Source organism: Ovoidimarina sediminis (assembly GCF_032586175.1).
Taxonomy (GTDB): domain Bacteria; phylum Pseudomonadota; class Alphaproteobacteria; order Rhodobacterales; family Rhodobacteraceae; genus Ovoidimarina; species Ovoidimarina sediminis.
Map to the genome: position 1 here is coordinate 1 of NZ_JAWHTE010000029.1, position 51,942 is coordinate 51,942.

At 63.5% G+C, this 51,942-nt stretch carries 58 protein-coding genes, 3 tRNA genes and 1 pseudogene; 23 read left to right on the top strand and 39 right to left on the bottom strand.

What is annotated here, in order from left to right:
- Positions 1-215 precede the first annotated feature (215 nt).
- Positions 216-824, bottom strand: a complete 609-nt coding sequence (locus RXV90_RS22100) for a TetR/AcrR family transcriptional regulator (protein WP_316651910.1) — start codon at positions 822-824, stop codon at positions 216-218.
- Between the two features lie 179 nt (positions 825-1,003).
- Between RXV90_RS22100 and serS the strand changes: the two genes are divergently transcribed.
- The 3 genes from serS (at position 1,004) to RXV90_RS22115 (ending at position 5,107) form a co-directional block, all read left to right on the top strand.
- The gene (gene serS, locus RXV90_RS22105; protein WP_316651912.1) at positions 1,004-2,296 is read left to right on the top strand and encodes a serine--tRNA ligase; all 1,293 of its coding nucleotides are present in this window, start codon (positions 1,004-1,006) and stop codon (positions 2,294-2,296) included.
- Between the two features lie 73 nt (positions 2,297-2,369).
- Positions 2,370-4,217 (top strand): extracellular solute-binding protein, encoded by a 1,848-nt coding sequence (locus RXV90_RS22110; RefSeq protein WP_316651913.1) that lies wholly within the window; start codon positions 2,370-2,372, stop codon positions 4,215-4,217.
- 131 nt (positions 4,218-4,348) lie between these two features.
- Complete coding sequence (locus tag RXV90_RS22115) at positions 4,349-5,107, top strand: hypothetical protein (RefSeq protein WP_316651915.1); 759 nt, start codon at positions 4,349-4,351, stop codon at positions 5,105-5,107.
- A gap of 72 nt (positions 5,108-5,179) precedes the next feature.
- Here the strand turns inward: RXV90_RS22115 and RXV90_RS22120 are convergent, their stop codons facing one another.
- Together RXV90_RS22120 and RXV90_RS22125 are read right to left on the bottom strand one after the other, a co-directional pair.
- On the bottom strand, positions 5,180-7,000 hold the full coding sequence (locus tag RXV90_RS22120) for an ABC-F family ATP-binding cassette domain-containing protein (RefSeq protein ID WP_316651917.1): 1,821 nt from the start codon (positions 6,998-7,000) through the stop codon (positions 5,180-5,182).
- A gap of 40 nt (positions 7,001-7,040) precedes the next feature.
- Positions 7,041-7,772: a GNAT family N-acetyltransferase gene (locus tag RXV90_RS22125; RefSeq protein WP_316651920.1), complete on the bottom strand. Its 732-nt coding sequence runs from the start codon at positions 7,770-7,772 to the stop codon at positions 7,041-7,043.
- A 114-nt stretch (positions 7,773-7,886) separates the two neighbouring features.
- On the opposite strand from RXV90_RS22125, the gene msrB reads away from it, so the two are divergent.
- Entirely contained in the window at positions 7,887-8,294 is a 408-nt protein-coding gene (msrB, locus tag RXV90_RS22130; protein WP_316651923.1) for a peptide-methionine (R)-S-oxide reductase MsrB, read from the top strand.
- Positions 8,295-8,332: 38 nt separating this feature from the next.
- Here the strand turns inward: msrB and RXV90_RS22135 are convergent, their stop codons facing one another.
- Positions 8,333-9,544: an aminopeptidase P family protein gene (locus tag RXV90_RS22135; protein WP_316651925.1), complete on the bottom strand. Its 1,212-nt coding sequence runs from the start codon at positions 9,542-9,544 to the stop codon at positions 8,333-8,335.
- Positions 9,545-9,688: 144 nt separating this feature from the next.
- Complete coding sequence (locus RXV90_RS22140; RefSeq protein ID WP_316651927.1) at positions 9,689-10,117, bottom strand: outer membrane protein assembly factor BamE; 429 nt, start codon at positions 10,115-10,117, stop codon at positions 9,689-9,691.
- 105 nt (positions 10,118-10,222) lie between these two features.
- Between RXV90_RS22140 and RXV90_RS22145 the strand changes: the two genes are divergently transcribed.
- From RXV90_RS22145 to RXV90_RS22180, 8 genes are all read left to right on the top strand, one after another.
- Entirely contained in the window at positions 10,223-10,786 is a 564-nt protein-coding gene (locus tag RXV90_RS22145; protein ID WP_316651929.1) for a YceD family protein, read from the top strand.
- 170 nt (positions 10,787-10,956) lie between these two features.
- Positions 10,957-11,166, top strand: a complete 210-nt coding sequence (rpmF, locus tag RXV90_RS22150; RefSeq protein ID WP_316651931.1) for a 50S ribosomal protein L32 — start codon at positions 10,957-10,959, stop codon at positions 11,164-11,166.
- A gap of 33 nt (positions 11,167-11,199) precedes the next feature.
- Entirely contained in the window at positions 11,200-12,303 is a 1,104-nt protein-coding gene (gene plsX, locus RXV90_RS22155; protein ID WP_316651933.1) for a phosphate acyltransferase PlsX, read from the top strand.
- Entirely contained in the window at positions 12,300-13,271 is a 972-nt protein-coding gene (locus RXV90_RS22160; protein ID WP_316651936.1) for a beta-ketoacyl-ACP synthase III, read from the top strand. Before plsX ends, RXV90_RS22160 begins: the two co-directional genes overlap by 4 nt.
- Before the next feature lie 52 nt (positions 13,272-13,323).
- Positions 13,324-13,677 carry an integration host factor subunit alpha gene (gene ihfA / locus RXV90_RS22165; RefSeq protein ID WP_316651938.1) on the top strand — a complete coding sequence of 118 codons (354 nt, stop codon included), beginning with the start codon at positions 13,324-13,326 and terminating at the stop codon, positions 13,675-13,677.
- 4 nt (positions 13,678-13,681) lie between these two features.
- On the top strand, positions 13,682-14,422 hold the full coding sequence (locus tag RXV90_RS22170) for a MerR family transcriptional regulator (RefSeq protein ID WP_316651940.1): 741 nt from the start codon (positions 13,682-13,684) through the stop codon (positions 14,420-14,422).
- Positions 14,423-14,474: 52 nt separating this feature from the next.
- Positions 14,475-14,551 (top strand) — tRNA-Pro (locus tag RXV90_RS22175).
- A 57-nt stretch (positions 14,552-14,608) separates the two neighbouring features.
- Positions 14,609-15,685: a 2'-deoxycytidine 5'-triphosphate deaminase gene (locus RXV90_RS22180; RefSeq protein WP_316651943.1), complete on the top strand. Its 1,077-nt coding sequence runs from the start codon at positions 14,609-14,611 to the stop codon at positions 15,683-15,685.
- A 9-nt stretch (positions 15,686-15,694) separates the two neighbouring features.
- On the opposite strand, the gene RXV90_RS22185 is transcribed toward RXV90_RS22180, so the two are convergent.
- The 6 genes from RXV90_RS22185 to argS all read right to left on the bottom strand — a co-directional run bounded on the left by RXV90_RS22185 (position 15,695) and on the right by argS (position 21,024).
- The gene (locus tag RXV90_RS22185; RefSeq protein WP_316651945.1) at positions 15,695-15,874 is read right to left on the bottom strand and encodes a hypothetical protein; all 180 of its coding nucleotides are present in this window, start codon (positions 15,872-15,874) and stop codon (positions 15,695-15,697) included.
- Positions 15,871-16,515, bottom strand: coding sequence for an SMC-Scp complex subunit ScpB (gene scpB, locus RXV90_RS22190; RefSeq protein ID WP_316651947.1), 645 nt, complete (start codon positions 16,513-16,515; stop codon positions 15,871-15,873). Before scpB ends, RXV90_RS22185 begins: the two co-directional genes overlap by 4 nt.
- Positions 16,512-17,306, bottom strand: a complete 795-nt coding sequence (locus tag RXV90_RS22195; RefSeq protein ID WP_316651949.1) for a segregation and condensation protein A — start codon at positions 17,304-17,306, stop codon at positions 16,512-16,514. The genes scpB and RXV90_RS22195 overlap by 4 nt, the downstream gene beginning before the upstream one ends.
- Positions 17,303-18,307, bottom strand: coding sequence for a glycoside hydrolase family 3 N-terminal domain-containing protein (locus RXV90_RS22200; RefSeq protein WP_316651951.1), 1,005 nt, complete (start codon positions 18,305-18,307; stop codon positions 17,303-17,305). Before RXV90_RS22200 ends, RXV90_RS22195 begins: the two co-directional genes overlap by 4 nt.
- Positions 18,308-18,311: 4 nt before the next feature.
- Positions 18,312-19,223: an SPOR domain-containing protein gene (locus RXV90_RS22205; protein ID WP_316651952.1), complete on the bottom strand. Its 912-nt coding sequence runs from the start codon at positions 19,221-19,223 to the stop codon at positions 18,312-18,314.
- Between the two features lie 76 nt (positions 19,224-19,299).
- Positions 19,300-21,024, bottom strand: a complete 1,725-nt coding sequence (gene argS, locus RXV90_RS22210) for an arginine--tRNA ligase (protein WP_316651954.1) — start codon at positions 21,022-21,024, stop codon at positions 19,300-19,302.
- A gap of 236 nt (positions 21,025-21,260) precedes the next feature.
- Here argS and RXV90_RS22215 point away from each other — a divergent pair, with 236 nt between their 5' ends.
- The gene (locus tag RXV90_RS22215; protein WP_316651956.1) at positions 21,261-22,358 is read left to right on the top strand and encodes a hypothetical protein; all 1,098 of its coding nucleotides are present in this window, start codon (positions 21,261-21,263) and stop codon (positions 22,356-22,358) included.
- A gap of 34 nt (positions 22,359-22,392) precedes the next feature.
- Here the strand turns inward: RXV90_RS22215 and RXV90_RS22220 are convergent, their stop codons facing one another.
- Positions 22,393-23,544, bottom strand: a complete 1,152-nt coding sequence (locus tag RXV90_RS22220; RefSeq protein ID WP_316651958.1) for a deoxyguanosinetriphosphate triphosphohydrolase — start codon at positions 23,542-23,544, stop codon at positions 22,393-22,395.
- A 71-nt stretch (positions 23,545-23,615) separates the two neighbouring features.
- On the bottom strand, positions 23,616-24,029 hold the full coding sequence (locus RXV90_RS22225; protein ID WP_316651961.1) for a SufE family protein: 414 nt from the start codon (positions 24,027-24,029) through the stop codon (positions 23,616-23,618).
- A 126-nt stretch (positions 24,030-24,155) separates the two neighbouring features.
- Here RXV90_RS22225 and RXV90_RS22230 point away from each other — a divergent pair, with 126 nt between their 5' ends.
- Positions 24,156-24,605 carry a hypothetical protein gene (locus tag RXV90_RS22230; RefSeq protein ID WP_316651963.1) on the top strand — a complete coding sequence of 150 codons (450 nt, stop codon included), beginning with the start codon at positions 24,156-24,158 and terminating at the stop codon, positions 24,603-24,605.
- Between the two features lie 23 nt (positions 24,606-24,628).
- Here the strand turns inward: RXV90_RS22230 and RXV90_RS22235 are convergent, their stop codons facing one another.
- The 5 genes from RXV90_RS22235 to RXV90_RS22255 form a co-directional block, all read right to left on the bottom strand.
- Positions 24,629-25,789, bottom strand: a complete 1,161-nt coding sequence (locus tag RXV90_RS22235; RefSeq protein WP_316651966.1) for a phenylacetate--CoA ligase family protein — start codon at positions 25,787-25,789, stop codon at positions 24,629-24,631.
- 350 nt (positions 25,790-26,139) lie between these two features.
- Positions 26,140-27,297 (bottom strand): ribonuclease D, encoded by a 1,158-nt coding sequence (gene rnd / locus RXV90_RS22240; RefSeq protein WP_316651968.1) that lies wholly within the window; start codon positions 27,295-27,297, stop codon positions 26,140-26,142.
- 52 nt (positions 27,298-27,349) lie between these two features.
- Positions 27,350-27,940, bottom strand: coding sequence for a phosphoribosylglycinamide formyltransferase (purN, locus tag RXV90_RS22245; protein WP_316651970.1), 591 nt, complete (start codon positions 27,938-27,940; stop codon positions 27,350-27,352).
- On the bottom strand, positions 27,937-28,986 hold the full coding sequence (purM, locus tag RXV90_RS22250) for a phosphoribosylformylglycinamidine cyclo-ligase (RefSeq protein ID WP_316651972.1): 1,050 nt from the start codon (positions 28,984-28,986) through the stop codon (positions 27,937-27,939). The genes purN and purM overlap by 4 nt, the downstream gene beginning before the upstream one ends.
- Before the next feature lie 42 nt (positions 28,987-29,028).
- Positions 29,029-29,457 carry a hypothetical protein gene (locus RXV90_RS22255; protein WP_316651973.1) on the bottom strand — a complete coding sequence of 143 codons (429 nt, stop codon included), beginning with the start codon at positions 29,455-29,457 and terminating at the stop codon, positions 29,029-29,031.
- 91 nt (positions 29,458-29,548) lie between these two features.
- Between RXV90_RS22255 and RXV90_RS22260 the strand changes: the two genes are divergently transcribed.
- Positions 29,549-29,625 (top strand) — tRNA-Ile (locus RXV90_RS22260).
- A gap of 14 nt (positions 29,626-29,639) precedes the next feature.
- On the opposite strand, the gene RXV90_RS22265 is transcribed toward RXV90_RS22260, so the two are convergent.
- From RXV90_RS22265 to RXV90_RS22340, 16 genes are all read right to left on the bottom strand, one after another.
- Positions 29,640-30,728 (bottom strand): tyrosine-type recombinase/integrase, encoded by a 1,089-nt coding sequence (locus RXV90_RS22265; RefSeq protein WP_316651976.1) that lies wholly within the window; start codon positions 30,726-30,728, stop codon positions 29,640-29,642.
- The gene (locus RXV90_RS22270) at positions 30,725-30,859 is read right to left on the bottom strand and encodes a hypothetical protein (RefSeq protein ID WP_316651979.1); all 135 of its coding nucleotides are present in this window, start codon (positions 30,857-30,859) and stop codon (positions 30,725-30,727) included. Before RXV90_RS22270 ends, RXV90_RS22265 begins: the two co-directional genes overlap by 4 nt.
- A gap of 40 nt (positions 30,860-30,899) precedes the next feature.
- Entirely contained in the window at positions 30,900-31,502 is a 603-nt protein-coding gene (locus tag RXV90_RS22275; RefSeq protein WP_316651981.1) for a hypothetical protein, read from the bottom strand.
- Positions 31,503-31,818: 316 nt separating this feature from the next.
- Positions 31,819-32,310, bottom strand: a complete 492-nt coding sequence (locus RXV90_RS22280; RefSeq protein ID WP_316651984.1) for a hypothetical protein — start codon at positions 32,308-32,310, stop codon at positions 31,819-31,821.
- 384 nt (positions 32,311-32,694) lie between these two features.
- Complete coding sequence (locus RXV90_RS22285) at positions 32,695-33,741, bottom strand: phage portal protein (RefSeq protein WP_316651986.1); 1,047 nt, start codon at positions 33,739-33,741, stop codon at positions 32,695-32,697.
- Entirely contained in the window at positions 33,738-34,280 is a 543-nt protein-coding gene (locus RXV90_RS22290) for an HK97 family phage prohead protease (protein WP_316651989.1), read from the bottom strand. The genes RXV90_RS22285 and RXV90_RS22290 overlap by 4 nt, the downstream gene beginning before the upstream one ends.
- Positions 34,280-35,533 carry a phage major capsid protein gene (locus RXV90_RS22295; RefSeq protein ID WP_316651990.1) on the bottom strand — a complete coding sequence of 418 codons (1,254 nt, stop codon included), beginning with the start codon at positions 35,531-35,533 and terminating at the stop codon, positions 34,280-34,282. Before RXV90_RS22295 ends, RXV90_RS22290 begins: the two co-directional genes overlap by 1 nt.
- Before the next feature lie 3 nt (positions 35,534-35,536).
- Entirely contained in the window at positions 35,537-35,863 is a 327-nt protein-coding gene (locus RXV90_RS22300) for an HNH endonuclease (protein ID WP_316651992.1), read from the bottom strand.
- Complete coding sequence (locus tag RXV90_RS22305; protein ID WP_316651993.1) at positions 35,854-37,365, bottom strand: terminase large subunit domain-containing protein; 1,512 nt, start codon at positions 37,363-37,365, stop codon at positions 35,854-35,856. Before RXV90_RS22305 ends, RXV90_RS22300 begins: the two co-directional genes overlap by 10 nt.
- A complete protein-coding gene (locus tag RXV90_RS22310; protein ID WP_316651995.1) occupies positions 37,362-37,670 on the bottom strand; it encodes a hypothetical protein in 309 nt (102 codons plus the stop codon). The genes RXV90_RS22305 and RXV90_RS22310 overlap by 4 nt, the downstream gene beginning before the upstream one ends.
- A gap of 18 nt (positions 37,671-37,688) precedes the next feature.
- Positions 37,689-38,258, bottom strand: coding sequence for a DUF3102 domain-containing protein (locus tag RXV90_RS22315; RefSeq protein WP_316651997.1), 570 nt, complete (start codon positions 38,256-38,258; stop codon positions 37,689-37,691).
- A gap of 85 nt (positions 38,259-38,343) precedes the next feature.
- Entirely contained in the window at positions 38,344-39,408 is a 1,065-nt protein-coding gene (locus RXV90_RS22320; protein ID WP_316651999.1) for a bifunctional DNA primase/polymerase, read from the bottom strand.
- Complete coding sequence (locus tag RXV90_RS22325) at positions 39,405-39,605, bottom strand: hypothetical protein (protein ID WP_316652001.1); 201 nt, start codon at positions 39,603-39,605, stop codon at positions 39,405-39,407. Before RXV90_RS22325 ends, RXV90_RS22320 begins: the two co-directional genes overlap by 4 nt.
- On the bottom strand, positions 39,602-39,871 hold the full coding sequence (locus RXV90_RS22330; protein WP_316652002.1) for a hypothetical protein: 270 nt from the start codon (positions 39,869-39,871) through the stop codon (positions 39,602-39,604). The genes RXV90_RS22325 and RXV90_RS22330 overlap by 4 nt, the downstream gene beginning before the upstream one ends.
- Before the next feature lie 172 nt (positions 39,872-40,043).
- Positions 40,044-41,654 (bottom strand): SulP family inorganic anion transporter, encoded by a 1,611-nt coding sequence (locus RXV90_RS22335; RefSeq protein ID WP_410482395.1) that lies wholly within the window; start codon positions 41,652-41,654, stop codon positions 40,044-40,046.
- A 175-nt stretch (positions 41,655-41,829) separates the two neighbouring features.
- On the bottom strand, positions 41,830-43,140 hold the full coding sequence (locus RXV90_RS22340; RefSeq protein ID WP_316652006.1) for an ATP-binding protein: 1,311 nt from the start codon (positions 43,138-43,140) through the stop codon (positions 41,830-41,832).
- Between the two features lie 44 nt (positions 43,141-43,184).
- Between RXV90_RS22340 and RXV90_RS22345 the strand changes: the two genes are divergently transcribed.
- From RXV90_RS22345 to RXV90_RS22355, 3 genes are all read left to right on the top strand, one after another.
- Positions 43,185-44,081: an MBL fold metallo-hydrolase gene (locus RXV90_RS22345; protein ID WP_316652008.1), complete on the top strand. Its 897-nt coding sequence runs from the start codon at positions 43,185-43,187 to the stop codon at positions 44,079-44,081.
- Between the two features lie 72 nt (positions 44,082-44,153).
- Positions 44,154-44,228 (top strand) — tRNA-Asn (locus RXV90_RS22350).
- Positions 44,229-44,783: 555 nt separating this feature from the next.
- Entirely contained in the window at positions 44,784-45,467 is a 684-nt protein-coding gene (locus RXV90_RS22355) for a tyrosine-type recombinase/integrase (RefSeq protein ID WP_316652010.1), read from the top strand.
- Here the strand turns inward: RXV90_RS22355 and RXV90_RS22360 are convergent.
- The gene (locus RXV90_RS22360) at positions 45,464-45,655 is read right to left on the bottom strand and encodes a hypothetical protein (RefSeq protein ID WP_316652012.1); all 192 of its coding nucleotides are present in this window, start codon (positions 45,653-45,655) and stop codon (positions 45,464-45,466) included. The genes RXV90_RS22355 and RXV90_RS22360 overlap by 4 nt on opposite strands.
- A gap of 489 nt (positions 45,656-46,144) precedes the next feature.
- Between RXV90_RS22360 and RXV90_RS22365 the strand changes: the two are divergent.
- The 3 genes and pseudogenes from RXV90_RS22365 to RXV90_RS22375 form a co-directional block, all read left to right on the top strand.
- Positions 46,145-46,351: pseudogene (locus tag RXV90_RS22365) on the top strand (IS5/IS1182 family transposase); the annotation flags it as partial.
- A gap of 211 nt (positions 46,352-46,562) precedes the next feature.
- Positions 46,563-46,946: a response regulator gene (locus RXV90_RS22370; protein WP_316652014.1), complete on the top strand. Its 384-nt coding sequence runs from the start codon at positions 46,563-46,565 to the stop codon at positions 46,944-46,946.
- Between the two features lie 78 nt (positions 46,947-47,024).
- Positions 47,025-47,564, top strand: coding sequence for a DNA-binding transcriptional response regulator (locus tag RXV90_RS22375; protein WP_316652016.1), 540 nt, complete (start codon positions 47,025-47,027; stop codon positions 47,562-47,564).
- Between the two features lie 17 nt (positions 47,565-47,581).
- Here the strand turns inward: RXV90_RS22375 and corA are convergent, their stop codons facing one another.
- Positions 47,582-48,556: a magnesium/cobalt transporter CorA gene (gene corA / locus RXV90_RS22380; RefSeq protein WP_316652018.1), complete on the bottom strand. Its 975-nt coding sequence runs from the start codon at positions 48,554-48,556 to the stop codon at positions 47,582-47,584.
- Positions 48,557-49,268: 712 nt separating this feature from the next.
- Here corA and RXV90_RS22385 point away from each other — a divergent pair.
- A complete protein-coding gene (locus RXV90_RS22385; RefSeq protein ID WP_316652020.1) occupies positions 49,269-49,727 on the top strand; it encodes a nucleoside deaminase in 459 nt (152 codons plus the stop codon).
- Positions 49,728-49,898: 171 nt separating this feature from the next.
- On the opposite strand, the gene RXV90_RS22390 is transcribed toward RXV90_RS22385, so the two are convergent.
- On the bottom strand, positions 49,899-50,432 hold the full coding sequence (locus tag RXV90_RS22390) for a DUF3833 domain-containing protein (protein WP_316652022.1): 534 nt from the start codon (positions 50,430-50,432) through the stop codon (positions 49,899-49,901).
- A gap of 37 nt (positions 50,433-50,469) precedes the next feature.
- A complete protein-coding gene (locus tag RXV90_RS22395; RefSeq protein ID WP_316652024.1) occupies positions 50,470-50,943 on the bottom strand; it encodes a DUF427 domain-containing protein in 474 nt (157 codons plus the stop codon).
- A gap of 106 nt (positions 50,944-51,049) precedes the next feature.
- Between RXV90_RS22395 and RXV90_RS22400 the strand changes: the two genes are divergently transcribed.
- Positions 51,050-51,583 (top strand): glutathione peroxidase, encoded by a 534-nt coding sequence (locus RXV90_RS22400; protein WP_316652025.1) that lies wholly within the window; start codon positions 51,050-51,052, stop codon positions 51,581-51,583.
- Between the two features lie 85 nt (positions 51,584-51,668).
- On the opposite strand, the gene RXV90_RS22405 is transcribed toward RXV90_RS22400, so the two are convergent.
- The coding region (locus tag RXV90_RS22405) for a hypothetical protein (RefSeq protein WP_316652027.1) at positions 51,669-51,942 on the bottom strand (274 nt) is incomplete at its 5' end.

Below are 51,942 nucleotides of genomic sequence, written 5' to 3' on the forward strand. Positions count from 1 at the left end.
CTATACTCACCCGAAGAGTGTTGGAACTACTTCAGGGCTGCCGGATATGTCTCAGGTTAAAGGCCGGATGCTTTAGCTGTTCGCAAGGCCAGCTAAGTCCCGCGAAGCGGACATCGAAGTGTCGGCGCGCAGGGCCGGCCTAGAGCCCATCTTGCATGGATCCGGGGGCCGCAGCCCGTCGTCAGGCCCTGCCCGGCCCGACGCTCAGGTCCGCATCACACCGGCTTGCGGGTGCCGAGGGCCTCGATGTCGCGGGCAATCTCCTCGGCGAGGTCGTTGGCGTAATCCGTCGCGTCGCTGCGTTCGGAATAGGCGCCGAGGCCCAGGATCTCGGCATGGAGACGGCGGGCGAGACGGCTTGGATCGGCATCCTCGGACAGTTCGCCGGAGCGGCGCGCGGCCTCGAACCCGTCGCGGTAGAATTCCTCGGTATCCTTCAGGAGGTTTTCGGCGCGCCTGCGCAGGCCGGGATCGTTCGGCGGCGTTTCGAGCACCGTTTTCGTGATCATGCAGGCCCGGGCCGGAACGCCCGCGGCGGTGATCAGCGCGCCGACCCAGCGGACGTGGTTTGCAAGGCCCTGAAGCGCCGAAACGGTTTCGGCCATAGTTGCCTCATAAACACGCCTGATATCGTTGGCATAGAGGTCCAGCGCCTCTGCAAAAAGCTGTTCCTTCGACCCGAAGGCGGCGTAAATGCTGCCTGGCCGCAGATCCAGTTCCTGTTCGAGATCCTTGAGAGAGGTGCCGTGATACCCCTTCTCCCAGAATAAATCTCTTGCTTTACCAAGGACTTTGTCCCGGTCGTATCGCGCTCGACCCGGCATTACGCGTCCAATCCCGAATGTTATAACAAGGTACCAGAGTGTAGGATAAATTGCGCGGGGGCCCCGGTAAAGCGTTCTGTTAACCATCTGGTAACGAACTCGGGTGTGACAGACTGTTTCCAGTCGCCCGGAAATGCGCCATAGGGGACGCGACGATCACCTGAGACGAGCCTTTCGACATGCATGATATCCGCGCCATTCGCGACACTCCGGACGCTTTCGACAGAGCCCTGGCCCGGCGGGGTCTTGCGCCCCAGTCGGCCTCGATTCTGGCCGTCGACGCCAATCGCCGCGAGTGGATCAAAGGCTCAGAAGACCTAAAGGCAATCATTAATAGGCTCTCGAAGGACATCGGCATAAGGATGGCTGAAGGCAACACAGCCCAAGCCGAGAAAATAAAACAGTCTGTGACCGACTATAAGTCGAACATGCAGGCTCTTCAGAAGAAGGCGGACGAGGCCGATACCGAGCTCAAGACAATGCTGATGGAGCTTCCGAACCTGCCCCATGACGATGTGCCCGACGGCGCGGACGAGGCCGACAATGTCGAGATCCGCCGCTGGGGCACGGTGCCGGAGTTCGATTTCGCGCCGAAGGAGCATTTCGAGCTTGAAGGCGTGAAGCCGGGGATGGATTTCGCGACCGCCGCGAAGCTTTCGGGCTCGCGTTTCGTTCTGTTGCAGGGCGCGGTGGCGCGGCTTCACCGGGCGCTGGCGCAGTTCATGCTCGACCTGCACACGACCGAGCACGGGCTGACCGAGACGATGACGCCGGTTCTGGTGCGGGACGAGGCGATGCTGGGCACCGGGCAACTGCCGAAATTCGCCGAAGACAGCTATCAGACGACGAATGGCTGGTGGCTGATCCCCACCTCCGAAGTGACGCTGACGAACATCGTGGCCGGCGAAATCGTGGCGGAGGCGGATCTGCCGATGCGGCGGACGGCGCATACCCAGTGCTTCCGGTCGGAGGCCGGGAGCGCGGGGAAGGACACCGCGGGGATGCTGCGGCAGCACCAGTTCGAGAAGGTCGAGATGGTATCGATCACCCATCCCGGCCGGTCGCGCGAGGAGCTGGACCGGATGACGCGCTGCGCCGAGACGGTGCTGGAGCGGCTCGGGCTGGCTTACCGGACGGTGGTGCTGTGCACCGGTGACATGGGGTTCGGCGCGCGGCGCACCCATGACATCGAGGTGTGGCTGCCCGGCCAGAACACCTATCGCGAGATTTCGAGCTGTTCGGTCTGCGGCGATTTCCAAGCGCGGCGGATGAATGCGCGGTTCCGGCCCGAGGGTGGCGGAAAGCCCGAATTCGTGCACACGCTGAACGGATCGGGGCTTGCCGTGGGGCGCTGCCTGATCGCGGTTCTGGAGAACGGGCAGCAGGCGGACGGGTCGGTGCACCTGCCCCAGGCGCTGCACCCCTATCTGGGGGGCAAGACCCGGATCGGGGCGGACGGAACGCTCGCCTGAGCGATTGGGTATTTACGCGGGGGAGCGGCGGCTTAGTCTTTCGGGAAGCCAACTTGCCCGAAGGAGATCGCCCATGACCGCCCCCCCCAGGATCGCCCTCGCTCTTGCCGCCGCGACATTTGCCACCGCGGCGCTTGCCGAGGAGATCACGGTCAGCCACGGCATCTCGGCCTTCGGGGAACTGAAATACCCCGCGGATTTCCCGCATTTCGACTATGTGAACCCCGACGCGCCGCAAGGCGGGACGATGAGCTTTCGCGGTCAGCTTGCGTCACGCACGTTCGACAGCCTGAACCTTTTCATCCTCAGGGGCGAGCCGGCGCAGGGGCTTGAGCTTCTCTACGACACGCTCTTGGTGCGGGCCTATGACGAACCCGACGCGGTGTACGGCCAGATCGCCGAGACGATCGAATATCCCGAGGACCGGTCCTGGGTGATCTTCAACCTGAGGCCCGAGGCGCGGTTTCACGACGGCACGCAAATCACTGCGGATGATGTGAAATTCACGTTCGATACCCTGAAGGTTGACGGCTTGCCCTTCTACCAGATTCAGTTGGCGGATCTCGAAAGCGTGACGGTTCTGTCGCCCACTAAGGTTCGGGTCGATTTCGTGGAGGGCGCGCGCACGCGGGACCTGATTTCGGATATCGGGCAGATCGAGATCCTGCCGGAGCATTTCTACGAGGAGATCGATTTCACCCGGTCGAGCCTGATCGAACCGCTGGGGTCAGGCCAGTACAAGGTGTTCAAGACCGATCCGGGCCGGTCGATCACCTATTGCAAGATCGACGATTACTGGGGCGAGGACCTGCCCGTGAACCGGGGCGAAGATAACTTCGACTGCGTGCGCTATGAATATTTCGCCGACAGCACCGCCGCCTTCGAGGCGCTGAAATCGGGGGAATACCTGTTTCATGAGGAAGTCTTTTCGGCGCTCTGGGCCACGGGATACGATTTTCCGGCGCTGGACCGGGGCTGGGTGATCCGGGATGTGGTTTCCGATGGCCGCCCGTCCGGGGCGCAGGGCTTCTGGTTCAACCTGCGGCGCGAGATCAACCAGGATCCCAGGGTGCGGCAGGCGATCGGGATGATGTTCAACTTCGAATGGTCGAACGAGACGCTGTTCTACGGGCTTTACGGGCGGACCGACAGTTTCTTCGAGAACTCCGACCTCGAAGCGTCGGGGATGCTTGAAGGGGCGGAGCTTGCGCTTCTTGAGCCGTTCCGCGATCAGCTTCCGCCCGAGGTTTTCACCGAGCCGGCCTTCGTACCCAATGTGAGTTCCACACGGCAGATCGACCGCCGGGCGGTGGCGGAGGCGAGCGCGCTTCTGGATGCCGCGGGCTGGACTGTGGGGGGCGACGGGCGGCGTGTGAACGCCGCCGGCGAACCGCTTGAAATGGCGTTCGTATATGACGGGCCGGCCTTCGAGCGGATCATCCTTCCCTTCATCTCGAACCTCGAGCGGCTTGGGGTGACGATGTCGAACGACCTGATCGATCCCGCGCAGATGCAGGAGCGTCAGGAGGTGTTCGACTTCGACATCACCGTCGCGCGGCTTGTGCCGCCGGTGACGCCCTCGGCGTCGGGCCTGCGGTCGATCTACGGTTCGGCGAGCGCCAATGCGCAGGGCTCTCTCAACCTGACCGGGCAGGCCGATCCTGTCGTCGATGCGCTGATCGATGCCGCGGGCGACGCCAAGTCGCGCGCCGAACTCGTCACCGCGTTGAGGGCGCTTGACCGGGTGATGCGGGCCAAGCACCTGTGGGTCCCGAACTGGACCAAGGGCCAGCACTGGCTGGCCTATTGGGACGTGTTCGGCCGGCCGGACGCGAAGCCGGCCTATGTGCGCGGCGACCGCTACTGGTGGTGGGACGAAGAGAAATACCAGGCGCTGAAGGCCGAAGGGGCGCTGCGCTGACGGGCGCCTGAGCCAACGCGCCCGCAAGGGATTGTTTCGCTTATAAAAACACGTTGTTCTTTGACCGCGGCTGTTCCTGCGCGCACGCGCCTGTCATGTTCGGCGAAGTTTGTTTGTGGGGGACAACATATATGACACGCAATCTTACCAAGAGTGTGTCCGCGATCGCGATCGCGGCACTGACAGTCGTGCCGCTTGGCGGCGCGATGCTGATCGCAGGCGGCGAGGCGGTGAGCGCCGCGCCAAGCGAAATGGGCGCCGCACGCGGCAAGAGCGGCACGCGCGGGCGCGGTGGCGAGGAGCATGCGGGCCGCGACGGCGGCGCAGGCAATGCGAACGCGGCCAGCGGGCGCGGCGCGGTTGCCAGCGAGTTGCGCGGCCTCAACGCCGCACATGCCATCGCCAACGGCAAGCCGCGGGCGAATGCCGAAAGCCAGGTCGGCCGGATCGTCACCTATCAGCGCGAGGCGCAGGAGACGATCGTGGCCTTCGACGCGTGGCAGGTTGCCTATGACGCCTACAAGGACTTCGAGGGCAGCTATGATGGCCCGAGTTCCGACGACCTCGCCCAGCAGATCAGCGACGCGGAGGAGTTCAACGAGGGGATCGACGAGCAGATCGACGCGCTTGATCCCGAGTCGGACACCTATGACGACGATGTCGCGGCGCTGGAGGATCAGAAGATCGACGTCGGCGCGCTGGAGGACCAGCTGGATATTGCCGAGGCCTATGAGGAAGAACTGAAGCGCCTGGCCGAGGAGAGCAACCGGCTTGGCGAAATCTACGAGGGCGAGCTGGCCGAGGAAAAGGACGCGCTTGATGCCGCGAGCGGCGGGCGGGACCTATCCGATGCCGCGCTGGCGGCCCTTCGCCAGAAGCTGGGCCTCTGAGCCGGACGAACCTTCGCCGCAGACGGCGGAGACAGGGCCCGCGATGCGTGATCCGCGTCGCGGGCCGATTCGTCAGCCCGCTTCGCTTTTCTCGGCGAGGGTGAGCCATTCCTCTTCCGCCGCACTGAGCCGGGCCTGGCGTTCGGTGAGCGCTTCTGTCGCCTTGGCGAACTTGGCGGGTTCGCGCGTGTAGAGATCGGGATCGGAGAGGAGGCCCGAGAGCTTCGCGATCTCGGCTTCGAGCCGGTCGATGAGGCCGGGCAGTTCTTCGAGCCGGTGGCGTTCGGTGAAGGTGAGCCCGCGCGGTTTCGCCGCCGGTTTTTCAGGGCGGTCGGGGGCGGTGTTCCGTGCTTTCGGCTTCGCGTCGCGGGGGGCCTCGCGGGCCGGGCCTCGCTGGGATTGATAGTCGCTCCACCCGCCCGGGTAGAGCGCCGCGCGCCCGTCGCCTTCGAGGGCAAGGGTGACGGAGGCCATGCGATCGATGAAATCGCGGTCGTGGCTGACGACGATGACGGTGCCGTCGTACTCGCCGATCAGTTCCTGCAGCAAGTCGAGCGTTTCAAGATCGAGATCGTTCGTCGGTTCGTCGAGGACGAGGAGGTTCGAGGGCTTCGCCATGAGGCGGGCGAGCAGAAGGCGCGCCTTTTCGCCGCCCGAGAGAGAGCGCACGGGGGCGCGGGCCTGTGCTTCGGTGAAGAGGAAATCCTTGAGGTAGCCCACAACGTGCCGGGGCGTGCCGCGGACCATCACCTGATCGGCCCGGCCGGAGACCCGCATCTCTGGCGAGCCCGTCAGGCTGTCCCACAGGCTTTGATCGGGGTCGAGGGCGGAGCGGGTTTGATCGAAGACCGCCATTTCGAGACCGGTGCCCAGGCGGACGCGGCCTGCGTCGGGGGCGAGTTCGCCGGTGATGATCTTGAGAAGCGTCGTCTTGCCGACGCCGTTCGGGCCGACGAGGGCGAGCCGGTCGCCGCGCATCAGCCGGAGGGAGACGTCGCGGAACAGCGTGCGGTCGCCGAAGCCGTGGGCGACGCCCTCAAGCTCGGCCACGAGGCGGCCCGAGCGGGGCCCTGCCTCGAGCGCCATGGCGGCGGTGCCCTGACGCTGGATCTGGCTTTTGCGTTCGGCGCGGAGGTTTTGCAGGGCGCGCACCCTGCCCTGGTTGCGCTTGCGCCGCGCGCTGATGCCTTCGACGGCCCAGCGGGACTCGGCCTTGATCTTGCGGTCGAGCTTGTGGCGGGCGGTGTCTTCCTCTTCCCAAACGGTATCGCGCCAGTCTTCGAAGGCGTCGAAGCCCTTGTCCATCCGGCGGATGACGCCGCGGTCGAGCCAGAGGGTCGCAGTGGCCAGGCGCCGCAGGACGGCGCGGTCGTGGCTGATGATGACGAAGGCGGAGGCGCCGTTGGCGAGCGTTTCCTCGAGCCAGCGGATCGCGTCGATATCTAGGTGGTTCGTCGGTTCGTCGAGAAGGAGGAGATCGGGGGCCTCGGCCATGATCTTTGCAAGCGCCGCGCGGCGGCGTTCGCCGCCCGAGGCGGAGGCGACAGGGGTGGCGGGATCGAATTTGAGCCCCTCTGCGGCGGCTTCGACGCGGTAGGCCTCTTCGGGGGCGAGGCCGCTTGCGGCGAAGGCCCCGAGGGTGTCGAAGCCCGCCATGTCGGGCTCCTGCTCCATATACCCCACGCTGAAGCCCTGGGGCACGGTGCGTTCGCCGGTGTCGGGCTGAACGAGCCCCGCCATGATCTTCAGAAGCGTGGACTTGCCTGATCCGTTGCGGCCGACAAGGGCGATCCGGTCGCCCGGCTGGACGACGAGATCGACGCCTTCGAATTGCGGGGTGCCGCCGAAGGTGAGGCCGATGCCGGAAAGCTGAAGAAGCGGTGCGCGCGCCATGGGACAGGCGGGTATGCCGGGCGCCGCGCGCCGTCAAGCGTCAGGCGAGCGCACCCCTGAGAAGCCGAGCGCGGGCGGCGGGGATGGATTTGACCTCGAGCCCGGTGAAGACGTGAAGCGTGCCGAGATCGCGATCGATCACCGCATGATCGGATACCCAGCCGCCCATGGCGAGATACCCCTTCAGAAGCGGCGGCATGGTACGCATGGCCGCGCGCGGATCGGGCACGCGGCGGAGGCGGCGGGCGAAGCGGAAGACATCGGGCGCTTTCACCTTGGGCAGCCAGCGCTTCGGCGCAAGGTGCCGGTCGCGCAGGACGGCGAAGGCATCGTAATAGGCCTTCGCTTCGCAGCCCGTGAAGGAGGAGCAGCCGAAGAGAAGATCGGTGCCGGTTTCGTCGACGTAACGCGTCATGGCGGCCCAGGCGACGCGGAGAATGTCGGGATCCTTCCAGGCGGTATCGACGCAGAAGCGGCCCATCTCGACCAGCCGGCCCTCGTAGCTTTCGAGCGCGGACAATTCGTAGAATTGGGCGGAGTAGCTGGCCCCGATCTCGCGCCCGTGGCCGAGGGCCAGAAGGCGGAAGCAGGCGACGAGCGTGCCGGTTTTCACCTCTTCGATCAGGACGTTGCGGCAGATCTCGTCGAAACGGTCGGCATCCTCGCCCAATCCGCCCCGGAACGCCCGATGGCGGAGCCGCTGGGCCGCCGTTATGTCGGCCGCGCTGTCGGCGAAGCGGGCCGCGTAACGGGCTTTTGACAATCTGCCCATGATCTCAGGCCCTTTCGTGGCTTGGAGACATGTGATCTCTCTCTAAATATGTTCAGGCCCCTTGCACCACACAACTGTGACGTTGGGGCGAAACCTGTTGCAAAGGGATGACCCGTGGACAAAGTCGTGAAATCGGATGCGGAATGGCGCGAGCAGCTTTCGGAGCTTGCCTACAAGGTGACGCGGAAGCATGGGACGGAACGGGCCTTCACCCATGAGGCTTTTCCCGAGGGCCCCGGCACGTTCATGTGCGTCTGTTGCGGGGCGCCTTTGTTCGACAAGGCGCACAAGTTCGACAGCGGCACGGGGTGGCCGTCGTTCTACCAGCCGCTGGATTCGGAGATGGTGGGCGAGCAGGAAGACCGGAGCTTCTTCATGCGGCGGACGGAGGTGCATTGTAACCGGTGCGAGGCGCATCTGGGGCATGTCTTTCCGGACGGGCCGCAGCCTACGGGTTTGCGGTACTGCATCAACGGGGTGGCGCTGGAATTCGAGCCGGAGGAGGATGGCCCCGCCGGGTAAGGCGGAAACCCCGGAGTTTCCGCCTTACCCCATGCGCGTCAGCCGACGACGTTGAAGTCGGGGCCGTAGGGGTAGCCGGTGATGTTTTCCGCCCCGTCCTCGGTGATCACCAGGATATCGTGTTCGCGGTAACCGCCCGCGCCGGGCTGATCGGCCGGGATCGTGAGCATGGGTTCCATCGAGATCACCATGCCTGGCTCGAGCACCGTGTCGATATCCTCGCGCAGTTCGAGCCCCGCTTCGCGACCGTAATAATGGCTGAGCACGCCGAAGGAGTGGCCATAGCCGAAGGTGCGGTATTGCAGGAGATCGCGCTCTTCGAAGAAATCGTTGATCTTGTGGGTGATGTCGGCGCAGCTGACACCCGGCCTCATCAGGCTCATGCCGTATTCGTGGGCGGCCACGTTCGCCTCCCAGATCGTGCGGGAGGCCGCGTCGACCTCGCCCACGAAGAGCGTGCGTTCGAGCGCGGTGTAGTAGCCCGAGATCATGGGGAAGGTGTTGAGGCTGAGGATGTCGCCGCGTTCGAGGGCGCGGGCGGTGACCGGGTTGTGGGCGCCGTCGGTGTTCGGCCCCGACTGGAACCAGACCCAGGTGTCGCGGTATTCGGCATCGGGGTAGCGGCGGGCGATTTCCACTTCCATCGCATCGCGGCCCGCCATGGCCACATCGATTTCGCGGATCCCTTCGCGGATCGCCTCGCGGATCGCGTAGCCGCCCACATCCGCGGTCGCGGCGCCGGCGCGGATCAGTTCGATCTCGGCGGGGGATTTGCGCATGCGCTGCTGCATCGTGCCGCCGGAGATGTCGCAGATCCGGGCGGGCGAGAGCATCGCGTCGAGGAGATCGCTTTGCGCCAGCGTCAGGTGATCGGCCTCGATCCCGATGGCACGGCCCTCGCCGGCCACATGGGCGATGGCGCGCCAGAAGTTGTTTCGCTGCCAATCGGAATAGGTGATGTTGTCGCCGTGGCAGCGCCGCCAGGGCTGGCCCGCGTCGATGCCTGCCGAGATCGTCACGCTTCCGTCCGCCGTCACGACGAGGCCGTAGGGGCGCCCGAAGGAGCAGTAGAGGAAGCCCGAGTAATAGGCGATGTTCTGCATCGAAGTGAGGACGGCGACCTCGACCTCGGCCTCTGCCATGATACGTCGGAGCCCCGCGAGGCGTGCCTCGTATTCGTCGGCAGAGAATGGCAGCGGCGCCTTCTCTCCGTTCTGGAACCTGTAGAATTGCTGTCGGGTCGTGGTCATGGCCGCGCTCCTTCCCAAAAAAGAAAGGTCCCGGCGTTCAGGACGGTCTTGCGTGGTCAGCCCGCCGGCCGGGCGACGCCATCGCCCCGCCACGCATGAAACGCCTCATGCGACAGAATGCGGCCGCTGGCAAGATCCGTCAGATCAGTTGTCGTCGCCGAGGAAATCGCCCGCCGTGATCCGGCCGAGGTTGCCGAAGGCCTGGCGCAGGAAGCCGACGCCCTGTGTGTTGGGCGTGGTCACGCGGCGGCTGAGGCGCACGACGCGGCCGCGTTCGAGGCCGAAGGTTTCGATGTTGGTGACCACGCCCGTGTCGTCGAAGGAGATCGCGAGAACCTCGCGGTCGATCTCTTCCGGCGCGCGCCAGGCGAAGTTGCGGTAGCGCGAGCGCACGTAATACCAGCCGCTGTCGTCGAGAATGCCGGAGACGCCGGGACGGCCCACGGCGCTGGCCACCGTATCGCGCGTGTCGACGCCGACGATGACGTTCTGCAGATCCTCTTCCGGCGGCATGTAGCCGTGATTGCGGTAGGTTGCGCTGCAGGACGTCAGCACGAGCAGTGCCGCCACCATTGTGGCCAGCCTGATGATTCCCGGTCGCCGCCCCATTACGTCCCCTTGCCAATCGTATTCGGACCTGACTATGCGCTTACACCATAGCGGTTTGACGGTTCAAGAATGGAACGGAACGAAGAGACGAACGGTGTGCATTTGTTGCCGCTGGGGCGGATGCCCGGGCGCGATCCGGTGGCGTTTTCGCTGATGCCGGATAAGGCCGAGCGCGCCAAGCTTGCAGAAAGGCTGGATCTTCTGGGGTTGCCGAAGCTGAGGTTCGAAGGCGAGGTTGCGCCGGAAGGACGCGGCGACTGGCGGCTTTCCGCCCGGCTTGGGGCGACTGTTGTACAGCCCTGCGGCGTGACGCTGGAGCCGGTGACGACGCGGCTCGACGAGGATGTGAGCCGGCTGTACCTGCGCGATCTGCCAGACCCAGGGCCGGGCGAGGTGGAAATGCCCGAGGATGACAGCGTGGAGGCGCTGCCCGGCACGCTCGACCTTGGCGAGGTGATGGCAGAGGCACTGGCGCTTGCCCTGCCCGCCTTTCCGCGCGCGCCTGGCGTTGCGCCGGGAGATGCCCAGTTCACCGAGCCCGGGAAGACGCCGATGCGCGATGAGGACACGAAACCTTTCGCCGGGCTTGGGGCCCTGAAAGCGAAGCTTGAGAAGAAGGACGGCGAGGACTGAACGGCACGGAAATACCCCCTTGCGGTTTCACGAAATCGCAGTATGTTCCGCGCCTCGCCCGATAGACAGGATTGGACACCGGGCCCGCCAGGGCGTAAGAGGCCCTTTAAGCAGATGTAACGGAGGGTTGGCCCCTGACGCGCCGCCCCATGAAAGACCGAGGTTGAGACATGGCCGTCCCTCAGAATAAAGTCACCCGCTCGCGCCGGAACATGCGCCGTGCCCACGATTCCCTCGTGGCCGCAAATCCGGCGGAATGCCCGAATTGCGGTGAACTGAAGCGCCCGCACCACGTGTGTGGCGCCTGTGGCCATTACGATGACCGCGAAGTCGTTGCTCAGGCCGACGAGATCGATCTGGACGACGAAGACGCGGCGTAAGCGCGGCACCCCGTGCCGCGCATGAGCTGACTTATGGCCGAGACGCCGGACGCAGACCACGCTGCCGCGAGGCCAATTACCATTTCGGTTGACGCCATGGGCGGTGACCAGGGCCTTTCGGCCGTGGTTGCCGGCATTGCCATGTCTGCGAAGAAGAACCCCGATGTGGCCTTCATCGTGCATGGCGACGGCAAGGCGCTGAGAAAGCAGCTCAAGAAGCGCAAGATCCTCGACCGTTGCGAGATTCGTGATACGGCGGGCGTCGTGCGGATGGATGACAAGCCGAGCCATGTTCTGCGCAACGGGCAGGACACCTCGATGTGGTCGGCGATCGAGGCGGTGAAGAACGGCGAGGCGGATGCCTGCGTGTCCTGCGGGAACACCGGTGCGCTGATGCTTCTGTCGGTGATGCGGCTGAGGAAGCTGCCCGGTGTGAACCGGCCTGCGATCGCGTGTTTCTGGCCGTCGCGGAACCCCGGCGGGTTCAACGTGATGCTGGACGTGGGCGCCGATATCAAGGCCGACGAGAACGACCTGCTGCAATACGCGCTGATGGGCATGTCCTATGCCCGGAACGGGCTTGGGCTGCAGCGGCCGCGGGTGGGCATTCTGAACCTCGGGACAGAGGAGTTCAAAGGCCGCCCGGAACTGAAACTTGCCCATGACCTTGTGGCAGAGGCCGCGCCGGAGGCGAATTTCGAATTCGTGGGCTTCGTGGAAGGCGGGGATATTCCGTCGGACCGGGTGGACGTGATTGTGACCGACGGGTTTACCGGGAATATCGCGCTGAAGACCGGCGAGGGCACCGCGACGCTGATCCGCGATTTCCTGCGGGATGCGTTCAAGGCGACGCCCTTGTCGCGGATCGCGGCGATCCTGGCCCTGACCTCGCTCAGGCGCCTGTCGAAGCGGATCGACCCGCGGCGCGTCAATGGCGGGGTGTTTTTGGGCCTCAATGGCACGGTGGTGAAATCGCACGGCAGCGCCGATGCCACCGGCGTATCGTCGGCGATCAAGCTGGCGTTCCGGCTGGCCGAAACCGGCTTTGCCGAACGGCTTGCCGCGCGGGTTGCATCCGTCGGGACCGCGCGCCAAGATGGCGCACCGGACGGGGCAACAAACGAGCAGCAGGAATGACGATACGAGCGGTGGTCCGCGGCACCGGGCATTACCTGCCCGAGCGGATCGTGCCGAATTCCGAATTCGAGACCATCGTGGACACGTCGGACGAATGGATTCGCTCCCGCTCGGGTATCGAGCGGCGGCACTTCGCTGCGGATGGCGAAACGACCTCGCAGATGGCCGCCAATGCGGCGGAAAAGGCCCTGGCCGCTGCCGGAATGACCGCGGCGGATATCGATGCGCTTATCGTGGCGACCTCGACCGCCGATCTGACCTTTCCCTCTGCCGCGACGATGGTTCAGAGCGCGATCGGCATGACCGGAGGATTTGCCTTCGATGTGCAGGCGGTTTGCGCGGGCTTCGTCTACGCGCTGGCCAATGCCAATGCGCTTATCATCTCGGGCCAGGCCGAGCGGGTGCTGGTGATCGGGGCGGAGACCTTCAGCCGGATTATGGACTGGACGGACCGGTCGACCTGCGTTCTGTTCGGGGATGGCGCCGGGGCGCTGGTGCTGGAGGCCCAGGAGGGCGACGGCACGACGGCGGATACCGGGATACTTTCCATCGATCTGAATTCGGACGGGCGGCTTAAGGATATTCTTTACGTCGATGGCGGGGTGTCGACCCAATCGACGGGATATCTGCGGATGGAAGGCAAGGAAGTGTTCCGCCACGCCGTCGAAAAGCTGGCAGATACCGCTCATAAGGCCTTGGGAAAGATCGGTCTTTCCGGTTCGGACGTGGATTGGATTGTGCCGCATCAGGCCAATCTGAGGATCATCAAGGCGACCGCCCAGAAGATGGGCGTGCCGCTGGAGCGGGTTGTGGTGACGGTGCAGGATCACGGCAATACCTCTGCCGCATCGATTCCCCTCGCGCTTTCGGTCGGGGTCGAGCGGGGCCAGATCAAGAAGGGCGATCTGATCGTGACCGAGGCGATCGGGGGCGGCCTGGCCTGGGGATCGGTGGTTCTTCGCTGGTAGGGCGCTTCTGAACCCCGTCCGGCAAGCTGTTGATATTGACACGACATTGGCGGTGCCCCATGCTCGCCCGCAACAAACAAAGGGCAAACGGACGGGGAGAGACATGAGCGAAAAGACACTGACTCGAATGGATTTGAGCGAAGCGGTCTTTCGCGAGGTTGGCCTCAGCCGGAACGAATCCGCCCAGCTTGTCGAAAGCGTGCTGTCGCACATGTCGGACGCGCTGGTGCGGGGCGAGGCCGTGAAGATCTCGTCCTTCGGCACGTTCAGCGTACGGTCCAAGGCCGCGCGGATCGGGCGGAACCCGAAGACGGGCGAAGAGGTTCCCATCCACCCGCGGCGCGTGCTGACCTTCCGTCCCTCGCATCTGATGAAGGACAGGGTTGCCGCCGGGAACCGCAAGTAAACTCATGGAAAAATCGCCGGACGCTTTCCGGACAATCTCTGAAGTCGCGGACTGGCTGGATGTTCCGACGCATGTTCTGCGCTTCTGGGAAAGCCGGTTTTCCCAGGTGAAGCCCGTCAAGCGTGCGGGCGGGCGGCGGTATTACCGCCCGAATGACATGCGGCTGATCGGCGGCATCAAGACGCTTCTGCACGACCAGGGGATGACCATTCGCGGGGTTCAGAAGCTTCTGCGCGAGGAAGGCGTGAAGCACGTTTCGGGCTTTTCGCAGCCGCTTGATTCCGAACAGGGCGATGTGATCGACATCACCCCGGTGGAGCCGGAGGTTGAGGAGGTGGCCGCGGCCCCTGCCCCCGCGCCTGCGCCGGAGCCCGAAACCGCCGCGCCGCGCCTGACCTTCGGATCGGTGCGGCAACCGGCCGAGACCCCGACAGAGCCCGCGCGGGAGCCCGAACACCGGCAGATGGACCTGATCGAGGAGATCGCGGCGGCCGAGCAGGCCGAGACCGCGCCCGAGCCCATCGCGGAGCCAGAACCAGAACCGGAACCGGAGGCGCCGCGCATTCCGGACACGCCGGGTGTGCCCGAGCACGACCCCGAGGATGACGACGATGCTTATGCCAGCGGGCCCGGGCTTGCCGCGCGCCTGATCGCGCGGGAACGGCTTGCCGCGCTTGGCGACCGGGGCAGCCTGAGCGAAATCGTGGCCCGTCTTCAGGATGTTCGCAGGAAAACCGGCACCTGATTGCCTCGGCCCCCTTGCCCACCCCGGCAAATCGGGTAAGAAGGCCCCAAGTCGGGCTATGGCGCAGCCTGGTAGCGCGTCCGTCTGGGGGACGGAAGGTCGCAGGTTCAAGTCCTGCTAGCCCGACCAACACTCGTCTCGCCCGCTCCCAAGAGGGATGCGGGCGTTTTCATTGAGGGAGCGGCGATGACCGGAGTTTTGCCATCCCAGGCCCTGGCACGGATGATCGACGCCGGCGAGATCGCCGCCGATCAGCCCTTTGCCGAAGGGCAGATCCAGCCCGCATCGATCGACCTGCGGCTTGGCACGCGGGCCTACCGCGTGAGGGCCAGCTTCCTGGCCGGCCAGGGCGCGACGGTGGAGGACCGGCTTCGACATTTCAAGATGCACGAGGTGGATCTGACCGACGGCGCGGTGCTTGAAAAGGGCTGTGTCTACGTCGTGCCGCTGATGGAGCGGCTGGCGCTGCCCGGGGGCATTCAGGCGGTTGCAAATGCGAAATCCTCGACCGGGCGGCTTGATCTTCTGACACGGGCCATCACCGACGGGGGCACGGAGTTCGACCGCATCCCCGAAGGCTATCACGGGCCGATTTATGCCGAGATCTGTCCGCGGTCGTTTTCGGTGCTAGTGCGCCCCGGGATGCGGCTGAACCAGATCCGGTTTCGCGACGGACAGGCGCGGCTGACCGATACGGAGCTTGCGGCGCTGCATGCGGAGACGCCGCTGGTCGACGGCCCTGCCGTGATCTCGGACGGTCTGGGATTCTCGGTGGATCTGAAGCCCAGTTCCGGCGATCTGGTGGGGTACCGCGCGAAGCCGCATACGGGCGTGATCGACCTCGACCGGATCGGGGCCTATCCGGCGCACGAGTTCTGGGAAGAAGTGCGGAGCACCGATGGCCGGATCATACTGGACCCGGGCGCGTTCTATATCCTCGTGAGCCGGGAGGCCGTGACCATCCCGCCCGCCTATGCCGCCGAGATGGCGCCTTACATGGCGATGGTGGGGGAATTCCGGGTGCATTATGCCGGGTTCTTCGATCCCGGTTTCGGTTGGGCCGATGCCGGGGGCGCGGGATCGCGCGGGGTTCTGGAAGTGCGCTGTCACGAAGCGCCCTTCGTGCTGGAGCACGGGCAGATCGTCGGGCGGCTTGTGTACGAGCGGATGGCCGAGGAGCCGGCCACGCTTTACGGGCGAGAGATCAAATCGAACTATCAGGGACAGGGCCTGAAGCTGGCGAAACAGTTCCGGTCGGCGTGAGCCCGGGGTTCAGAAACGCCCCATGCGGCGGGCCATGCGCAGGCCCGATTTGACCGCGCGGGCTGTCTGTTTCGTTTTCTTCTGGCGCGCCCGGTCTTCGGGCGAGGCGGCGGCGCCTCCTGACATCCGACGGGACAGGAACCGGATACCGTGACGCAGGAGCATCTGGATCAGCCGATCTGCATTCATGGGTCTTCTCCCTCGTCTTCCGCTGCGTCGAACATATCGACTTCGTCGTCCTGATCTTCGTCGTCGGCCTCGCCCGGAGGGGGGCGGCTGTCGAGCAGACCCGCAGAGCGCAACTCTTTCAACCCCGGCAGGTCGCGGGCCGATTCGAGGCCGAAATGATCGAGAAATTCCTGTGTGACGACGAATGTCACCGGGCGGCCGGGCGTCATGCGGCGGCGGCCAAGGCGAATCCACTCAAGCTCCAGCAACTGGTCGATGGTGCCGCGGCTGACGCTGACGCCGCGGATCTCTTCGATCTCGGCGCGGGTGACCGGCTGGTGATAGGCGACGATGGCAAGCGTTTCGATCGCCGCGCGGCTGAGCTTGCGGGTTTCGACCGTTTCCTTCTGCATCAGGAAGCCGAGATCGGAGGCGGTGCGGATCGCCCAGGCCTCGCCGACCTTCACGACCTGGACGCCCCTGCCCTCGTAGCGTTTCTTCAGAAGCGCAAGCGCCTCGTTCGCGTCGGCGCCGTGAGGCATGCGTGCGTTGAGATCTGCCACCGTGACCGGTTCGGCAGAGGCGAAGAGGATCGCCTCGACCATGCGTTCCTGCTCGGCCAGCGGCGGCGCCTCGAAGAGGCTTTCGGCGTCGTCGGTCATTCCCGGATTCCGCGGAGTTGGATGGGCGCGAAGGTTTCGGCCTGCCGGAGTTCGGCCTTGCCCGCCTTCACCAGTTCCAGCGAGGCCGCGAAGGTAGCGGCCGTGGCCGAGCGGCGGCGGCGGGGATCGGTGCTCCACCCGTCGGGGAGGTAGCTTGACAGATCCGTCCAGTCGCCCGCGAAGCCGATCAGGTGGCGCATCTTGTCGAGCGCTTCCTCCATCGTCAGGATGTGATCGCGATCCATCACGTAGGGGCGGAACTCATCCTTCGTGCGGATCCGCGCATAGCCCTGCATGAGATCGAGGAGCGTGGCCGTGTAGGTGACGCGGCGGAGGCGGGTGACATCCTCGGGGATGCCGCGCACGAAGAAATCGCGCCCCTTCTGATCGCGGGCCATGAGGCGGGCGGCGACGTCGCGCATCGCCTGGAGGCGTTCGAGCTGGAAGGCGAGATGGGCCGCGAGATCCTCGCCCGACGGCCCTTCATCGGCCGGGTCGGGCGGCAAGAGGAGCCGGGATTTGAGGAAGGCGAGCCAGGCGGCCATCACCAGGTAATCCGCGGCAAGTTCGATCCGCAGGTCCCTGGCTTTCTTGATGAATTCCAGATACTGCTCTGCCAGAGACAGGACCGAGATCTTGCGCAGATCGACCTTCTGGGTGCGCGACAGGGTGAGCAGAAGATCAAGCGGGCCCTCGAACCCGTCGACGTCGATGATCAGCGCCTCGGCTTCGAGCCGGGCGGTTACCGGAACGACGGTTGCCCCGCCCTCCTGATCTGTGTCGTCGCTCATGTCAAAAGCCCTGCTCCGAGCGCCTTAAGCTCCGCTTCGGCGTCTCGGATGTCAATGGGCTGAGGCCGTGTTCTGAGGCGCAGCGCACGGCGCGCGCGGTCGTTCGCCGGGGCGCTGAGGCGGCCGGCTTCGGCGGCGATCTCGCGCATTTCGGCCATCTCGCCATTGCAGTGCAGGATGATGTCGCAGCCGGCGGCGAGGGAGGCGCGTGTGCGGGTCGTCATGGTGCCGCCGAGCGCCTCCATCGACAGGTCGTCGGTCATCAGGAGGCCGCCGAAGCCGATGCGTTCGCGGATCAGGCGGATCACACGGCGGGAGACGGTGGCGGCATTTTCGGGATCGTAGGCCGCGTAAACCATGTGCGCCGTCATCCCAAGGGGCAGATCGGAGAGCGCGCGGAAGGCCGCGAAATCCTGGGCATCGAGCGCTTCGGGCGCGGTGTCCGTGGCCGGGAGGCCCAAGTGGCTGTCGACGGTGCCGCGGCCGTGGCCGGGGATGTGCTTCAGGACCGGGAGGACGCCGCCTGCGTGCAGGCCGGTCGCTGCGGCGCGGGCCAATCTGGCCACATCGTCGGCCGTGGTGCCGTAGCAGCGGTTGCGGAGGAAGGGGTGGGTGTCATCGGTCGCCACATCGGCGCAGGGGACGCAGTTGACGTCGATCCCAAGCTCCATCAGTTCCGCCGCGATGATGCGGTAGCGCAGGAACATGGCGCGTTCGGCCTTTTCCCCTGCGGCTTCGATGAAATCGAGCGGCGGGGCCCATTGCCGCCAGTGCGGCGGGCCGAGGCGCTGAACGCGCCCGCCTTCCTGGTCGATCAGCACGGGGGCCTGGCGGCCCACGCTTTCGCGCAGGTCTTCGACGAGTGCACGAAGCTGATCGGGAGTGTCGATGTTGCGGGCAAACAGGATGAAGCCCCAAGGCGCGCTGTCGCGGAAGAAGGCGCGTTCCTCATCCGAAAGGGCCTGCCCGGCGCAGCCGAATATGTAGGCACCGGGCAGCATTGGCTTAACGGCGGATCACCGGAATGCAGTTGGCATTCTCGGCGACGAGGACGGCGCAGAAGCGGCGCGCGTCGCTCAGATCCTCGAACCCCATCACCCTGAGGCGATAGAAGGTGGAGCCGCCGGCGGAGGCCTCCTGCACGACGCGGCCCTTGCCGTCGAAATAGGGAGAAAAGCGGGCGTCGAGCATATCCCAGGCTTCGCGCGCGCGGGCTTCCGACGGGAAGGCGCCCAGTTGCACGAGCCGGGTGCCCGGCGGGATCGTGGCCGGATCGACATCGCCGGAGATGTCGGCGGAGGTGGCGACGGCGTTGACCACCGGCACTTCCAGACGGTCGGGGCGCGCGAAGGGGCGCGGAGAGCGCTGGACGCCGCCTGCGACGATCTGGGTCGGCTTGAGAGGTTCGGTGTCTTCGGAGGCCGGCGCAAGCTCGGTACCGGCAAGGGCCTCGGCGATGGCGAGTTCGATCGCGGATTGCGGTTCGGCTTCTTCGGCCCCGGCTGCCGCAACGGCATCTTCGCTTTCTGCCGCGATGGCCGGTTCGCTCGAGGGCGTATCCTCGATCAAAGCGGTCATCGGCTGATCCTCTTCCGCGAGCGTCACCGGCGGCGGGGCGAGGACGACGCGTTCCGTCGGCACCTCTTCGGCCCCGTCGGAGGCCACGCGTGTTACCGTAAGTTCCTGAAATTCGGCCCGAAGCCCGCCCGGATCATCGGGAGCGACGCGCATCGGCCCTTCGAGGGCCTGCACCACAGGCACACCGGTGACATCGCGCATCAGGAGCTGATAGCCCCAGACCGTCAGACCGATGACAAGCGCCAGAGACACCACCGCACCAGCCCAATTCATCAGCGCACCCGCACGACCGGATGCGTCGTCATAGGACTCGAAGTCCTCCTCGAAATAGGTTGTCATTCCGCCTCGCTCGTGCCCCCGGTCCATTGCCGGAAGCTATCTTGCCTGTTTTGCCGACCCCGGGAGGCGCCTGTTTTCAGCGCATTTCTTCCGCAGGAGTCACCCCGAGAATACCCAATCCCGCCGAAATAACAACGGAAACGGCCCTCGGGAGGGCGATTTTTACCGCAGTGGCCTCGGGATCGCCCTCGTGGACGAAGCGGAGCGCCGGCGTGTCGTTGCCCTTGTTCCAGAGCGCGTGGAATTCGGAGGCCAGTTCGTAGAGGTAAAAGGCGACGCGGTGCGGTTCGTGGTTGCGGGCCGCGATCTCGACGAGGCGGGGCCATTCGGCGATCTTGCGGGCCACGGCGTATTCCGCCGCGTCCTCGAGCACCGGGTGATCGGAATAAGGCAATCCGAGGTCTTCCGCCTTCCGCATAACGGAGCGGATGCGGGCGTGTGCGTATTGCACGTAGAAGACCGGGTTGTCTTTCGACTGTTCGGTGACGCGGGTGAAATCGAAGTCGAGCGGCGCGTCATTCTTCCGCGTAAGCATGTGGAAGCGGACGACGTCGGGACCGACCTCGTCGACGACGTCGCGGAGGGTGATGAACGTCCCTGCCCGCTTCGACATCTTGAAGGGTTCGCCGTTCTTGAAGAGGCGCACGAGCTGCGTGAGCTTGATATCCACCGGCACGCTGCCGTCCGACAGCGCGGAGACCGCGGCCTGCAGGCGTTTGACATATCCGCCGTGATCGGCCCCGAAGACATTGATCAGCTCGTCGAACCCGCGGGAGATCTTGTCGTAGTGATAGGCGATATCGGGGGCGAAATACGTCCAGCTTCCATCCGACTTCTTGACCGGGCGGTCGACGTCGTCGCCATGGTCGGTGGAGCGGAACAGCGTCTGTTCGCGGGGTTCCCAATCCTCGGGCGTCTTGCCCTTCGGGGGTTCCAGAATGCCTTCGTATATCAGGCCCTTGTCCTGAAGGACATGGAGCGCGCGTTCGATCCGGCCGGTGCCGTAGAGGGATTTTTCGCTGAAGTAGACGTCCATCTCGACGCCGAGGGCGGCGAGATCGGCGCGGATCATATCCATCATCCGGGCTGTGGCGAATTCGCGAACCTCTTCAAGCCAGACCTCTTCGGGCTGGTCGATGAGCTTGTCGCCATACGCGTCCTTCAGCGCCTCGCCGACCGGGACGAGATAGTCGCCCGGATAGAGGCCTTCGGAAATCTCGGGTTCGAGCCCGTGGGCTTCGCGGTACCGTTCATAGGCCGACCGTGCGAGCACGTCGACCTGCGCCCCACCGTCGTTGATGTAGTATTCGCGGGTGACGTCGTATCCCGCGGCCTCGAGAAGGCTGGCCAGCGCATCGCCGAAGACCGCGCCGCGCGTGTGGCCGACATGAAGGGGCCCCGTGGGGTTGGCCGAGACGAATTCGACATTGACCTTCACATGGGCGCCCAGCCCGGAATGGCCGAAGCCCCTGCCCGCGTCGATCGCCTCGGAGACCACGTCGTGCCAGACCGCGCCGTCGAGGATGAGGTTCAGAAACCCCGGCCCCGCCACATCCGCGACCGCGATCCGGGCATCGGTTTTCAGCCGCGCCGCGAGCGCCGCCGCGATATCGCGGGGCGGCTGTCCCGCGGGCTTCGCGAGCACCATCGCGGCATTGGTGGCCATGTCGCCATGGGAGGCGTCGCGCGGCGGTTCCACGGTCACGTTGCCGTAGTCGAGCCCGCCCGGAAGCTCTCCGTCGGCCACCATGGCATCGAGGGTTTCGATGACCAGTCTGCGTATGTCGGCGAATATGTTCATGGGCGTCGCTCTACCCACCGGTGCGGGAAGCGTCAACAATGGCTGCGACCGGGGCGGCGTCAGGGGGCGCTGTTTACCTTATCGGCACGATCCCGCGCGTTGCGGGCGGATCGTCGCCCGGCCTTGAACAGACTCGCTCAAGTTGTTGCCATATCGGGCATATTGGGCCTTGACTGGGACCGGTGCCGTGCGTTTCAAAGAAGTCGTGGGGCGCTAACCGAATTGGAAGGTTTGACATGCTCCGCGATTCCCGAACGCGTTCGAAGCTTGTTGCCGATGTGGCCACGCTCGCTGTTGCAACTGCTCTCACCCTCGCCCCGGCCGCTCTCCAGATCGGCCCCTTCGACGATGCCGCCTATGCCCAGGGCAAGAGCGGCGACAAGGGCGACAAGGGTGGCGAGAAAGGCAACAAGGGCGGTAACAGCAACAAGGGCGGCAACAGCGACAAGGGCGAAAACGGCAACAAGGGCGGAAACTCGAACAAGGAGTTTTCCGAGACGGGTGTCGGGAAAGCGTTCGGAAAGCTGTTCGGCAAACCTGAAAAGACCGTGAAGGCGAGCAAGAGCAAGTCGGCCACGGCCAGCGCAAGCACCGAGACGGTCGAGACCGCTGAATACGAGCCCCTGCATCCGAGCATGATGGGCAGCCGGAACGCCAAGCCGGCCGAAGCGGCCATCGAAGCGCACATCCGGAATGCCGCGAAGAAAGGCTACTGGAAAGACAACTACAACAACCCGGTCAACGTAATGGCGCAGGTCGAACTGACCTCGCGTGCACTGGACGCCGCCATGACCGAAGCCGAGATGGCGGCGCTGGAAGCGGCCGGAGTCGACACGTCGGGTATGGAGTATCGCGAACTGACGGAGACGGAACTTGCCGCTCTGGAAGCGCTTGGGTTCGATCCGGATTACAGCGACGAAGACCTCGAAAACATGCTGAATGGAACCGAAGAGGGCGAGGTTTCGGAAGAGACATCCGAGACCGAAGGCGACACGACGGAAAGCCCGACCTATTCGGTGAATGACGGCGTTGTTTCCTGCGACACCTGCACCCAGGAAGAACTGGATGCAGCACAGAAGGAAGTCGATGACGTAATCGCGGAAGAGACCCTGCGCGAATATGCCGAGCTTTACGACCAGTCGGTCGACCGGCTTGTGAACGGCGGCAACAAGCCTCTTGCCGATTACGAGGACCAGGTCGTGCACCAGGTGTCCGATCACCTCGAGATCAACGTCTACGACACCGACGCGATCTATGAAGCGCTCGATGCCGAAGAGATGGACGGCGAAGGCACTGGCGACGAGCCCATGGATACCGCGATGGTGACCGAGTAACCGGTCCGTCAAGGATACCGATGAGCGGGCGGCCTCAGGGCCGCCCGTTTTCTTTCATGAATTCCGCATGGCACTGAAGGGCAAAGCGGTCGGTCATGCCCGCGATGTAATCCGAGACGATGCGGGCGAGGCCGGTTTCGTCCGACACGTCATCGACATCCTTGCGCCATTGCTTCGGAAGCCGATCGGGGTGGGCCAGGAAGAAGGGAAAGAGATCCTCGATCACCCGCGTGACCTCGGCCCGCATCTCGACCACGCTGGGGGCGCGGTACATCCGGTCGAACAGGAATTTCCGGATCACGTTCAGATCAGCCCAGAGGGCGCGGGAAAAGCAGATCACCGGGCGGCCCGCGTGGCGGATATCGGCCGCGCTGTCTGCGCCGATTTCCGCGAGGTTCGTCTTCGCCACCGCAATCACGTCTTCCACGAGGATACCGAAGAAGCGGCGCAGCGCCTCGTGCCGCCGGCGGTAGTAGTTGAGGCCGGGATAGACCCGGTCAACCTCTGCGAAGCAGTCCCGCAGGATCGGCAGACCGGCCAGTTCGTCGGTGGAGAACAGTTCTGCCCGGAGCCCGTCGTGCAGGTCGTGGTGGTTGTAAGCCACGTCATCGGCGATGGCCGCGACCTGGGCCTCGGCGCTTGCATAGGTGTCCAGCTCGAGATCGTGGCGGGCCTGGTATTCGGCAAGCGCCCAGGGCAGATCGCCGGTGACCGGCCCGTTGTGCTTGGCGAGCCCTTCGAGGGTTTCCCAGGTCAGGTTCAGCCCGTCGAATTGGGCGTAGTGCCGTTCGAGCGAGGTCACGATGCGGATCGCCTGGGCGTTATGGTCGAACCCGCCATAGGGGGCCATCAGCGCCTCCAGCGCATCCTCGCCGGTATGGCCGAAGGGCGGGTGCCCGAGATCGTGGGCGAGCGCCAGCGCCTCGGTCAGTTCGCCGTTAAGCCCCAGGACACTGGCGATGGTGCGGGCGACCTGCGCCACCTCGAGCGAATGGGTGAGCCGGGTGCGGTAGTAATCGCCTTCGTGTTCGATGAAGACCTGGGTCTTGTGCTTGAGGCGCCGGAAGGCGGAGGCGTGAATGATCCTGTCCCGGTCCCGCTGCCAGCAGGAGCGGAAGGTCGAGATGTCTTCGGGCCAGAGCCGTCCCCTGCTCTCTCCCGGTTTCGAGGCATATGCGGCGTCCAAGCCGGTCTCCCCTGCCCGTCTGTCCTGTCCCTGTCCGCCTTCCTAGCGCGTCCGGCGCGGGTTGTCCCGCTTCAGGCCGCTGCGGCGGCGGCCGTTTCGCGAATCCGCTGAATCATGGCGCGGAGGCCGTTCGAGCGCTGCGCGCTCAGGTGATCCTGAAGGCCAAGGCGGCCGAGTTCCGCGCCCGCGTCGACGCCCGGCACCTCGGCCACAGGGCGGCCGTTGTAGAGCGCCGACAGGACGGCGATCAGGCCGCGGACGATCAGCGCATCGCTGTCGCCGCGGAAGCGGAAGGTCGCGTCGTCGATTTCGGGCACGAGCCAGACCTGGCTGGCGCAGCCGTCGACCTTGGTGGCGGGCACCTTCAGCGCATCCTCGAGCGGCGGCATCGCCTTGCCGAGATCGATCACGTAGCGGTAACGATCCTCCCAGTCGTCAAGGAACTCGAAGGTTTCGGCAATCTCTTCAAAGGCGTCGGTCGACATCGGTTCTGGCTCCTTTCCGCATCACCTAAGAGGCGGTGGCGGGAACGTCCAGCCCATGCGCCCTTTTCAGACCCGGACCAATGGGTTACTCCCATAGCCCAGACGCCGGATCGCCAGGGGCAGGACATGGGCAGACAGATCGTCATCGTCGTAGCGCTTCTGAGCGTTTTGGCCGGTTGCAGCCGGATTTCAGAAAGCCGGCTGAACCCGTTCAACTGGTTCGGGCGGGACCGGGCCGTCGAGGTTCAGGCCGTGGAAACCCAGACCGATCCGCGGCCCCTGGTGGCCGAGGTTATCAATGTCAGCATCGAGCGGGCACCGGGGGGCGCGATCCTTCGGGCCGTCGGGCTGCCGCCGCGGCAAGGTTACTGGTCCCCTGCCCTGATTCTGTCGGGGCGCGGCGACGGGGTTCTGGCCTATCACTTCCGGCTGGCGGAGCCGCCCGCGCCCACGCGGGTGTCGACCCAGGTGTCGCGCGAAGTCGTGGTGGCGACCTTCCTGACCGAACAGGAACTTGCGGGCGTGCGGGAGATCCAGGTGATCGGTGCGCTGGCCTCGCGAGCGGTGCGGCGGTAAGGCGCGCGGCGCCTACCATTTTTTCAGGTGGTCGGCGCGTCCGTGCGGCGCAGTGGCACGACTGCGTGGAACTTGCCGCTGGCGGTGAAGGCGGGCGGTTCATCGCTTTGCCGGACCACGACGTTTTCGAGGCCGTTTGCGTGAAACACCTTCGTCACCGACGCGATGACGTCGTGAAAGACCGGTCCGGGATCTTCGCGGGGCACGATCCGCAATTCGAACGCGTCGTCTTCAGTCTGGACAAGCTGGATGCGTTCCGCGCCCGTATGCTCCACATCGAAGACGAGCGGCGAGAGGGTGGTGTCGCCGACGCGGACGAGTGTGGCCTGGCGGCCTTCAACCTCGAAGCTGCGGAAGGGTGAGCCGCAGGGGCACGGATCTTCGCGGAACCTGATGCAATCGCCCAGATCGTAGCGAAGGAAAGGCTGTGCGTCGTTGGCGAGCACGCTCAGCAGGGCCGAGGCCGAAAGCATACCGTCGGGAACGGGGCGCATCGCGTCGTCGACCGCTTCGAGGATGACCCAGTCTTCGTTCACATGCTTGCGCCCGTGGCTGCATTCAAACGAGAGCGCCAGGCATTCGGTGCAGCCATAGGTGTCGATGATGCCGTAGTCGAGCGAGGGGAATGCGCGGCGGACGCGTTGGCTGAGATCCTGCGTCAGCGTCTCGCCGCCCGTGCTGAACAATGCGGGCGCGATGTGCAGGCGCCCGGCCTCCTTCTCTCGGGTGAGGATGGCGAGCATGCTGGGATAGGTGACGATCCAGGCGATATCGGGGATCGCGTTCAGGCGGTCGACGAGACGGGTAACCGGTTGTTCGGCCTCGACGAAGGTGACGCCGAAGCCCCTGGCTAGCGCGGGGTAGAGACGTTGCACGAGCTTGTTGAAGCCGTTGCCCGCGAAATGCCCGTTGCCGCCGGTGATCGTCACGCGGATGCCACGCCTGCTGACGTCGCGGATGAGGGCCCAACGCCCGCGATCGAAGCGGGCCATCGTGATGCCGTAAGCGTATTCGACAAAGGTTTCGGGCAAGACGATGATAGCGGGTTCGCCCGATGTGCCCGACGTCTGGAACACCGCGACATCGCCGATCGGGACGCCGGCGTTGCCGATGTCACGCAAGTGGGCGCGGGCTTTTTCGAGCGTCAGAGTGCGGATCGTCAGCCAATCATCGAACTGGCGCATCAGATCAGGTTTGCGGGTTACGGGGAGGTCATGGAGGAAGATGTCGTCTGTGGGGGGCAGATCGGCATAGAGCTTTCGGAACAGCTGAGAGTCGCGGCGGGCCGTTTCGACAAGGCGGCGGAGGTTCCGAAGTTGGCGCGCCTCGATCCGGCGCCGGCCGCCCCGGCCCGTCCAGAGCCCGCCGACGAATTAGCTTATGGCATTGAGAAGGCTGAAACGCATGGTGGTGCGGGGGCTTTCCTGATCCACGGTGCAGACGCGCCCGTCATCGGAAGTCTAGGCCCCGCGGCGCCTTGCGCCCTGACCGATATCAAGGCCCGGGGCCCTGCCGTGCGGGAGATGCGGGGCGATCAGAGTTCGATCAGCCTGATCGTCTGGCCCTTCGCCGTCAGCGCGATCTTTCCGTCGCAGAGGCGCAAGGCATCTTCGCCGAAGACCTTCTTGCGCCAGCCGCGGAGTGACGGAAGATCGCGTTCGCCGCCAGCGATCTCGTCAAGTTCGGCGGCGGTTGCGATGAGTTTCTGGGCGACGCCCGCCTGTTCGGACTTGGCCTTGAGAAGGACGCGCAGAAGATCGGCGAGGGCCGGGTTGACCTGAAGCCTGTCGCGGGAGCGATCGACCGTCGGGAAGGTGGAGGGATCGGCCTCGAGCCCCGCCTGCACGGCAGCGAGGATACCGTCGGCGATCTCGCCCCGCCGGGCCTCGCGCAGAAGAAGACGCGAGCGCGAAAGATCCTGCGGCGTCTTCGGCTTCGTCGAGGCGAGTTCGAGCAGCGCGTCATCCTTGAAGACCCGCGTGCGGGGCACGTTACGGGACTGGGCATAGCCTTCGCGGAAGCGCGCGAGTTCGCGGGCGATGGCGAGGAACCGGCCCGAATTGGTGCGCGTCTTCAGGCGCTTCCAGGCCTCTTCCGGCGCGACGATGTAGGTGGAGGGATCGGTAAGCGTATCAAGCTCTTCTTCCACCCAGTCGCGGCGGCCGGACTTTTCAAGATCGCGGGCGAGGTGTTCGTAGATGTCGCGCAGATGCGTCACGTCGGCCAGCGCGTAGGATTTCTGCGCATCGGTCAGGGGCCGGCGCGACCAGTCGGTGAACCGCGAGGTCTTGTCGAGATTGGCGCGGGCGATCTTGCGCACGAGGGTTTCATAGCCCACCTGTTCGCCGAACCCCGCGACCATCGCGGCGACCTGGGTGTCGAAGAGCGGTTCGGGAAAGACGCCCGCCTCGACAAAGAAGATCTCGAGATCCTGGCGGGCGGCGTGGAATACCTTAACGACCTCGGTGTTGCGGAAGAGATCGTAGAGCGGTTCGAGCGAGAGGCCGTCGGCCAGCGGATCGACCAGCACCGCATCATCCGCCCCGTCGCCCGGATAGGCGAGTTGAATCAGGCAGAGCTTGGCGTAATACGTCCGTTCCCGCAGGAATTCGGTGTCGACGGTGACGTAAGGCTGGCGCGACGCCCGCGCACAGAACTCCGCAAGCGCCTCGGTCTTGGTGATCGTTATCATTGGGGTTCTCTAACCCACCGTTTCGCGCCTTGCCAGCCTCGATTTCGGGCAATCACGGAAGCTGGAGCATACGCCTGTCGCCAGAAGCAAATCGGCGGAGAACCGCCGGATAAAGCTTGTGTTCCTGTTCGAGAACGCGGGCCGCGAGCGTCTCTGGCGTATCGCCTTCGAGTATGGGGACGCGCGCCTGGCCGAGGATCGGCCCGTCGTCGAGATCGGCCGTCACCTCGTGCACCGTGCAGCCCGCCTCGGTATCGCCCGCCTGGAGCGCACGGGCATGGGTGTGGAGTCCCCGGTATTTCGGCAGGAGCGAGGGATGAATGTTGAGCATCCGACCTTCCCAGGCGCCCGTGAAGCCGCCGGTGAGAACCCACATGAAGCCGGCGAGGGCGATCAGGTCGACGTCATGGGCCGTGAGGTGGCGGGTGATTTCCGCCTCGAAGGCCGGGCGATCCTCGCCGAAGGGCCGGTGATCGACGACGGCGGTGGGGATGCCCCGGGCGCGGGCCTTTTCGAGCCCCCTTGCCCCGTCGGTGTTCGACAGGACGAGGACGGGGCGTGCGGGGTGATCGCCCGTCATGCTGTCGGCGAGTGCAACCATGTTCGAGCCGCCGCCGGAGATGAAGATCGCGACGCGCCTCACGCCAGGGTGCCGGTCGTCCGAACGCCCTCGCCGGGGGTGACGGTGCCGATCCGGGTGACGGTTTCGCCCGCCCGCGCCAGAAGATCGGTGAGCGGGCCTTCGGCCTCCGGATCGACGACAAGGGTCATGCCGATCCCGGCGTTGAAGGTTCTGAGAAGCTCGGGCATTTCCAGCCCGCCCTCGGCGGCAAGCCAGCGGAAGACCGGCGGGATGCGCCAGCTTGTGAGGTCGATGTCGGCCCCGAGGCCTTCAGGCAGGACGCGGGGCAGGTTTTCGAGGAGCCCCCCGCCGGTGATATGGGCGAGCCCTCGGACACCGCCTGCGCGGATCGCGGCGAGGACGGGGCGCACATAAAGCCGCGTGGGCTTGAGGAGCGCCTCGCCCAGCGGGCCGTCCTCGAAGGGTGCGGGAAGATCCCAGTCGAGCCCCGAAAGCTCGACAATCCGGCGGACGAGGGAGTAGCCGTTCGAATGGACGCCGTTCGAGGCGAGGCCGAGGATCACGTCACCTGCGGCCACGCCCGAAGGCAACGCGCCGCCTCGTTCCATCGCACCCACGGCGAAGCCCGCGAGATCGAAATCGCCGGCAGGATACATGCCGGGCATTTCCGCCGTCTCGCCGCCGACAAGGGCACAGCCCGCTTCGGAACAGGCCCGGGCGATCCCTTCCACCACGCGGGCGGCGGTTTCGATGCTGAGCTTGCCGGTTGCGAAGTAGTCGAGGAAGAACAGGGGCTCCGCCCCCTGGCAGACGAGATCGTTGACGCACATTGCGACGAGATCCTGCCCCACGCCGTCGACATTGCCGGTATCGATCGCGATGCGAAGCTTGGTGCCCACCCCGTCGGTGGCCGCCACGAGGATCGGGTCGTCGTAGCCCGCCGCCTTCAGATCGAAGAGCGCGCCGAAGCCGCCGAGGCCCGCCATGGTGCCGGGGCGGCTGGTTGCGCTGGCGGCCGGTTTGATGCGGTCGACAAGTGCGTTGCCGGCGGCGATGTCGACGCCCGCCTCGGCATAGGTCAGACCGTTTTTTCCATGTTCACTCATGGCGCTTCGCCTAGCCGAAAGGCCGGGGGCTGTCCATGCCGGTCAGTTCGGCCCTATCTGGGTTCCGACGAAGACAGCGAGCCGGATCGACAGGAGAACCGGCACCTGAGCGAGCAGGAAGCTCTGTCCGAACTCGATGTCGCCGATACCTCCGGCCATACGCGGATCGGCGATGACGATCCAGAGATTGAGGACGAGATGGGCCAGGGCGGCGACCAGACAGAGAGCCAGGGACAGAAGCCACGCAGGGCCGCCCGACAGCACCCGGCCGGTTTCGCGGCGATGGAGCGCGGCGGCCGCCCCCGCCGCGAGCATGAGGCAGGTAAAATAGCCCTTGGTGCCGGACAGGTCCAATCCGGACCGGATGGAGAGAACGAGAAGGCCGAACATCCCGACCAGCACGGCGAGGAAGAGCAGACACAGCCTGTCGTAGAGGCGCAAGGCGCGCCAGCGGATCGCGATTTCTGTCATGACCGGATGGTCGCGTGGCAATCTGGCGAAACTTTGACGTCCGAAGCGGTGCTTGACCGCCCCTCACCGGCGGCCTAATCGGGACACAGGCGGGCCTGTAGCTCAATTGGTTAGAGCAGAGCGCTCATAACGCTTTGGTTGGGGGTTCGAGTCCCTCCGGGCCTACCACGCCACCCGATATATCATTGTTTTTTAACACTTTTACTGCCCTTTTTGCCCAACCTTTGGGAGAGGTTGGACACATTACGTTCCGGTTTCGTGCCTGCGAGCCGGTCAAAAGCGTGGTCTGCGAGAGTCGCCCTTGCCGCCTTCTTGGTGTAAGTCGCTGCCTCTTTGGGTGAGGCATGGGCAAGAAACGCCATGACCTCCATTTCTGTTGCCCCGGCTTCTGCAAGTCGGGTTGCGCCTGCTTTCCGCAAGCCGTGCGCTGAACAGTGGTCGAGGCCAGCGGCCTTGCATTGGTCCTTGAACCAGTTGCCAAGCGTCGTGGCCTTGTACGGTCGCCCTGCCCCATGCGTCAGGAATAGGACGTCACCTTTCGGGACGTCTGCCAATTCGGCGGCCAACTCAGGAAGGATTGGAAGGTCGGCCACAACGCCCGTCTTACCGCGTGCAAACCGAATGCGCCCGTCCTTGACGTGCTGCCAGCCAAGCCCCGCTGCGTCCTGCCGGGAGGCTCCGGTACATAGAAAGAGCATCAGCGCGCGCCGCGCCCTCGTTCCTTCGCCGTGGTAGTCCAGGTACTGCGCAATCTCCGCGTCAGTCCATGTGTGATACCCACTGCCCGACACCTTCCGGCGGTCCGCGTGCCGCGCCGGGTTGTGCGTCGCCCAACCGTGCTTTGCGGCGTAATTGAACAGCAGAGAGAGGTTTTTCTTGACCCGGTTTGCAGCGGCTGGGCCTTCTTTCTTGGCCATTAGGGCCTCGACATGCCGCGTCTCAAGGCGAGCGAAGGGCAAGTCACCGGCAACCTGCATCAGCCAGTCAAGTTGTCCGCGTAGCGTCCGCTTGCTGGCCTCGGCTTGGTCAAGGTATTTCGGCGAATTGCGATACTGCACTATCAGCCAAGCCAGCGTGCCGCGCGAAAATCGCTCGGTCGGCTGCGGCCCCAAGGCCCCTTGCCGCGCCTGTTCGTATGCCGTCCGAAACTCCGCCGAGCCATAGGCCCCCGGCAAGTAGCAGGAAAAGCCCTTACGCCGAAACCGCCAACGGACTTTGCCGTGACGGTCAGGGGCGCGCGTGACGCCGGGGAATGGGTTGCGCCGCCTCATGTGTCCAGCAACCTATCGCAAGGGTTGTCGGTGTCTTTGACTTCGCCAGAGGCCAAGATCAGCCGCACGCTGCCGTCCGGCGAAATTCGCAGCTCTCCAACCGGCACGCCCGCCTTGACCATCGCCTTCATATAGCGCGTCAATTCGGCCTGCTTTACCTTGGCGGGAGAGTTAGACAATGTTGCCCCCTGTGCGATAGTCGCGATTGTTATTGTGGCCGAGCCAAACGAAAGTTTCTGCTGCGATTTCGGTACTGCGCCGGATCTTTTTGGCCCAGTGTCCGTAAAGCTGCCCAGAGGCACGAAAACGCTGAATCAAACGCTTGTCGTCCTCCTCCAAGCTGACTGCAATCTCCTGCCAATTCATGACGAAGGTTATCTGCAACGACTTTGCGACTTCGCGCAGTTCGGCGTTTTCCGGCTCCGCATCAAATAGTGCTTCGAGCCAATCACAAATATACTCTTCGACGGTTTCGGTTGCCTTGATGCGGAACGTTTCTGGCATGTCGTCAGTGAGTGGCAGGTCACCTACTCCCTCACGCTTCAATCCCATGTACTGCGCAACAACTTCGGCGGATTCCTTCAGCTTTGGTTGAATTGCGACAGCTGCCAGAAGCCTCAAGACATGCACGAACTCGACACCAGCAATTGCCCGCCCCCTGCTCTTCGGCAGAAGGCCACCGTCGATCAAAGCCCTGGCATAGTTGCGAACGGACTTTTCCGGTTCCCCGGTGATCTCGGCGACGTCCTCAACAAGTTGGGCAACTGTAATCATCTCAGCCTCACGCCTGCTATGTCTCAAATAAATTAAAACCAAACAATGCGCGACCCCTAACGCACGGATGTCCTCATCTTCCGCAGGCGCTCCTTCCGGTGCTGAGCCTTCCGGCTGCACCCATCATCGCAGTACTTCCGGCGCTCCAGAGGGATATCGGCCCCGCACAATGCGCAAGGCCGCTTAGGACGGGACGCAATGCGGGCCTCGCGGACAAGCGCGTTGTAATCGTCCATATAACATTTCACGGTACAGAATTTCCGCTGAGGCGGGGCGTCGTCCGGTATAACCACGCCACACCCCTCGCAGTGCCGCCTCATATCGAGTGCGTCGCCCGCCCCACTATTTCCGCCTCGGCCTTCGCGATGGTCCGCCGCACGTAATCGAAGTGCGCCCCTTTGCAGAGGCCGGAGCAATACTTCTTCTGGTCCTCGACCAGCTTCTTTCCGCACGAGACGCACCGCGTCCGCTCTATCAGTGTCCCGGCGCTTATCGTCCATTCAAGCTGTCCTTCATTCCAGCTTGGCCGCTTCACCCTGAGCCGCCGTTCCACGGTCGCCATGAGGTCACGGGCCATCAAATCAGCCGCAGGCCAATTCCAGCCCGCAAGGCAGAGGTCGGACCGCACGGCGGCTCGGAGCGGCCCTTCGAGGTTGAGGAAGGTGGCAATCATGCCTGCCTCGCGAGCGAGCCGGACGGTTTTCACCAGTTCGTCCGCAAGGTGCTGGAAGCGTTGCGACCCCAGCTTGCCCCGCCGGGCTTCGCGTTCCCGCCGGGCCGCGCGCCTTACATGCACCATGCTAGTCATTGGGCTGGCCCCGGCCTCCTAAACCGTGCCAGCCCTGCGCCGCGCCCCCAAAGGAATGGAGGTAATGGGGGCCGCGCCTGTCGGGGTTTTGGGACACTCGCCGACTTGCCCAGACGCTTTGCGTTGTCCACAAATGACCGCAGGCGCGTCCTCGCCTTGTCCTAAATCCGTCACGTTTAGTTGCTCTGACGAGGACCGTGCTGCCGTCGGTCCCGGTTGCCAGCCGAGGGAGCGACCCCGCGCCCTCCCGTCGGCAGCACGCCTTATCAAGCCTATTGCGCCCCAGAAGTTGGCCGCGTACCTTGCCGTGTGCTGTCGGCAATCTCTTCTCAGAGATGGCGCAAGTCCACCTTCTTGCCCAATCGCTGGCAGCACGCATCTGCCCTATTCCCAATCCACAATTCGCAAGGCTTCGGACGCATCAACACCGGCTTCCTTTGCCGTGGCGAGCGCCTGGATAAGCGTGGCCGCCGCCCGTGCCCGTCCACCCGCATCGAACGCCTGCAGAGGCCGCATCACGTCGATTTCAACGGGGCCGCCCATCTTGGCCTGCACCTCTTCGGCAATAAGCCCGGCAATTGGCGCGAGCATCCATTGTGCAAGATGCCTTTGGGCCTCCCGCACAACGGGGCCGGTCGTCGCTTGGTTGAGAAGCGCCGGAAGAACCCCGAAGGCCATCGCGATACTTCCCCGCGCCGCGTCGAGGCTTTCTTTCGGCATGAGCCGTTGCAGGTCGGGCGTCAGTTGTTCCGGCATGTTGTTATGCCGGGGTGCCGGGGCGTTTACATTGCCCGCCGTGACAGAGTTCTGGACGATGAAGCTCCGCCCCTGCTGCCGGTTACGGAAAGTTTCCGCGAAGGTTTCCGCCTGGTTTGGCGTATTGCTCGGCATTGGAATGATAATGCTGCCCAAAGGCGCATCGGCATAGATGCCGCCAAGCGCCTTTTCGAGGGCGTGAAGCATTTCCGCCGAGAGTTGCGCCCGCCGCAAGGGACTTTGCCCGAGCCAGGGGGCCGCCGGGTCCGAGCCGATACGGAAGTGCAGGACTTCGGCAGCAAGGGCGGTAAGGCTCCGACCACCACCAGCTTCAGGGACAGTAAGACGATAAGCGGTCGGAGCCCCGTCCGCGGTTCGGACGTCCCAATCATAGCACGGAATGAGCCTATCGTCGCGGATGAGCCAGAGACTTTCCCCTTTCAGGGCCAATGAGCGGGCCGTGTGGGCCAGCGCCGACCGCGTGAGCATATCCGCGCCCTCGACGTCTGCGAGGCTTAGCCCGCCCTCCCATAGCGACACACACGACTGCACCGTGCCCGTTAACTCGGCCAGCCCCCGAGCCCCGCTGATATACGCCTCCCTTGCGGCGATTACCTCGCTCGTGAAGCCCGAGGCCGCGCGGGTTTCTTCTTTTCGTTTGAATGGCCAAATCATGCGCGCCACCTCGTCAATGCCAGTTGCAACTGGGCGTCGGGGGCCTCGATCCATGACCGGGCCTCGATCTGCGCCGCCGGATATGCGGGTTTCGTCACAGCCGAAAATTCATAGAGGGCCGCTTGCGTGATCGTCCGCACCATCCCGTCGGCGCGACGTTCAACCCGTTCACCTTGCGGTAACACCCGGAACCCCGGCGAAAGACCCCGGATCAGCCCGGCGTCATGGGCTGCCATGAAGTCCCGCGCCCATGTCGTGCCGCCGTCGATGGTGGCCTCGATCTCAACCGCATGATCCGTGTCGCGGATTGTGAGGCTGCCCGCCGCCCGGCTGGCGAGCGGCTTTTCAAAGTTATGACCGGACAGAAAGTGCACGTCTTCGCCGCGCTCAATCCGATCTGCGAAGGCACGCGAGGCGACGACTTCCCGTCGCCCCGGTGCCAGTTCGGTTTCGGCGCCATAGGGGAACGTCGCCCGAAGACGGGCGGACCCGCCTTCGGTACGAAGCTCCAGCGCCCCGAGTGACGCTCCCCACAGCATTAGGTGAGATCCGTCAGAACCTGCAGCTGCGCCGGGCGCAGGACCGCGAAGTCCGCCGTCACCAGCCCCGTCAGCCGAAGACCGCCGGAGGCGGCATCGCTGAACGGATCGCGGATCACGTCTACACCGCCCCAGAGGCCGCAGACGAAGGGCGCAACGCCATTCTTGCGAACCGTCAGAAGCGACTTGTAGACTGAGGGCGAGCCGCTTTCGTTCGACCGGGTGGACACCATCACGTTGCCCGCGCCCACATGGCTCAGAAGGCGATCCCATTCCGTCCTGCCCGATCCTGAGTCAAAGACCGTGGCGTCGAGATCTGCGAAGGATTGCGGATGCAACATCACCTTAACACCCGAGGGCGAGCCCACGGCATTTGCCGCCATGAAGTTGACGATTGCACCTCTCCAATCGTCCCAGGTTGCACCGCCGCCCGAGGTTTCGGTGATCCCGTAGGTTGCCGCATCCGCGATCACGCCCGCAGGCTCACCCGACGATCCCGCCCCGTCGAAAGCGGCGATATCAAGCTGATCCTGGATCGTGGACAGCATGTCGCGACGCACCGCTTGTTCGAGGCCCGGCCCCGACTGCTTGAGCGCCCGGCGGCTGATCTTCATCGTGATGCCGAGGGTGTAATCCGGCACCAGCGAACGATCAGTCGTGGCAAAGACCGTGGGCCCCGCGACGTCGCCGAGTTCCGTGGCCTGCCAGCCCGCCGTCACGGAAGACGTAACAACCGGGTATTCACGATCACCTTGCGGGATTTGCACCATCTGGCAGCCCATCCGCGCGGCCATGCTATCCGCAAAGATCCGATCAGTGATCGGCATCGACTGCAGCGGCGTATGCGTACCGCTTGCGATGGTTTCGCCTGCACGGGTTTCCAGCGCCTCGAAGGGCACGGGGATGCCGCGATAGCCGCCGTGACTGCGCATTTCCTCGACGATTTCCTTCGTCTGTCCGGTGAGTTCCTGGCCCTCGGCATAGGCAAGCGCCACCTGCCGGACCTCGAAGCCTCGCATCATGTGCGACCACTCGCGATCCGAGCGGGTTTCGAGTTCCGCCCCGGCTTCCCGGCGCTCTTCGTCTTCGGCAACAAGCGCCGCGCGGTAGCGGGTTTCGTTCGTCCGATATTCCGCGTCGAGGGTTTCCATCGACCGCGTTTCTTCTTCGGTCGGGGTTTCCTTCCCGACCAATTCCGCGAGGCTCTGGCGGATTTCGCTTTGCCGCCTCGCAATCTTCACTGAATCAAGCATGTGTCATCCTTTGTGCTCAATAGGTTTGCCCTGCATGTCTCGCAGGAGTTTTGACCACGCCTCCCGGCGCGGATTGGGCGCGGGCAAATTCGCTTCACGCCGCGTCTTGGCCGAGTGGCATTCTCGGCAAAGGCTTTGGAGATTGGCCGGGTCGAAAGACTTCTCGGGCGCATCGCGCACCGGCACGATATGGTCGACGTCCAGCCGGTCGCCCATCTTCCCGCAGTCCTGGCAGGTGAAGTTGTCCCGCTTCAGGATTTGCCAGCGCAGACGCCGCCAGCGCGTCGTCTTTGTGACTTCCCGGGAATATCTGTCATACATCAGAGGCATATGAATCGGGCCTCCGTGTCCGGGGTCGCCACCTGCCGCGCGCCTTCCGCCACGGCGAGAACCGTGGCCGAGGCCGCGTCAATCCGGCCCTTGGAGCGGGCTTTCGCAATCTTGATGTTGTTCGCCGGGTCTCTGAGGCAGACGGTATCGGCGAAGGCACTGCGCAGAAGCAGGCTCGGGGCCGTCTTCACCTTCCCGTCGAAGGCCGCCCGGCGAAACCGTTCCGCATCTTCCCCGCCATCCCGGAACCCCATGCCCCGCCAGATAATCGGACAGGTCACACCGGCTGCCGCCGCCGCCTCGGAAAGCTCCGCCTGTTTGAAGCGGTCCGCGACGATTGCCGTGACGGTTTCCCCTTGGACCTGTCGCATGATTTCAACAAGCCAAGGTGCAACCGGCACCGTCTTGTCACCTAAAGTTGACAGCTCGCCACGCTGTTCCATTTCAATGTACCGACCGTGTACGCCATCACCAGAGCCGCGGTCGGCCAGAGAAGGGTTCGCCGGAAATGAGCCTTGCACCTTGAGGTGACCCGTCTCTGGCCAATAAAACGCCGCTGCGGTCATCGAGGCCGAGCCGCCGAGGTCGATACCAATGACGCAATGCCCCTCACGCGGGGGCGGGTCTGCCGTCTCGCAGGCGAGCCATTCGTCCACCGTCAGAAGCACGTCACGGGTTTCGCCGGATACCCGCTCATTGCGGTTATAGAGCCGGAAGCTCGTCAGGGTGCTGCCACCCCGTGCAATCGCCCGGCGGGCCTGTCCTTCGAGCCATTGAATGTCTGCCCCGATGCCGTATTTCGCGCCGGGGTTTGCTTCTATGAGCGAGGCCCGGTCATCCGCAGGCAAGCCGGGTGCGGGGCGGTGTTCTTGGACGCAAACGCCCGCTTGTTCCTCATCAATCCACTTGGAAAAGGGATGCGTGTCGTCCGAGGCAGACGTCGAGATAATGAGAGCGCGGCCACCCCGCTTCCCGAGGCCCGAAAGCAATGCCTGTTCCAGAGCGTCGCCCTGGTCTTGAGGCCAGTGGCCGCGCTCATCCATCAGCACCAGATTGGGGGCAGTCCCAAGCGCTGATTTCCCATCTGCCGCAATGCCCCTGAGAACGTGCGAGCCGTTTTCGTCCTCGTATTCAATTTCAAGCCGGGGCGAGCGCCGGAACGTGAGCCGCTGTTGAATCTCGTCCGGCAGAGACCATGAGAATTGAGCCGCGAAATCCCATGCAATCCGCGCCTGGTCCCGCGTTCTGGCCGCAATCAGGATTTCCCGCGCGGGCTGGTTATCCCAAACACCCAGAAGCGCGCCCAAAGCGATACCACTGCTCAACGCCGTTTTTGCATTGCCCCGGCCAATCGACAGCACACCCACGTCCACGCCATCGGCCAAGGCCCCCTTCACGAATTGCTTTTGAAACGGTGCCAATTTCAGCGGCGTTCCCGCAGAAGGCCCCTGCGGGATTTGCAGCGTTTCGAGAAACCGGATTGCCTTGGTGGAGGGCTTCATTCCAAACCTCCGCGCGTTATCAGGCCCTCAGACTGGAACGCCGATTTGAAGCGAGGGTAATCGTCGCCTGCATAGAAGATTGCCTGCCCCTGCATCGACGACCCTTTCGGGTGGCTGTCCGGCTTATAGAAATTGATCCGATACTTCGGGAAACACACGCCCGTTGAGACTTCCCACAGCGCCCGAAACCAAGCCGTTTCTGTGCAGTTGTTTGTCAGGACAAATCCCTGCGAGCCGCTATTCACCGCGTCGCAATAACGGTAAACGAAGCGGTCAATCAGGCGCGCGCTAAATGGCGGATCCATCCATATCCGGCCAATGGGTCAATCCTGCTCGAGGCCGTCGTCTTCCACGATGAATATTTGCTCGGCCTGTACGACTCTGTTCGCAATCACAGAAGTCGCGGGATCTAGGTCGAAGCCGCCGAGAACCGCGCGGGCCTTCTCGATTATGGGTCCGGGCGTGTACCACTCGTAATCGCCCGTATAGTTCAGCCTCGGTGACTTTCCGCCGACCAAGGCCACCGCGTCCTGGCGTTCCATCTCGGGATGGATCAGCCCCGCCGAAAATGCGCCCTCAAGTTTGTCCTCGGGAAGCTTGCTTAACTCGTAAAGCGTGCCCCAGGCGGGCGGCAAAGCGTGCACGTGTGCACGATTTCCCAAAGCGGCGTGACGCGAGATTGCCATAAGCTTCCTGGCTGTTGCGTCAGTGAAAGGCAGCCGCTCGGGATTGTCCTCGGCGAACAGCCTTCCGAATTGCCCGTGAGGCAAGTTGGCCTTGGCCTCGGTGAGCATCCGACCCACGTCAAGAATTGCATCGACGCTATCCTGCCACCGGGCGCGGATAGCATGGCTCCATTGAGAAACCTGAAGGGCAGTGTCACAGACGGTCATGACGCCCTCCCGTCGCGTAGCGAAAAGGCGCTACTTGGGGGGGCGGTTACGCGACCGCGCGCATTTTTGGGGCATTGGGACCAATTCATGCCCGTTCCCCTTCCATCAGTTCATCGGCCTCTAGGACGGGGGGAGAGGGTGTATAGTGATCTTTCACGGAATCCGACATGATAGGCTGAAGCCTGTAGCGGCCCGCTTTATGCCCCCTGATCGGTGCGGACAGTTCTTCGAGAAAGCGCCGCTCAAGCAGAATGTCGCGGGCTTTGACTATCCTGGTCCAGTGCCAAGGCGGGCTGCCTGCCTCGCTCATCGCCCTGGGGGCAATGGCAAAGGCTGGCCGGTTGCTGTGCCACCGCCGAAAGTATTGCAGCAACACGAGAGCGTCCGGCTCATCAATGAGCGCATCCATCATGCGGTCGCCTCCGGTGATTTGTGGTTTGCGCAGGCCGAGGTAGTTGCGGCCCGTCGCCTCGTATCCCCAGGCCGAGCGGGCGCACCGCTCTATCTCTGAGGTGGGCAGCGGGTCAGGGAATGCCCCGGCCCATGTTGCGGCCACGTCTATGAGCGCTTCCACGTCATCACAGTGCCGCGCGTGGGCCATGCAATAGCGCCAGAGAGTGTCATTGCGTTTGCCGGTGCCAACCGTCTCCCCGGGGCGTTGTATTGCTTCCCTGAGTGTGGGCAGGTTGCCGATTGCCTCGATACTGCCGGAGATGAAGGCATAGGCCGCGCCGAGGTCTTCCCGCCATGACGGGGGCGCGATGGTGAAACCGTCGCCGAGAACATCAATCGGTAGGCCGTCGAAGGGGCGGATATGCCTGCCTTCGCTATTGTGCTGATACCAGAGTTTGAATTTTCCCGAGGCCGTTCGGATTGCGATAGGTGTTTCGCCGAAGCGCTCAATCGCAGCGGCAAGCCAAGCCTCGCCCGCGCCGTCCACGTCGATTTCCGTGATGCCGGATGGTCGCCCCATCAAGAGGCCGAGGCCGTCAGCCTCGCGCAACCGTTCATTCTGCGCCCATTGCCGCGCCTTCTGAGGCGTAGCAGTGCGCCAGCCGAGAATGGCGGGCCGCTTGTTCCGCGTATTCACGGGGAAAGCGGGCAGCCCGGCGGCTGCATAGGCTTCCGCATGTTGCGCAAAGACGCTCATGCGGTGCCCACCGGCTCAGCTAAGGCAATTTGCGCAGCCTCAAGCCACCCAAGAGCGCGCTCTGCCGAGTCCTCGATGCCGTAGACGGCGTTGCCTGTCGGCGCATGAAAGGCACTGACAAGATAGAGACCGTCCGGCGCGGGCATAATTGCGCCCTGAATGTCGGACGTTATCTGCAGGGAAATGCGCTCGCTCATGCCGCCACCCCGCCGATATGCTCGGGAAGGTCGGCGAGGGTTTGCATTGCCAAGGGGTCAGGGGCGCGACAGGCGGCACCGGTGACCCGCAGTAGGGCCTTCCGGGTGCGGCAGTAGTGCCGGGCCTTCCAAGGCCAGCGCCCGGTGCCTTTTTCCCGCCGCTGCAATATCCACTGGATACCGTCCTTGCAGACGATGACGCGGTGCCGGTCGTCCACCTGGGCGATGACGCGCGAATAATTGTCGGCGGTTTCGTGGTTGGACACTTGGGGAAATTCCCCAATGTCTTCAAAGGGCCGCTTCTGTCCGGTTGGACAAGTTAAACTATTGGTTTTCTGTAGCTGTGGCGGCCCCTCCGGGCCTACCATCCCTTTTGTTCCGGTGTGCGCCGCCCGGCCGCGTTGCCCGCTCGGGCAAGGCCGGGCGCGGATCGCAGGGTCAGTGCCCGGCGCCGAGAACGCCCGTCTTGACCGAATAATCCGCCGCGATCTGGTAATCGGGGTCGTCGTCGCTGTCGATCATGAGCTGCCCCGCCTTGGTCAGAAGCTGGTGGCAATCGCGGCTGAGATGGCGCAGCTGGAGTGTCTTTCCGGCGGCCTCGTACTTTCCGGCAACCGTTTCGATGGCGCTGAGGGCCGACTGATCGACCACCCGGCTTTCGGCGAAATCGACGATGACGAGGGCGGGATCGTTTTCGGGATCGAACAGTTCCCCGAACCCGTCGGAAGACCCGAAGAACAGCGGGCCGCGCACCTTGTAGACCCGTGCGCCTTCCGGAGTGTCATAGCGTTCCGCGTGGATCCGCGTTGCATTGTTCCACGCATAGGCCAGCGCCGACACGATGACGCCGACAACAACCGCCGTCGCAAGATCGTAGGCCACCGTCACGACGGTGACGAGGACGATCACGATGGCGTCCGTCAACGGCACCTTCCGCATGATCTTGAAGCTGTTCCACGCGAAGGTTCCGATCACCACCATGAACATAACGCCGACAAGTGCCGCGAGCGGGATCTGTTCGATCAGCGGTGCGGCGAAGAGGATGAAGGCCAGAAGGAACAGCGCCGACGAAATGCCCGAAAGGCGCGTGCGGCCGCCCGATTTCACGTTGATCATCGACTGCCCGATCATCGCGCAGCCGCCCATGCCGCCGAAGACGCCGGTGACGGTGTTGGCAGCGCCCTGGGCGATGCATTCGCGCGAGGCCCCGCCGCGCTTGCCCGTGATCTCGCCGACGAGGTTCAGGGTCAGCAGGCTTTCGATCAGCCCGATGGCCGCGAGGATCAGCGCATAGGGCAGGATGATTTCCAGCGTCTCTAGCGTCAACGGCACGGCCGGAATGTGAAAGGCCGGCAATCCGCCTTCGATCGAGGCCATATCGCCGACCCGCGGGACGTCGATCTGAAATGCGATGACGGCGACGGCCACGATGGCGATGCCCGCCAGCGGGGCGGGAAACGCCGACGTGATACGCGGCATCACCCAGATGATCGCCATGGTCGCCGCCACGAGGGCCAGCATCGTCACCAGGGGCCAGCCGGTCAGCCATTCGCCCTGTGCAAGCCCGTGGCCTGCATGATCGGCCGAGCCGGGCACCTGAAACTGGCTGAGCTGGGCCAGGAAGATCACGATCGCAAGACCGTTGACGAAGCCGAGCATCACGGGGTGCGGCACGAGCCGGATAAACTTTCCAAGCCGCAGCACCCCGGCCGCGATCTGTATGATCCCCATCAGCACGACCGCTGCGAACAGATATTCGACCCCATGTGTCGCGACCAGCGACACCATGACCACCGCGAGTGCACCGGTTGCCCCCGAAATCATCCCCGGTCGGCCCCCGAACACGGCCGTGATGAGCCCCACGATGAAGGCGGCGTAAAGCCCGACAAGCGGATGTACCCCGGCGACAAAGGCGAAGGCGACGGCCTCCGGCACCAGCGCCAGCGCGACGGTCAGGCCCGCGAGGAGTTCGATTCTGACACGGCCGATGTCGAAGCTGGTGTCCCCCTTGAGGGACGAAAGATTTGGGCCGGCAGCGAGCGCCGCCATCATGATTTTGGTCACGGGTGATCTCGGGGATATGGATTGACTGGGGGTGACCTAGCACGCCAGGCACAAAATGCACGGTATTCATGGGCATACCAGATGGCCGTTCAGTGCATATCGGGCGGGAGGCGTGCTGAGCTGCTCCGAGGAGCGGCCATAGCCGGGGTCGCAGGTGCCGCTACCGTGCCACCACCAGATCCACCCGCAGACCGCCCAGATCCTCGCTTTCCCCGAGCCGGAGCGCGCCGCCGTGCTGGCGGGCGATGTCGCGGACGATGGAGAGGCCGAGCCCGACGCTGCCGCCCTTGTCCTGATTGCGGGCGGGATCGAGCCGGGCGAAGGGGCGGATCGCCTCTTCCCGGCGGTCTTCGGGAATGCCGGGGCCGTTGTCTTCCACCACGAAGCGTACGGACTTGTCGAGGATGGCGACCGAGACACGCGCTTCGTTGCCGTAGCGGAGCGCATTTCCGATGAGGTTGTCGAGCGAGCGCGCAATGGCCATCGGGCGTATCGAGACGAGGCCCTCGCCCTCGCAGGGCCCGAGGGACACGCCGGGACCACTGCGTGCCACGGCCTCTGCTGCCACCTTGTGGGGATCGGTTTCGACCGTATCCTCGGTGGCATCGACGCGGGCGAAGCCGAGGAAGGTGTCGAGCATTTCCTGCATCTCGTCCACGTCGCGTTCGAGGGCCTCTGCCTCCTGCCGGTCGGCCAGCATCGACAGCGCGAGCTTCATCCGCGTGAGCGGCGTTCTGAGATCGTGGGAAACGCCGGAAAGAAGCAGCGTGCGCTGTTCGATATGCCGTTCGATCCGGTCGCGCATTTCGAGAAAGGAGGTGCCGGCCTGGCGCACCTCGGTCGCCCCGCCGGGCCGGTAGGTGACGATCTGGCCCTTGCCGAAGGCCGAGGCCGCTTCCGCCAGCCGGCGGATCGGGCGCACCTGGTTCTTCAGGAAGAGAAAGGAGATGATCGTCACGATGGTGGAGACGAAGACCATCAGGACGAGAAGCTGGTGGGGATTGCGGGCGGAGACGCGGGAGCGGTCGAAGCCCATCACCACGGGGCCATGGCGCGTGCCGAGGACGAGGCTGACCCCGTTGTCTTCGCTGGCGAGATCGACCGCGCCGAGCGTCGGCAGCGTCTCGCGCAGGACCCGGGTGACCACGAGACCGGAGAGATCGAAGCGCGTGCGGGCGTCCTGAACCGCTTCCGCCCCGGTGAAGGCGAGATCGACGCCGAGCGTGCGGGTCAGGGAGTGAACATCGGCCTCGGCATCTTCCGCGCTTTCGGCGGCATTGATCCATTCGAGCAGCAGCTCGACCGTCGGGACGACGGAGCGGGTCATCTGGTCGGTGACGTTTTCGTAAAGACGCTGGATAAAGACATAGCTCACCACCAGCTGGATGGTGATGATCGGGACGAGCAGAATCAGGGCCGTCCGGCCGATCAGGGACCGCGGGGTGAGGGATTTGAGCCGGAACGCCGCCATGGGCGAACCCTAATCGAAGGACAGGAAAGCGAAAGGGCTTTGCGATGACCTTGCCCCCACGGCCAGAGACGGTGACGGAAGTCGCCGATGGCATCCGCCGGATCATCGCGCCGAACGCCTCGCCGATGACGCATTGGGGGACGAACACCTATCTCCTGGGCGCAGAGTCGGTCGTGGTGATCGACCCGGGGCCCGAGGATGCCGCGCATTTCGACGCGATCCTGTCGGCGCTCGGGGATGCGGAGGTCACGCATATCCTTGTCAGCCATGCCCATCGGGATCACAGCCCGCTTGCCGCGAGGCTTGCGCGGCGGACGGGGGCGCCGGTCTGCGCCTTCGGGCATGCGGCGGCGGGCCGGAGCCCGGTGATGGCGGCGCTGGCCGAAAGCGGGATGGCGGGCGGCGGCGAAGGTGTGGATACGGGATTCGTGCCCGATACATCCATTGGTGACGGCACGGTGATCGCGACAGGTGCGGGGAAGATCGAGGTGATCCATACCCCCGGCCACATGGAGGGGCATCTGAGTTTCGCCTTGGGTGATGTGCTGTTTTCGGGCGATCACGTCATGGGCTGGGCCTCGACGCTTATCTCGCCCCCCGATGGCGATCTGGGGGCGTTCCGGGCCTCCTGCGCGCGGCTGCTGGCGCGGGGCGATGCAGTGTACCTGCCCGGCCATGGCGCCCCGATCACGGAGACGGCGGAGCGTGTGGAATGGCTTCTGTCGCACCGGGACGCGCGCGAAGCAGCGATCCTGTCGGCCCTTGCAGACGGGGCGGCGAAGGCGGGCGTGCTGACGCGGCGCGTTTACACCGACATTCCCGAGGCGATGCTGCCGATGGCGGAACGCAACCTTCTTGCGCACCTTATTGATCTTGCGGAACAATCCGTGGTTCTGGCCCGACCCCACGTTGCACTGGACGCGGTGTGGGAGCTAGCCTGAACGCACCGGTCGAATTTTCGCCGGAGGGCACTGGACGCGCGATCTGCACCTTGCTATATCGCCCCCCGGTGTTCCGGCGTAGCTCAGCGGTAGAGCAGTTGACTGTTAATCAATTGGTCGTAGGTTCGATCCCTACCGCCGGAGCCAAATTTTTCAAACATTTACGTGAAAGTCGCACCATTGAGAGAATATCTGGGTAAGCGTCAGGTAAGCACGTGACGTTCGCCAGAAGGCTTTGTGAAGTACACACTTCGAATTTGCCTTCTGCCGCGACCTCACAAGAAAAAAATCTTTGCAGCAATACGCCACCACACACGACATCCGGTTTGGTATGGTCCGACGACCACATTGGGGACTTTCCGGACCGATACACTGGCAGCATCAGTTATCGCCCAGGTCACCAACTGAAAGCCATCTCGCCACTGCATAGCAGCGCAATTTCCAGAAACCGGACGTTCAAAGCGACTGAAAAGCCCAAAACCCAAATCGGCCGTTCGCCGCACTGGCAATCGATGTCTCACATGCGGACGAAGCGGCCTTTCGCTTCAGAGCGGCGTTATCAAGGCTGTTGAACCAACGCTAAGCGCACAACACGGCCGCTTGCCGGTGCGAAACTGTGAGTCTTTCAGTCCCGGCTGGATGGGTTAACGTGGCCGCATCAAGGCATCGACCATCGAGCTGCACCTCTGGGCAATCGGAGAGATGCACAGGGCAGAGTTCCAGGTATCCCCGTGCCGACACAGGCTCGTCGAGCTGGCGCTGAAGAGTGTGAAGCGCAAGTACGGCAATGTGTATAGGCAGGCCCCTCCCCTCGGAAAGAAAGAGGTCCTGGCGGCGATTGATGGTTTGGGGAACACCCGCCTTGAGATCAGAGACAAGGCCGTTCTCTGGGTCGCCACTGATAGCTGGTGCAGGGCGTCAGAAATCTCGGGCTTCAGGGTCAGGGATCTATGCCGACAAGACGACGGATCGAGCGTCCTCTTCATTGCGCGTTCGAAGACCGACCCGGACGGGCGTGGCAACTACGCCTTTCTATCAGAGCGAGGCACAAAGGCCGTGTTGCGATGGATCGAAACGGCTGGGTTGAAATCGGACGATCCTATGCTCACGAAGTCCCAACGCGGTGCGAAGATTTGCCCACTCGATCCGGCAACCATCTCTCGGATCATCAAACGCTGCACCAAACGAGATGATGTCTCGGCGCACAGCACGCGTGTCGGGGGTGTTCAGGATGCGTTCAGGCTGGGATGCGACCTGTCGTCAATCATGGTTGCTGGCCGCTGGAAATCACCCGAGATGCCCGCACGATACGGCAGGCGCATTATCGCCAGCCAATCCGCTGCAGCGCAGGTTTCCAGGGCCTTCGAGGAAGGTGAAGGCGACTAGACCCTACCCATAATCCCATCCTGGTCCTTGGTCAGGTCTCCGACAGAGAGAAGTGTCGGGATATCTGCTTCCAGGCTCACGCGGATAATGGTTTGGCGAAGCGCATCGTCTGCTTCCTCAAGACCTTGGGCCTGCGCGTGAGCCCGCAATTCATGAAGAGTATCCCTAATCCATTCGCTGTAGGACATGAGGCAATCCACCGAAGTATGACGTTCTCTACTATAGGTAGCAACTAATTGAGAAGTGCAACCATGAAGCAGTAGATGAGATTAAATCATGATTGCATTGCGAGATCGTGCTTGTCCAAGGTCCAGGTGTTTCTACTCGAAGTCCACTTCGTCCGTATCGCTGACCTCGGCCAACGCTTCGATCTTACATTTGCAGCGAACTACCGTTTCGTGGAAGCTACAACGCGGCGCTACACGAAATATCAAATGTCTGCTTCTCTAATTGGGCGTTTGGGTCAAACTCGTTTTCCTTATTGTTTGGGACCATTGTCGCTCATCCGGGTCACGCTTCTCTTCGCAGTCTGTTTGATGCCACGTGGGACATAGCTGCACGCATGTGTCGGATTGGTTGTGGAGAGCCTTGGGCTGACCCCATTGGGTGGTCCGGATTGAATGCTAGTGCATGGTTGGTCGCTGATCCATCGGTATGAACACTTCGGGAGCTGGTGGCCTGTAGCCGAGGGGGTGAAGGCCGCGCTCGGTCGTGACGAGGTGCGTGTTGTCGCCGACAAGGGCTACTTCAGTGGCCGCGAGATCCTGGCCTGTCATCAGGATGGCATTACCACGACACTCCCCCGGCCCGAGACCTCGGGCAACCGGAAGAAAGACATGTATTTGAAGGCTGACTTCACCTACGAGGCGGATGCGGATGTCTACCGGTAAGCCAAATGCTCTGCGTGAATTTGAGAGCGCTTTTTTGTGAACAAATTCACGCGTTCGTCTCCGCTGCTACAAAGAAGCCCGACTTCGGTCACAAATTCGACTTAACACCGTCAGGGTGATGACAAGAAGGCCCACTAAACCCTAGGATGATTGGGAGCAGTTGTTGTTAGGTGCAGTTACGAGGGCGGCGACAAGAATGTGCACTTTGTTACACATCGACGACGATGAACGCATCCGGGATCTGGTCGCACTTGCAATGGAGCTCAACGATGAAGTGTCCCTCATCCAGGCAGCAAACGGCACCGACGGACTTCGATTGGCACGGCAGCTAAAGCCGGATCTCATTTTATTGGACTTCATGATGCCTGGCCTCAGTGGCGAAGACGTGATCACTGAGATTCATGCCTCGCCTGAAATTGCCCGTATACCTGTAGTCTTCATGACCGCTCGGACGACGCAGGCCGACGATGAATTTATGATGTCGCTGGGGGCACGCGATGTAATCAGAAAGCCATTTGATCCATTTCAACTGCCGGAGCGCGTCAGTGAGTTTCTTACCGTTGAAGGCATCGATGTGAAATGCGCGTGACCAATCGCGCGGGTGCCGGGTCGCGTTGTCCTGAACTTTAGACCTTGTCTGAGGAACGATTGAGGAGGTGAAGAAGCTGTGAAGGACGTCCTTTCACCCCTTAGCGCGAACCTCCTATGGATCGATGAAGATGGGGACATCTGTCCGCCAGAGATATGCGCTTTGGAGCAAGCTGGGCTTGTGATCGAATGGAAGCGCGTCTGGCGCGATCACGATCTCCGCGAAGAACTCGGACGTACAGAGGCTTGGGATGTAATCCTTTGCACCTATCGCGATCTTGGGCGATCCGCCGAAATGGCATTATCTATCGTTTCCAAGCTGTCGCCAGAGTTGCCCGTCATTCTACTCTCCGAGGCAGTTTCGCTCGTTGAAGAAGCTGCCGCAAATATGATATCAATAGGCGCCCGTGACGTGATTCCGAGAGGAAATCTCGCTCGACTGCCTGCCGTGGTTCGCCGCGAGATTGCTAATCGGCGCGCGGTCGCCACGGAAAGATCGCATCTCCAGGCAGCAATCGACTGCATGAATGAGAGCATTGCAGTCTTTGACAGTGGAGTGCCCCCACTGAAGTGGTCCACCAACAGGGGTAGTTTTGCCTCCTCTACTCTGAGCCGATAGCAGACGACTTCGGGCATCTATCCGAGCCATCCTTTCTTCCATATGTACCAAACAAGACCGGCCGCCGACGCGCACATCAGAAGCAGTGCGAAAGGATAACCGAGATACCACCCGAGTTCAGGCATGTTCCACGGTGAACTCTCGCGGTCAAAGTTCATGCCATATACGCTTGCGATGAAGCTGAGCGGTATGAAGATGGTTGCAACAACGGTCAGAACCTTCATGGCTTCGTTAAGCTTCATGCTGACGCTTGAGAGATGCACATCGACAAGTCCCGAGGCCATTTCGCGATACGTTTCGACGATGTCCATTAACTGGGCGGTGTGGTCGTAGCAGTCGCGCAGGAATGGCTTCGTTTCAGCAGCGATCAGAGGATGATCGTCCCGAAGCAAGGTGTTGAATACTTCCCTATGCGGCCAGATGGCGCGACGTAGATGTAGGAGATGACGCTTCATGTCGTGCAACGCAGAGATGTTGCCCGGCTCGGGCGATCCGACCACTCTATCTTCGAGCGCTTCAAGCAGATCGCCGACATTCTCCAATGCCGGAAAATAGGTGTCGATGATCGAATCGAGGAGTGCGTAGCACGCATAATCCGAACCCGCTCCACGAATGCGACCTGAAGCCTTGCGGATGCGGTCCCGCACGTTTTCGAAGCAGTCCCCTGGTCTTTCCTGGAACGTGATAAGATAGCCGGCGCCCACGAAGAAGGCGACTTGCTCCGTTTCGACGGAACCAGCGTCGTCCAGCATCAGGGCCACGATGAATAGGTGATCGTCGTATTCCTCAACCTTGGGGCGTTGGTGGGTGTTTATCGCGTCTTCCAGAGCAAGCCTGTGAAGGCCAAACGCCTCGCCAATCCCGGAAATCAATTCGGCATCGCCAAATTGAACGATGTCGATCCACATTGTCGGGAAAGCATCGCGGATCTCCATGAGCGCCCCCACGTCCGCAACCTGTCGCTCGACAAGATCGTCCGGGCCGAAAGCCATGACGCGAATGCTTGGCTTTTCCGCCGTCGGGGCGATCTGCAACTTCCCGGGAACGGACCCTGGGGGAGACCGGCGTGCTGCGTGTCGTCCACCTCGCTTCATTCTCGGATGCCAACCTCTCATCGCAAGTCTCTTTAGATTTATTTTAGGCGAAGACCCGGCATCATGCGAACAAATGCTCGCCTTCGCTGTTTCTGCGGACAGGGTAAAGATTTCGGTCGCTATAAATGGCTTGAGAATGGAGTTAGTGGCCGCAACCAAGTAATGAATGGAGACGGCGTGTCTAAATCTCAGCTTCGTCCTGTGTGGATGGCTTCTGCAAAGCAAGACGTTTGTTGTGAGTGGTGTTTGGTCAGAAGCGGTCTTGTGTCCGGCCTGTTTGCGCGGTGCATTTGACCGCTGGCCCTGATGGGTTCCGCAGATCGAGTCCGATTCCGCGAAGCGGACACGTGTTGTCCGGGACCAAGCATGGGGTGTCTCTATCGTTGGGCTGACCTTTGCTATCACTCACTGCGTCTTGCTGTTCGGGTTATCCTCTTCGTCTTCAGGCGGCTCTAAGCAGATAGTCCTGCGAAGCAGACATCACGGCGGAATCACTGAGCTCATGATCCGAGCCCTGACCAGGCCTTGCCGAACAAGGCACAGTTAGATGTATATCGCATGAAGCCGATATTGTCCGTGGCAACGATCCATTTATGAAAACTCGTTCAGTATGATCACCGCGATCCCGCCAATTGATGCGGCCTTCCTCACTCGGCTCCTCGACGTCGTCGAGCACAACATCGCGCCGATGACCAGAACTGGCGTCGCCCTGGGCAATAAGGTTTTCGGTGCCGCCCTTCTGAGGAAATTCGATCTTTCGCTGGTCCTCGCCGAAACAAACAACGAGATCGAGAACCCGCTCTGGCACGGCGAAATGCACTGCCTCAAGCGGTTCTACGAACAGCCGCCCGAGGGCCGCCCTGCCGCATCCGAGCTTATCTTTCTGTCGACGCACGAACCCTGTTCTCTCTGCCTTTCGGCCATCACCTGGGCGGGGTTCGACAACTTCTTCTACGTCTTCAGCCACGAAGACAGCCGCGACAGCTTCGCAATCCCGCACGATCTGAGAATCCTTCGGGAAGTCTTCGGCGTGCCGCCCGGCGGCTACAGCGCATCGAACGCCTTCTAGTCCTCCTGGTCGATCCCAGCAGAGGCCGCGAAGCTGCCCGATCCCGGCCGGCAGGCACTGAGCGAACGCATCGACACGATCCGCGGGCTGTATTCTGAACTTTCCGAAGTCTATCAGTCGCGGAAATCCGGCTCGTCGATCCCGCTTTCCTAGCGCGGCGCGGGCCTGGGCTCATCCGCGTTCAAAAGTGATGATGACCTCGCCCACTGGAATGCCGAACCGACTCATATAGGCGCGGTTCAGAATCCGATACTCGGCCACAAGCCACATCCAGTCGTTGAACCCGACGCGCACCGCGTCGCCGCCGCCGATAGGCAGATCGATCGTGTAGCGCCAGTTGAACATGTCACCCGCCTCCCGGCCCGACGCGGTGCCGATTACGCCGGGAGCGGTGCCCGCCCAGGTCTCGGGACCGGTCTTCACGAGCGTCCAGATGCGCCGCTCCGTCGTATCGTCCTCGTAGACGAAATCCTCGACGAGGCGAAGCCGCTCACTGTCCCAGGTCCCGTTGATATCCACCTCGAACCGGCGCGACACATTCCCCAGAACGTCCTGGAACTGGCCATAGGCTGTCACGTGGCCGTCAAAGAACTCCTCGAGGTTCAGCTGCCGGTCCGACAGTGGCGCGTCCTCCAGCGATGGACGCCCGGCGCAGGCCGAAAGGACCAGCGCGCAACAGACCAGAACCACTCTCAATCCCGACATCACATTCCTCCGTCGCTCCGAGCCGCAGGCCCCCCTGCTACCAGTGCTCTGTGCCCCGTGCCCCTTTTGGCACGCCCTCAAGGTTCGCCGTCACCCAGCCGCCGCAGAACGCGCCGGGCTGCGGCATCACCGCTTCGTCACCGACGAAACAGGCTTCCATCAGACCCGCATAGAACGCCACACAGCCGGCAATCGTACGAAATACGGGCGTCGGTGCATCATAGGCCCAGTCGCCCCTGCGCGCCGTCCTGCCAGCACAGGTCACATCGAAATAGCGCGCGCGGCCCTTCCATTCGCAAAGGCTGCCCCCGCTCGCCGGCGCAAGCTCCGCCAGAACGTCCCAGCGCGGAAAATAGTAGGTCGGCGCATGGTGTGTCTCCAGGACGCGAAAGCCCCGGGTCGTCTCGGCAGCAAGTTTCCCGCCCAGACGGACGGCAAGCCGCAAGTCGACCGGCTCGAGCGCGGGCGGGCGCGGATAGTGCTGCACGTTCTCTGCCGGAAGGGAGGCCATAGGCGAGACCTATAGGGCGGGTCGTAAAATACCAGATTGACGGCGGCACGGAAATTGATCGGACAGTGCGCTTTCTGCGTAGACACCTAGTAAGGAGAATGAACCGATGCTGCGCCTGATCCTCTGTCTCGCCCTTTTGGCTTTCGCTGGTCCCGCCCGTGCTATCGATCTCCGGGCCCCTTTCGACTCGATCGACGGTGGCACGCTTGCCCTGACGGATTGGGCGGGTCAGCCTGTTCTCGTCGTCAACACCGCGTCTCAATGCGCCTTCACCAGGCAGTATCGTGGGCTTCAAGATCTTTACAACCGGTATCGCAGCCAGGGTCTCGTCGTCCTCGCCGTACCCTCCGACGATTTCAACCAGGAGCTCGACACGAACGAGGATGTCAAAGCGTTTTGCGAGCTTCAGTACGGAATCGATATTCCCATGACGACGATTACCAGCGTGAAGGGCGCCGAGGCCCACCCGTTCTACGCTTCGCTGCGCGACGAGGCAGGCTTCGTGCCGCGCTGGAACTTCAACAAGGTGCTGATCGGTCGCGACGGCCGGATTTCTGGCACCTTCGGTTCCTTCGTCGGGCCGCTCTCGGCGGACCTCACAGGCCAAATCGAGGCAGAACTGGCAGCCGCTGGAGACTGAGGCCGCGCCGCGCCGCAGATGCCCACCCAGACATGTGCCGCGGCAGCGATACCCTCGCCGATCAGCGCAAACGACGGCAGCTTCGTCAGCCACAGCAGGTCGGCGGCCAGCTTCTCCACCCCCACGAACAGCGCGACGGCGGCAATCCACAATAGACATCGAACGGCAGTTTGGTCTGCCAACCAGCCATTGCGGCGTCACTGACTGACGCAAACGCGGCGAACGACAGCTTCGACGGGCTGCGCCACAGCATTTCCAGCCAAGGCTGAAGGTCGGCTCTGGGCCGATTGTGTTGAAAAACTCGGCTTGAGCGAGGCTTTAGCTCCTGATTCACTTCTCCCGAGGCAAGGGAGGTCTGG

What these genes read in the sequence shown, in the direction of transcription:
- RXV90_RS22395 (WP_316652024.1), bottom strand. Translation starts at nt 50,943, where the DNA reads ATGGCCTCCCTTCCGGCAGAGAACGTGCAGCACTATCCGCGCCCGCCC.
- RXV90_RS22335 (WP_410482395.1), bottom strand. Translation starts at nt 41,654, where the DNA reads ATGGCGGCGCTCGCTGCCGGCCCAAATCTTTCGTCCCTCAAGGGGGAC.
- RXV90_RS22310 (WP_316651995.1), bottom strand. Translation starts at nt 37,670, where the DNA reads ATGGATCCGCCATTTAGCGCGCGCCTGATTGACCGCTTCGTTTACCGT.
- RXV90_RS22360 (WP_316652012.1), bottom strand. Translation starts at nt 45,655, where the DNA reads ATGTCCTACAGCGAATGGATTAGGGATACTCTTCATGAATTGCGGGCT.
- RXV90_RS22355 (WP_316652010.1), top strand. Translation starts at nt 44,784, where the DNA reads ATGCACAGGGCAGAGTTCCAGGTATCCCCGTGCCGACACAGGCTCGTC.
- RXV90_RS22265 (WP_316651976.1), bottom strand. Translation starts at nt 30,728, where the DNA reads ATGAGGCGGCGCAACCCATTCCCCGGCGTCACGCGCGCCCCTGACCGT.
- RXV90_RS22200 (WP_316651951.1), bottom strand. Translation starts at nt 18,307, where the DNA reads ATGCTGCCCGGTGCCTACATATTCGGCTGCGCCGGGCAGGCCCTTTCG.
- RXV90_RS22300 (WP_316651992.1), bottom strand. Translation starts at nt 35,863, where the DNA reads ATGCCTCTGATGTATGACAGATATTCCCGGGAAGTCACAAAGACGACG.
- RXV90_RS22315 (WP_316651997.1), bottom strand. Translation starts at nt 38,258, where the DNA reads ATGACCGTCTGTGACACTGCCCTTCAGGTTTCTCAATGGAGCCATGCT.
- RXV90_RS22100 (WP_316651910.1), bottom strand. Translation starts at nt 824, where the DNA reads ATGCCGGGTCGAGCGCGATACGACCGGGACAAAGTCCTTGGTAAAGCA.
- argS (WP_316651954.1), bottom strand. Translation starts at nt 21,024, where the DNA reads ATGAACATATTCGCCGACATACGCAGACTGGTCATCGAAACCCTCGAT.
- RXV90_RS22275 (WP_316651981.1), bottom strand. Translation starts at nt 31,502, where the DNA reads ATGATTACAGTTGCCCAACTTGTTGAGGACGTCGCCGAGATCACCGGG.
- purM (WP_316651972.1), bottom strand. Translation starts at nt 28,986, where the DNA reads ATGAGTGAACATGGAAAAAACGGTCTGACCTATGCCGAGGCGGGCGTC.
- RXV90_RS22115 (WP_316651915.1), top strand. Translation starts at nt 4,349, where the DNA reads ATGACACGCAATCTTACCAAGAGTGTGTCCGCGATCGCGATCGCGGCA.
- RXV90_RS22170 (WP_316651940.1), top strand. Translation starts at nt 13,682, where the DNA reads ATGGAAAAATCGCCGGACGCTTTCCGGACAATCTCTGAAGTCGCGGAC.
- RXV90_RS22340 (WP_316652006.1), bottom strand. Translation starts at nt 43,140, where the DNA reads ATGGCGGCGTTCCGGCTCAAATCCCTCACCCCGCGGTCCCTGATCGGC.
- RXV90_RS22160 (WP_316651936.1), top strand. Translation starts at nt 12,300, where the DNA reads ATGACGATACGAGCGGTGGTCCGCGGCACCGGGCATTACCTGCCCGAG.
- RXV90_RS22295 (WP_316651990.1), bottom strand. Translation starts at nt 35,533, where the DNA reads ATGCTTGATTCAGTGAAGATTGCGAGGCGGCAAAGCGAAATCCGCCAG.
- RXV90_RS22225 (WP_316651961.1), bottom strand. Translation starts at nt 24,029, where the DNA reads ATGTCGACCGACGCCTTTGAAGAGATTGCCGAAACCTTCGAGTTCCTT.
- RXV90_RS22235 (WP_316651966.1), bottom strand. Translation starts at nt 25,789, where the DNA reads ATGCGCCAGTTCGATGATTGGCTGACGATCCGCACTCTGACGCTCGAA.
- RXV90_RS22145 (WP_316651929.1), top strand. Translation starts at nt 10,223, where the DNA reads ATGGAACGGAACGAAGAGACGAACGGTGTGCATTTGTTGCCGCTGGGG.
- RXV90_RS22390 (WP_316652022.1), bottom strand. Translation starts at nt 50,432, where the DNA reads ATGTCGGGATTGAGAGTGGTTCTGGTCTGTTGCGCGCTGGTCCTTTCG.
- RXV90_RS22270 (WP_316651979.1), bottom strand. Translation starts at nt 30,859, where the DNA reads ATGAAGGCGATGGTCAAGGCGGGCGTGCCGGTTGGAGAGCTGCGAATT.
- RXV90_RS22140 (WP_316651927.1), bottom strand. Translation starts at nt 10,117, where the DNA reads ATGGTGGCGGCACTGCTCGTGCTGACGTCCTGCAGCGCAACCTACCGC.
- RXV90_RS22120 (WP_316651917.1), bottom strand. Translation starts at nt 7,000, where the DNA reads ATGGCGCGCGCACCGCTTCTTCAGCTTTCCGGCATCGGCCTCACCTTC.
- RXV90_RS22345 (WP_316652008.1), top strand. Translation starts at nt 43,185, where the DNA reads ATGACCTTGCCCCCACGGCCAGAGACGGTGACGGAAGTCGCCGATGGC.
- RXV90_RS22205 (WP_316651952.1), bottom strand. Translation starts at nt 19,223, where the DNA reads ATGACAACCTATTTCGAGGAGGACTTCGAGTCCTATGACGACGCATCC.
- RXV90_RS22125 (WP_316651920.1), bottom strand. Translation starts at nt 7,772, where the DNA reads ATGGGCAGATTGTCAAAAGCCCGTTACGCGGCCCGCTTCGCCGACAGC.
- RXV90_RS22280 (WP_316651984.1), bottom strand. Translation starts at nt 32,310, where the DNA reads ATGACTAGCATGGTGCATGTAAGGCGCGCGGCCCGGCGGGAACGCGAA.
- RXV90_RS22230 (WP_316651963.1), top strand. Translation starts at nt 24,156, where the DNA reads ATGGGCAGACAGATCGTCATCGTCGTAGCGCTTCTGAGCGTTTTGGCC.
- RXV90_RS22290 (WP_316651989.1), bottom strand. Translation starts at nt 34,280, where the DNA reads ATGCTGTGGGGAGCGTCACTCGGGGCGCTGGAGCTTCGTACCGAAGGC.
- rpmF (WP_316651931.1), top strand. Translation starts at nt 10,957, where the DNA reads ATGGCCGTCCCTCAGAATAAAGTCACCCGCTCGCGCCGGAACATGCGC.
- RXV90_RS22195 (WP_316651949.1), bottom strand. Translation starts at nt 17,306, where the DNA reads ATGAGCGACGACACAGATCAGGAGGGCGGGGCAACCGTCGTTCCGGTA.
- RXV90_RS22285 (WP_316651986.1), bottom strand. Translation starts at nt 33,741, where the DNA reads ATGATTTGGCCATTCAAACGAAAAGAAGAAACCCGCGCGGCCTCGGGC.
- RXV90_RS22255 (WP_316651973.1), bottom strand. Translation starts at nt 29,457, where the DNA reads ATGACAGAAATCGCGATCCGCTGGCGCGCCTTGCGCCTCTACGACAGG.
- RXV90_RS22135 (WP_316651925.1), bottom strand. Translation starts at nt 9,544, where the DNA reads ATGACCACGACCCGACAGCAATTCTACAGGTTCCAGAACGGAGAGAAG.
- plsX (WP_316651933.1), top strand. Translation starts at nt 11,200, where the DNA reads ATGGCCGAGACGCCGGACGCAGACCACGCTGCCGCGAGGCCAATTACC.
- RXV90_RS22110 (WP_316651913.1), top strand. Translation starts at nt 2,370, where the DNA reads ATGACCGCCCCCCCCAGGATCGCCCTCGCTCTTGCCGCCGCGACATTT.
- RXV90_RS22180 (WP_316651943.1), top strand. Translation starts at nt 14,609, where the DNA reads ATGACCGGAGTTTTGCCATCCCAGGCCCTGGCACGGATGATCGACGCC.
- scpB (WP_316651947.1), bottom strand. Translation starts at nt 16,515, where the DNA reads ATGACCGACGACGCCGAAAGCCTCTTCGAGGCGCCGCCGCTGGCCGAG.
- serS (WP_316651912.1), top strand. Translation starts at nt 1,004, where the DNA reads ATGCATGATATCCGCGCCATTCGCGACACTCCGGACGCTTTCGACAGA.
- RXV90_RS22325 (WP_316652001.1), bottom strand. Translation starts at nt 39,605, where the DNA reads ATGAGCGAGCGCATTTCCCTGCAGATAACGTCCGACATTCAGGGCGCA.
- corA (WP_316652018.1), bottom strand. Translation starts at nt 48,556, where the DNA reads ATGGCTTTCGGCCCGGACGATCTTGTCGAGCGACAGGTTGCGGACGTG.
- RXV90_RS22385 (WP_316652020.1), top strand. Translation starts at nt 49,269, where the DNA reads ATGATCACCGCGATCCCGCCAATTGATGCGGCCTTCCTCACTCGGCTC.
- RXV90_RS22305 (WP_316651993.1), bottom strand. Translation starts at nt 37,365, where the DNA reads ATGAAGCCCTCCACCAAGGCAATCCGGTTTCTCGAAACGCTGCAAATC.
- RXV90_RS22400 (WP_316652025.1), top strand. Translation starts at nt 51,050, where the DNA reads ATGCTGCGCCTGATCCTCTGTCTCGCCCTTTTGGCTTTCGCTGGTCCC.
- RXV90_RS22185 (WP_316651945.1), bottom strand. Translation starts at nt 15,874, where the DNA reads ATGAATGCAGATCGGCTGATCCAGATGCTCCTGCGTCACGGTATCCGG.
- RXV90_RS22215 (WP_316651956.1), top strand. Translation starts at nt 21,261, where the DNA reads ATGCTCCGCGATTCCCGAACGCGTTCGAAGCTTGTTGCCGATGTGGCC.
- rnd (WP_316651968.1), bottom strand. Translation starts at nt 27,297, where the DNA reads ATGATAACGATCACCAAGACCGAGGCGCTTGCGGAGTTCTGTGCGCGG.
- RXV90_RS22320 (WP_316651999.1), bottom strand. Translation starts at nt 39,408, where the DNA reads ATGAGCGTCTTTGCGCAACATGCGGAAGCCTATGCAGCCGCCGGGCTG.